The sequence below is a fragment of the Bacillus rugosus genome (genome assembly GCF_023238245.1).
GTDB lineage: Bacteria > Bacillota > Bacilli > Bacillales > Bacillaceae > Bacillus > Bacillus rugosus.
The window spans coordinates 1,278,358-1,336,028 of record NZ_CP096590.1 but is presented as its reverse complement, the minus strand read 5'-3'; the positions used below and the strand labels follow the sequence as shown (position 1 = coordinate 1,336,028).

Genomic DNA, 57,671 nt, shown 5'->3' with positions numbered 1-57,671 from the left:
GGCAATGCTTCACCATTTCAAAACAAGCAGGAAGAAACAGAAACAGATCTCAATGTTCTGGCAAAAACATATACAGAAAAAACGGCCGCTATTCTTGAACAGCTGACTGAAGAGCAGCTGGACAGAGAAATTGATCTGACAGCCACTTTCGGCAGAAAAGTCACAGGCAGCTCACTGCTTCAGCTTGCAATGGAACATGAAATTCACCATAAAGGCAACCTATTCGTTTATGTGCGGGAAATGGGCCACACGGAGCTCCCTTTCTATCAGCAGCGCATGTAACACAAACGAGAAAAAAGATACCTGTTTAGGGGTATCTTTTTTTTATGCCTCCGGCTCACTTCCAGATTTCGTCCAGACACTCATTATAGGTCAAATGAATAAAGATATTGAGCAAACCAAAATTTCAAACAGCTAACGTGCAAAAATTCAAAACATTTAATTGATTAACGTGACCTAATCATATATAATCTGATAAAAATAGTCGGGTTTTCAGGAGGCCTTTATCATGAGTGTAAGCATCATATTGATGGGTTTGTTTGTCGGAGCCTTAGTCGGATTGACGGGAGTGGGCGGAGCGGCCTTATTAACTCCTCTTTTAATTGTGCTTGGAATTAATCCTTCCATCGCGGTCGGTACGGATCTTGTATATAACTCGATCACAAAGCTGTTTGGCGTTGCCTCCCATTGGCGGCAGAAAACGATTAACTTTAAATTAGTAAAATACTTAGCCATCGGCAGTATTCCGAGTGCGTCCCTAGCCATTGGCATACTCCATTTGTTCCCCGCCTTTCATCAGCATCAGGAAGAAATTATTAAGCATGCTCTTGGCTATGTGTTAACACTAGTTGCCATTTCAATCATCGTTCGTTTGTTTTTGGATAGAAAACTGCGCCCGAACCGCTGGCAGCTGATGCCGCTTGAAAATAAGCGGGCGCTAACGATTCTCATTGGTGTCGTGTTTGGGTTTATCGTTGGATTAACATCAATCGGTTCGGGGTCATTATTTGCAATCGCCATGATTTACTTATTTAACATGAAAGCGTCACAGATTGTCGGAACCGATATCGCACATGCTTTTCTTCTCGTTACGGCAGCAGGCATTTTGAACGCAAGCTTCGGAAGCGTAGATTATATGCTGGCAGCTAATCTGCTGCTTGGCTCAATTCCCGGTGTGCTGATCGGAAGCCATCTCTCGCCTCGATTCTCTCCGCGTCCGCTGCAATTTATTATGGCGTCCATCATTTTGGTCAGCGGCTTAAAATTGATCTAATGAAAAAGGCTATCCTCCGGAGGATAGCCTTTTTCATTATAACGTCACACCCGATTTAAAAATGGCAAGTTCCCTGAAATCATTTTTTTCATGGTTCACAAGTTGACCGCTAGCCACTTCAATTATATAGTGGATAAATTCCCGCAGCACAAATTCCTCATGCACATCATCCTCAGCTAAAAGACCTGCGTTAAAATCAATCCAATGCGGCTTCGCCTCGTACAGCTGGGTGTTTGTCGCTACCTTCACTGTCGGGACAAAGGTGCCAAACGGCGTGCCTCTCCCCGTTGTAAAGAGGACAATTTGGCAGCCCGCCGCCGCCAATGCGGAGGAAGCGATCAAATCATTTCCTGGCGCGCTCAAAAGCGTCAGCCCTTTTGTCTTGAGCACTTCGCCGTATTTCAAGACATCTGCGACAGGAGAAATCCCCGCTTTCTGCGTGCAGCCCAGCGATTTATCCTCAAGCGTAGAAATGCCGCCTGCTTTATTGCCCGGTGAAGGATTTTCATACACCGGCTGATCATGTTTTATAAAATATTGTTTAAAATCATTGATTAAATGGACAATCTTATGAAACACTTCTTCATTGGCAGCCCGCTGCATCAGGATGGTTTCCGCACCGAACATTTCCGGGACTTCCGTCAGCACCGTGCTCCCTCCCTGTTCGATGATATAATCTGAAAAACGGCCAAGCAGCGGGTTTGCTGTTATGCCGGAAAAACCGTCCGAACCTCCGCATTTCAGCCCGATTTTCAGTTCGGACAGCGGAATATCTTCTCGCCTATCCCCTTTGGCCGCTTCATGAATCTCCTTCAGTAAAGCAATGCCTGCCTCCATTTCGTCTGTCACCGACTGGGATTCGAGAAACTTCACCCGATTCAGGTTCACGTCCTGCAGTGCTTCCTTCATTCCTGCCAGCTCGTTGTTTTCACAGCCAAGCCCTAACACCAAGACACCGCCGGCATTTGGATGGCGAATGGCATTCAGTAAGATTTGCTTCGTATTTTCGTGATCGTCGCCAAGCTGCGAACATCCGTATTGGTGTTTTAACACGAGCACATTATCAAATGGAGCGATATTCCCCGTTTCTCTGACAAAACGCTGAAGCATTTTTTCAGCAATCCCATTGACGCAGCCGACAGTTGGCACAATCCACAATTCATTGCGTACACCGGCATCTCCGTTTTCTCTTCTAAATCCTTTAAACGTCCGGTTCTCATTTGAGTACGGATTTTCATCAAATCTCGGTGTATAGCTGTATGTTTGGATGTCAGACAGATTTGTTTTTGTATTATGGACATGAATATGCTCTCCGATCGATATATCTTGTGATGCATGCCCGATTGGAAACCCATATTTGATGATGCTGTCGTTTTCTTTGATAGGCTGAAGCGCAATCTTATGGCCCCTTTTAATATCATCCTGCACTTCAATCGACACGCCGTCCGCATTCAGCCGCTCTCCCTTCTCAATATCCCGCAGAGCAAGAAGAACATTATCTTGTTTATGAATCTTTATAAATGACTTCATCGTACCTCTCCCCTTTGTATGCAGCATTGTTCAAGAGCCCGCTGCATGCCCAGCTCATGAATATGATTCAAATCATCAGCGACTCTCTCAGTCAGCCTCGGTATTTCGTTGAGATCTGTCCCCCACAGCCGCTCTTCGCCTAACACCTTTGAGGCAATACGGAGCATGTCTCCATTCTCCTGATGCCACACCTCTTTGAAAAATTGAAGAACAGCCGGATCATCCTGCAATTTCTCGTTTCCCTGATAAAAATACAGAAGAGCGCTGAAAGAAAACACCAAGCGTTCAGGAAGCTGTCCCTTCTGTTCAGCATATTCCTGAATGGTCGGCAGGTTTCTCGTTTTGAATTTGGAAACAGAGTTCAATGCAATGCTTTCTAGATAATGCTTAATATAAGGGTTTTTGAAACGGTTCAGCACATCATCAGCATATTGAGAAAGCCTTTCCATTTTTAAAACAGGAAGAATGTCGTCACTGATCATCTCTCTAATAAACTGCCCTACTTCCGGATGCTCGACAGCATCCCGCACAGTTTTCAATCCGTATAATAAAGCAACTGGCGTCATTGCCGTATGAGCGCCATTTAAAATTCTCACTTTTTTAATCCTGTAAGGGGTCAGGTCGCTGACAATCTTTGTATGGAGCCCGGCAGCTGCAAAAGGCAGTTCTTCCCCAATCCAATCCGGCCCCTCAATAACCCATAAATAATACTGCTCCCCCACAACAATCAGTTCATCCTGATAGCCCAGCTCCGCAGTGATCTCACCAATGCTGTCGACAGGAAAGCCCGGGACAATGCGGTCTACTAAACTATTACAAAACGTGTTGGCATCATGTATCCACTGTGTAAACCCTTCTTCCAGCTTCCATAGATCTGCATAATGAAGAATCGTTGCCTTCAACTTTTCTCCATTATTCTCGATCAGCTCACATGGGATCAAGACACAGCCTTTAGTCTGATCTCCTTTAAAAGCTTTATAGCGAAAGTAGAGAAACGCAGTTAATTTCCCAGGGAATGTTTTTTGAGGCCGATCCTCTAAACGATCTTTTTCATCACATACGATACCGGCCTCTGTGGTGTTGGAAATGATAAACCGCAGCTCTTCGCTTGAAGCCAATTCTTTAAACGCTTCATAATCTGAAAACAGATCAATTCCGCGGCTGATTGAGTTGATAATCATATGCTCGTTTACCGCTTCTCCGTCTTTCATTCCCTGTAAAAAAAGCGTGTACAAACCATCTTGCTGATTTAACCTTTTGATTTTTTCTGACCCTCTTGGCTGTACAACTGCGACGCTCCCATTAAAATCAGTGTGTTGATTCATTTGATCAATTTGCCAATCGACAAACCCTCGCAGAAAGTTTCCTTCACCGAATTGGAGAATTTTTTCCGGATACTGAGTATAGTGATCGTACACGTTTTTATTGAGCTTCTGCACCTTCATTGCCTCCCTCTCTCATTTATGCACACGTTAACATTTTTCCGTATAAAGAATGCCCGCTGAAAAACGGGGCATCACTTGGTCAATTGTCTAACTGAATCACGCACCATGAACGCTGTATTTTCCATGATTTTTTCCGCTTTTGTTTCCGGCTCGCTGATCAGCGACAATAGTTTTTGCGCGCCAAGCACGCTGATTTTCTCTACTGGACGCTTCACTGTTGAAAGCCTTGGCGTAATGTATTGCGAAAATCCAATATCATCAAAACCGATCACTGAAATATCATCAGGGACGCGCAGCCCCTTTGCGAATATCGCATTCATCGCTCCGATTGCCATGTCATCATTCGAACAAAAGACAGCAGTTGGAGGATTCGGCAGCGCCAGCAGCCGCTCCATCGCTTGAAAGCCGCTTTCCATATCGTATTGCCCTTTGACACTGTATTCATGTTTGATCGGAATATGATGATGAATCAGTGCGGCTAAGTAGCCTTCCTTACGCTGATGGGAAGATTTAAAGCCTTCGATTCCCTCTATGATGGCGATGTCTTGATGTCCGTTCTTAATGAAGTATTCTACAGCCTCCTGAGAGCCTTCCTTGTCATTGGACAAAATATTCGTGATGCTGCGGTCATCAATATCTCGATTCAGCACGACAAGCGGGATGTTTTTTTCGCGAATATGATAAATAAAAGAATTATCAATGTCACTTTGGCTCATTAAAATGATGCCGTCGTATCTCATCGGCGTAACGGAGTCATAGTTTTTTAGATCATCAATACCCCGCACATAGAGGTTGTAATCCTCACTTATAGCTTGATTTACGCCTTTGATTGTGTCAGCAAAGAAGCTGTGTGAGGTTCCGTTTGTGATGCTAGTAAAGAAAAGACCGATTGTATGTGACTTTTGCATCGCAAGGCTTTTCGCATTAACATTTGGTGTATAGTTGAGCTGTGCTGCGAGCTCCAGTATTTTTTTCTTCGTATGTTCTTTGATGTAAGGGCTGTTGTTGAGTGCTCTGGAAACGGTTGTGTGGGATACATTTGCGAGTTTTGCGATATCTTTTATGGTTACCATCTAATTCCCTTCCTTATCAAACCGGCTGCGATTATTTACTGTATATTGTATCATCAAACATACCGCCTCTCCCACTATATTTCCAGATTAATAAGACACCGGATTCTCCGCTTCTGTTCCTGCTGGTTTGCCAATGATCGGACGGACAAAACGAATAACAGCAAGTGAAGCGAAGACAGCTAACCCTCCGGCGAGCAAAAATGCTCCAGAAAACGTGCCCGTTCGATCAACAATAAAGCCGGTTAGAGCCGGGCCGATAATTCCGGCCGTGTTGGCTAGGAAATGCATGAAGCCGCCTACAGAGCCGACATTGTTTTGATCAACTACATCTTGAATGACAGCCCAATAGATAGCGCCGGTCAAATAGAGAAAGAACACTGATAAAGCGACAAGTGTGACAGCGCTCACGGTAGTTGCCACAAGCCCGGCAAAACCAATCAGGACCGCCGATGAAAACAAACATGAGACAAGCACAACCTTGCGCGAGAACAGCACACCTTTTCGGGCTGTTTTTTTGTATACATAATCAGAAACAAATCCCCCCGCTGCAAGGCCGATAAAGCCTAAAATCCACGGAATGACCGTGATGACACTCATCGATCCCACACTTAATCCCCGCTCTTCAACAAGGTAGCTTGGAAACCATGTCAAAAAGAAGAAGAGGATGTAGTTGTAAGCGAAAAAAGCAAACGCTGTGAACAGGACTGTTTTTTGCTTCAGATAAAAGGTGAGCGGAATTTTTTCCCCAGGAGATGTTTCTGCTTTGATTGCCGGTGCATCCCCCATCGCCGTTGGCGGCTTCTCTTTGACAAACTTGAACCACAGTACTGCCCATATCAATCCAATAATCATAATGAGAACGAAGGATACCTTCCAGCTGAACGCGACTGCAATCATGCCGACAATCGGGCCGGAAATAGCTCCACCGAGCGGTGTTCCGCTGTTGGTCACACCAACAACGGATGCCCGCTGGGTCGGCGGGAACCAGTTATTGACCATTTTGTTGATGGTCGCAGACAGCGGACCTTCTCCCATCCCGAAGAGGATGCGTATAATCAGCAGACTGATAAAACCAAAGGCGAGGGCGACTGCTCCGCTGAATAGCGACCAAACGACCATGGCGACAAACAAGGTCAACTTCGCCCCATAGCGGTCAGATGCCACGCCCCCAAGAAAATTAAAAATGGCATACCCAATCGAAAAACTGCTGAAAATCAAGCCCATTTGCGTGGCAGATAATGTGAGATCATCCTGAATAAAAGGAGCTGCAATGGAAAGCGCCGAGCGATCCAGGTAATTAATCACCCCTGCCAGGAACAAAAAAAGGATAACGGGAAGCTTATCTTTTGAGAACATCTCAACCTCACCCCTATGTTGGTTCAGTTTCTGTTGCGCTGCTTTCGTTACACGCCTGAATAAGCCATAAATCCTCCATCGACAGGAACGGTGATCCCGGTGACAAAACCGGAGTAGGATTCATCCGCCAACCAAAGAAGCGTACCAAGCAGGTCCTCCGGTTTTCCAAAGCGCTTCATCGGTGTTCCCGCAATAATTTTGTTAGAACGCCCGGTTAAGGTTCCGTCTGGGTTAATCAGCAGATCATGATTTTGTTTTGTCAGAAAAAAGCCTGGGGCAATCGCATTGACACGCAGTCCGGTTTCCGCAAAATGAACGGCCATCCACATCGTAAAATTATTGATCGATGCTTTGGCGGCACTGTATGCCGGGACCTTCGTCATGGGTGAATAAGCACTCATGGAAGAAAGGTTGATAATCGCAGATGAATCAGCCTTCAGCAGCTCTTTCCCAAACACTTGAGAGGCAAGAAACGCACCGGTAAAGTTGGTAGAGAATACAGTTGAAAAGCCCCTTTCATCCATATCAAAAAAGGATTGGCCTTCTCCCGCTTCTTCATATGTCTCCACATCGGTTATGGCGTCAGGGTGATTGCCGCCAGCCCCGTTAATTAATAGATCGACAGAACCGAACCGGCCGAGGATGTCCTCCTTTGCCTGCACCAGTGACTCCCTGTCCAGCACATTCGCAGAAACAGAGCATGCTGTTCCCCCAGCCGCCATAATCTCTTTCACGCCCGCTTGGCCTTTTTCAGCCGTCCGATTCAATATCGCCACCTTCATGCCATGTCTGGCAAGCTCCCGTGCCATCGCTGAACAGAGCACGCCGCTGCCGCCAGTTATGACTGCCGTTTTACCAGCGAGGTTCTCATGGAGCGGGATCATACTTCCACCTCTTTTTTTGCCATTGCTTCGTATGCATCCCACAGTCCGTTCAAGTACATGATGCCAAGGGCACGATCGTATAGGCCATAGCCCGGGCGGCATTTCTCGCCCCATAGATGTCGCCCGTGATCCGGTCTTACATACCCTTCGTAATCCTGCTTATGCAGTTCTTCCACCACTCCCTGAATGTTGATCGAACCGTCTTTCGTCAGATGAGATGTTTCAATAAAATCGCCATTCTCATAAATTTTCACATTGCGAATATGTGAAAATGGAGCGATGCCGGCATACGCTTTAGCGATTTCCACCATATCGTTAGCGGGATTGGCTCCCATTGAACCTGTACACAAGGTGATACAATTAGACGGTGAATCTGAAATCGCCCTTAGTCTCTTATAACTTGCCTCCCCTGTGATAATGCGAGGCAGTCCGAAGATCGGCCATGGCGGGTCATCCGGATGAATAGCCATTTGAACACCATGATTTTCTGCAACCGGAAGAATTTCCTCTAAAAAGAATGATAAATTGTTCCATAGCTGTTCTTCATCAATCGTTCTGTAGGCTGCAAACAGCTCTTTGATCCGAGCTAACTTTTCGGGCTCCCACCCCGGGAGTGTCATGTCAGATGCTTGCTCCACCGTGCGAATCAGCTCTTGGGGCTCAAGGCTCTCCACCTTGGCCTTTTCAAAAAACAGAGCGGTTGACCCATCTTCAAGCGGACGGAACATGTCCGTGCGTGTCCAATCAAAAACCGGCATAAAATTATAGCAGATCACTTTCACGCCAAATTCGGCAAGATTGCGGATCGTTTGTTTGTAGTTTTCAATATACCGGCTGCGTTCTTCGTTTCCGAGTTTAATCGCTTCATGAACATTCACGCTTTCTACAACTTCCGCATGAAACCCATAGGATTGAATATATTCGGTCTCGGCTCTGATTTCTTCTTTTTCCCACACGTCGCCGACTGTTTTTTGATGGAGAGCCCAGACGATGCCTTTGACTCCGGGAATTTGCCTCACGTGTTCAAGTGTGACTGTATCGTTGCCTCGGCCATACCATCGGAATGTTATATTCATGTGTACACCTCCGGATTCTCTCGATTAATCAAACGTGATGACGGCTTTCCGCACCTGATCTGGATGCTCCTTGATAAACTGAAATGCGTGATGGACGTCATCTACTGAAAATGTATGGGTCACCAGCCCGTTATGCGCTAACCGCCCTCTATTCAAAAGCTCAACCACTTTTGGAAACTGATTGGTCTGCAATCTCGATCCGGTTATCGTGACTTCTTTTTTTGTAATCGGCAGTTGAGAAATTTGTGCCGCATTTTCGTCAAATCCAAGCACAACCACATGTCCCGCCGGAGAAACGGCCTCAACTGAAAGCTCAAAAGTCGCCGGCAGGCAAACAGCATCAATGACCACATTGGCTCCTTCATTCCGAGTCCATTGACGGGCCCTTTCGGCAACATTTTCTGCTTGGGCATTCACGACAGCGTCGGCGCCATTTTCTTTCGCAAATGCCAGCCGCTCGTTGTTCAAGTCAGTCATCATGACGGCAGAGCCCGCCAGCTTTGCCATTTTTAGCACACAGATCCCGATGGGTCCCGCTCCCTGGATCAGAACGGTGTCTCCTTTTCCCACCTGACCTCTCCACACTGCCTGTGCGCCTATCGTGTAAGGCTCGGCCATGACTGCCTCCTCCCAAGGCAAGTCCTTTGAGACCGCGTGAAGCTGCCTTTCCGGAAGCACAATATATTCCCTCATGCCGCCGTCCTCATGTACGCCAAACACAGAAAGCTTGGCGCAAACATTCTGGCGCCCTTTGCGGCAGGCGTAACACGTTCCGCAATAAGAAATCGGCTCAATCACAACGTGGTCACCGGCTTTTAGGCTCTGCACATTCGCACCAACTTCCTCCACTTGTCCCGTTACCTCGTGTCCGATGACTCTCGGGAGGGTGGCGAGCGGATTCGTGCCATGATAAATATGCATGTCAGAACCGCAAATCCCGACTCGCTTGACTTTTACGAGCACTTCATCATCCTTTGAAAGAACCGGCTTCTTCATCTCCGCTGTCACCAGATCATACGCTTTTCGCACTTGAACCGCTTTCATTTTCCTCACCTGCTTTTTAAGAATTCGTACACGCTCCGAGCGATTGATATTCCGTGTATCTTATTTCTTTCTTCATGCAGCTGCTCAATCTCGCCGGGCACATACACTCTTTCGACTCCAACTGCCGGCGGTGAATGCTGCAGTTCATCGAGCATGGCATCCATCTGCTCTAAAAACGTATCCCGGTCCGTAAAAAAGGACGGATTGATTGCGCAAACGTAATGTCCCAGCTTTCTTTTTTGATCAAGGCCGCTGTACATTTTGGCGATATGAGGGCCAAAAGCCGCGCCCGCCAGCAATCCGGAAAACACATCCACCATAATAGATAGTCCATAGCCTTTCGGTCCGCCGAATGTTGATAGGGAGACGACCTTGTAAGGATCGGTTGCTGCTTCCCCGTTTTCGTCGACTCCCCATCCCTCAGGAATGTCTTTGCCCTCTTCACGGGCCTGCAGAATCTTCCCAAAGGCCACTTTGGATGTCGCCATATCTAAGATAAACGGTTTTTTATGCTTAGCCGGGACACCGTAAGCAATCGGATTTGTCCCTAAAAAAGGGAACCTCCCCCCAAATGGAACAACAACACTGTCCGTATGCGTCATTGCCATTCCGATCAGGTTTTCGTCAGCCGCTTTTTGCACAAAATAGCTTAGCGCTCCGCAATGGCTGCTGTTTACAGCCGTCACCATGCCGACTCCGTTTTTCTTCGCCATGTCAATTGCACGGTCCATCGCCAAATCACAAATCACATGGCCAAAACCATCGTCCCCGTCAAGCACTCCGGTCACAGGCCCCGTTTCTTTACAAACAGGATGTGCTTCGGGATTGATCCCTCCCGCTCTTAGCCTGTTCACATAATGTTCTGTTCGCAGCACACCATGCGAGTGTACACTGCGTAAATCAGCGTGCACGAGGACATCTGCTACTTTTTCAGCGTCTCGTTCATTCAAACGAGCACCGGTCAGCTTGATCCGAACAAGTTCCATTGCTTCTTCAGCCGGTATCGTTACCGTTTTCAATAAAGTGCCACCTTCCTTTTCAGTTTTCGGGAACCCCTTAGTGAAAACCCTTACAAATACATCATATTTACAAATTATTTTAAATATTCTTTATATTACGTTGTCAGCTTTTTTGATGAAGATCCTGAACGATCTGTGCATGCTGCTGGTCTGTGAGTTTATAAAGAAAGCCGATAATGATCATCCCTAATGCCAAAGCAATGGCTGGATACAAAAGCAGAAGCGCCTTGATACCGATCAGTGCCTGTGCTGTCTGGACTGCATTCGGCACATAGCCGATAAGCCCCAAACCGATGCCCGAGAGAAAACCGGACAATGACTGAGCAAGCTTTCTGGAGAAATTAAAAAGTGAATAGGTTGTTGCTTCTTTCCGTTCACCGGATTTCCATTCGCCATAGTCAATAATATCGGAGACAAGAGCCCACGTGATGCCATTTGGAATACTGATTCCGATAAAAGCGATGCTGGCCAGAATCGTAAACACGTAAACATTTGATGGCAGCATAAAGTTGATCAGATCCGCGGCTACACTGATGCCGAAGCCGATCATTGCCGTTCGTTTCTTTCCAAAAATCTTGACGAGCTTTGGCAGGAATACGACGCCTAAAAAGGAAGAACCGATAATAATAAAGTTCATATAAGCCATTAATTCAACATTGCCTAGATTATATTGTGCGAAATAGATTAGCATGGCGGATTTAATGTTGTATGCGGAAATTGAAAAAATCGTCATCAGGACAAGGGTTAACAGCGGTTTATTCGTAATAAATGTTTTGACGACAGATGAGAGTGTTAATTTTTCTTTTGGCGCTTCCGATATGACAATGCGCTCTTTGCAGTTGCGGTAGCAAATATAAAACCAAACCACACCGAGTGCGGCGAACAAGCCCATGACCACCGGGTAGCCGACCTTCGGATTATCAAACTTAACGAGCAGCGGCATTACGGCCACACTTGTGATAAACAAGGCACCAAGTGATCCGATTTGGCGGAAAGTCGAAATGGAGGTCCGATCCTCAGAATTTTGAGTCATCGCTGCCCCTAATGAGCCATACGGTATATTCACAAATGAATAGCCGATGCCCCAAATCATGTAGGATGCATATGCATAAATCAGTTTTCCGGTCGTTGATACATTGGGAGACAGAAAAATAAGAACAGTAAGTACCGCAAGCACGATGCTGCCGAATAATAAATAAGGCCTAAATTTCCCCCGTTTGCCGATATTTTTGCGATAATCAATAGATGAGCCGACAATCGGATCTGTTATTGCCGCAAACAGCTTGCTGACTAAAAAAATGCCGCCGGCCATCGCAGCCGGGATTCCCGCTACATCAGTAAAATACTTCAATAAATAAATCTGTCCGAGATCAAACATAAAACCGTTGCCAAAATCACCAAAACCATAGGAAATTTTCTCTTTTAATAAAAGCCTTTTATCTGTTTCGATCGACACAACCTTATTTGCCAGTTCAGTTCGCATCTTCCACCTCTGTGTCTTAAGAATTTTCGGGTAGTGGTCCGCTCAGGGTGACGCATGATCGCGATGCTGAGCGGACAATTGGTTATACGTTTGCTTTCTCTTCTTGAAATTGAAAGTAGTGTTTCGCATTGTCATAGCAAATTCCCTGAACAATGCTTCCCAGAAGCTCCATGTCACGCGGCACTTCGCCGTTTTCCACCCATTCCCCGATCAAATTGCAGACGATCCGCCTGAAATATTCATGGCGCGTATAGGAAAGAAAGCTTCTGGAGTCTGTGAGCATACCGATAAAGCGGCTGAAAAGCCCGACGTTTGACAACGCTTTCATTTGATCAAGCATCCCGTCTTTTGTATCGTTAAACCACCAAGCTGTGCCGAATTGTATTTTTCCCGGGGTAACACCGTCCTGAAAACTGTTGATCATGCTGGCGATGACATAGTTATCGTTTGGATTAAGTGAATATAAAATCGTTTTCGGAAGCTTGTTCTTCATCTCAACTGAGTTCAGCAGCTTGTATAAAGGCTTGGCAATTTCTTCATCATTCATAGAATCATAGCCTGTATCAGGTCCGAGCCTCTTCATCATTTTTGTATTCGTGTTTCTTAAAGCGTTGATATGAAACTGCATTGCCCAATCGAGCTCCGCATACAAACCGCAAAGAAACTGAAGTGTATACGTCTTAAATTTCTTCTCATCTTCATAAGAAACCTCTGTTCCTTGTAATCTGTCAGAAAAAATCCGTCCCGCTTCCTCTTTTGTCGTTTCGGCAAATACCATAGAATCTATCGCGTGGTCAGACACTCTGCCGCCGGCTGAGTGGAAGAATCGCACGCGTTTTTCCAGTGCCTTTAGAAACTCATCGTAACTTGTAATCGATATGGCCGCGGCATTTTCAAGCGCCTGCACCCAATCAGGAAAGCTTTCACGATTGATCTCAAGTCCCTTATCCGGCCGAAATCCGGGCAGCACGCTGACAGGAAAATCTTTGTCTTCTTTTAATAATAGATGGTATTCAAGAGAATCAACAGGATCATCAGTTGTGCAAACGACTTTTACATTTGATTTCACGATTAAATCCCTTGCCCCGAAGCCTTCTCCTTGGAGCAGTTCATTCGTCCGTTTCCATATAGCCGGAGCGGAATGCTCATTTAAAATCTCATAGATTCCAAAAAAACGCTGCAGTTCTAAGTGAGTCCAATTGTAGAGCGGATTACCGATCGCCATCGGCACGGTTTTCGCCCAAGCCATAAATTTCTCCTCATCAGGTGCATCGCCGGTAATGTATGACTCATCAATCCCATTGGCTCTCATGATGCGCCATTTGTAATGGTCTCCATACAGCCAGGCTTCCGTGATGTTTTGAAATGTCTTATTTTCATAGATTTCTTTCGGGCTTAAGTGACAGTGGTAATCAATAATCGGCATGTCTTTCGCATAATTGTGATAGAGGCTGACAGCGGTTTCATTTTTCAGCAAAAAATTTTCGCCCATAAAGGGTTCCATGTCCTCACCGTCTTTCATTCTATTTCAAAATGTTAACGTTAACATTTTGATTTATTTTTATTTTACCTTTATATTCCTCTGTGATCAATCTCTTTTTTGAAAATGAAATGTTAACGTTAGCAAACAAATGAAAAAAAGACATTGCCGGAAAGCATCCCGAAAGAAACGCTTTTGGCAATGTCCGTGTCCACAAAAAGGATTAGTAAGCTAGGCTGAAAAGTCCTTTAATGTGTGTTAAGTAGCGTACGTTACTTGCTTCTTTCATCAAGGAAGCAGGAAGACCTTTAAGCGGTGTAGAATTAGCACCAATGATGGCAACCGCGTCTTTGCGTCCAAGGCTTGCAAGTGTACCAGAGTTTACTGGCTTGAATGTTTCAAGTGTTTTGCCTTCTAAGTAAGCGAATAGGTTGTAACCGATCAGCTCACCCATTTGCCATGCGATTTGTGCTGTTGGCGGGTATGGACGGCCGTCTGGAGCGAAGTAAACTGCGCTGTCTCCGGCAACGAATACATCTTCATGAGATGTAGATTGCAGGAAGTCATTTACTGTCGCGCGTCCGCGGTTCACTTCAAGACCTGATTCACCGACTAATGGATTACCTTGTACGCCGCCAGTCCAAACAAATGTATTGGCAACAACTTTAGATCCGTCTTTCAGATCAATCACGTTTCCTTCTACATTTGTAACAGGAAGACCTGTTAAGAACTCAACACCGCGTTTTTCAAGGCTTGCAGTCGCACGTTCGATCAGATCATCCGGAAGAACAGGAAGGATTTTCGGACCTGCTTCGACAAGTTTCAATTTAATTTCTTTATGGTCTACGCCGTATTTTTTCGCAAGGTTCGGCATGATGTCAGCAAGCTCACCGACAAGCTCAACGCCTGTTAAGCCGCCTCCGCCGATAAGGATTGTTGCATCAGCTTCGTTTTTCGTTTGAGAGTACTCGCGCACACGATCTTCAACATGTTGGAAGACTTTGTTCGCATCGGCAGCAGATTTCAATACCATGCTGTTTTCTTGAAGACCTGGAATGCCGAAGTAAGCTGTTACAGAACCAAGACCTACAACAAGCGCATCATAAGTTAATGTAGAACCGTCAGCAAGCGCAACTTCTTTTTTATCAACTGAGAAAGAGCTTACTTCCGCGATTTTAAGATCAATGTCTTTGCCTTTGAAAAGTTTTTCTAATGGCATTGCAACCGCTTTTTCAGACACGTTGCCTGCTGCAAGGCGGTGTAATTCCGTAATGATTTGGTGAGTTGGGTATTTGTTTACCACTGTCACGCGTGCTTGTTCTTTAGTGTAATGTTTGCGAACTGTTAGAGCAGAAAGAACTCCGCCATAACCAGCGCCTAGAATGACAATATGTTTTGACATCGTATATCCTCCGTCCTTTATATCAATTTGAATCTGAGATTATTTTTGGTTTTCGCGTTCGTTCATGACTTCAAGGTAGCTGTTAGCAAAACGGAACAGCTTTTGAGCTTGAGGATCTTTCAGCATGCGCAACAGGCCGAAAAGACCAATCGTTTCGTTGCTTGCATCCGCACGGTCTTTCGCTTCGATTGCAGTCGCAGCTACTTCTTTCGCTGTTTCTTTTACAGGTTCAAGAATTTCAGTGATCGCACCGACAGTGTCGCTTTTTAACACTTCGTCAGTTGCTACAGATTGGGCGAAGTCATAAGACTTCGTTAAAATATTCACTAACTCAGTCAGCTTCGGAAGCTGGTCAACTAAAACGGTCAGTGATTCTTGAACTTCTGGCTTTAACAGCTGATCAATAAGATCTTGCTGGCTTTGGCTGACAGACGCATTTGTTTGATCGATTGTTTCTGGCATATCCAATTCTCCTTTACTATAAGCAGTTTGCAGATTTTTTTGGAAAGGGTAGTGCCTCTCCCTGGTCTCATGCTTGAAGGCATAAGAATAAGGATTGTGAATTCATGCACAATCATTTACAAAAATAAATGTTTACTACCCAGTTTTTCATCTTGCCATATTCAGTATTATTTTTATCTCAAAAATAAACAATTGAATAAGTCAAAAATCCTTTACTCTCTCTGAAAATAGCAAACACAAAAAACTCCAATTCGATTACCTTCTATATGATAACACTTTTTGAACAAAATTTGAACGTGAATTGCTTCGATTATGAAATTAATTTATATGGCGCCCGTGTCATAACATTTTTGCGGCACTAGTTATTGACAATCCGACAAATTTCTCCCCTTCCCTTTACCCATATTTCCAAAAGAGGAGCTCTTTTTCCTGTGATCGGGTCATTCGCCGGCAATGATACCTGCTTGATCCGTTTCATGGCTTCCTCCCGTTCTTTCGGCTCTCCGGTCTTCATATCATACTGAACGCCTCCCGGATAAGCGCCAATGACAGTAAAATCGGCGCTTGCGCTTAGCTTTTTATGGCCGACTCCGGCTGGAATCACGACTGCATCGCCTGTTTTGAAAGGAATAGCAGCCCCTTTTTCTCCCCCAAACTGAATCACAGCCTCTCCCTGAACTGCAATCAGGACTTCATGCGTATTGCTGTGATAATGATGGTATGGAAAAACACTCCCCGACCAGCTGTTTGACCAGCCATGCCGATTGACGATCCGCTCTGCCTGACCGGTTTCCCTGATCGCGTTTTGATACACAACGAGCGGAAAATCAGGGTGATTGGGAATCCTGCCGTCATCCTGAAAGAAGAACGTCTGTGTCTTTGCTTCCAACAATCTCACCTCCATTTTTTGTCTTCCACACATACCGGTTCGCAAAACATGCTTATTTTCTCACGACTCCATTGATCTGTGCGATATCGAATAGTATAGTATAAAAAAATAATGCCAGAATGAGGGATATCATGAAAGCAATCGTTATCGGAATATTGGCTTCACTCTTTTTCGCCGTTACCTTTATTTTAAACAGAGCGATGGAATTATCCGGAGGCAGCTGGCTTTGGAGCTCTTCGCTGCGCTTTATTTATATGGTTCCGTTTTTATGTTTGATAGTCATTATGAGAGGGACATTCGCACCTCTCTTACAAGAAATGAGGAAAAAGCCGTTTTTTTGGATCAAATGGAGTTTTGTCGGCTTCGTGCTTTTTTACGCGCCGATCACATTTGCAGCTGCATACGGTCCAGGTTGGCTTGTAGCCGGGACCTGGCAAATCACAATTGTAGCCGGTGTTCTGTTATCTCCATTTTTCTATGTCAAAAAAGACATGCCGGGCGGGCCGCAGCTCGTTCGGCAAAAGATTCCTCTTGTTTCACTTGGCACTTCCGTGATCATCCTGATCGGAGCTGCACTGATACAGCTTCAGCATGCAGAATCGCTTTCTGGGAAGATGCTGCTTTTCAGTGTCCTGCCGGTTGTCATTGCGGCTTTTGCCTATCCGCTAGGAAACCGGAGAATGCTCGAAGAATATGGCGGCCGGCTAGATACATTTCAGCGTGTGCTGGGAATGACCCTGGCAAGCCTTCCTTTCTGGCTTATAGCAGCAGCTTACGGCTGGTGGTCAGACGGGCTTCCGACAGCGGGACAAACCGTTCAATCCTTTATCGTGGCCGTCAGCTCAGGCGTCATTGCGACTGTTTTATTTTTCTGGGCCACTGATATGGTAAGAGACAATCCGCAAAAACTTGCAGCTGTTGAAGCAACTCAAGCAGGTGAAGTGATTTTCGCGCTGCTTGGTGAAATTGTTCTGCTGTCAGACGTTTTCCCATCCCTTTTATCATTTGCCGGATTATTCATTATTATAGCGGGGATGGTATTACATACCTTTGCATCACAGCCGAGAAAACCGAAAAAGAAAACAAAGTCAAATATGACCGCGTAGCATCTGCCGGAGAACGGGTGAAAGCCTGTTCTCCTTTATTTTTGCTACCAAAAGACATCTGTTTCACGTTATATTTAAATATAGTGTAAGCCTACTTTACTGAAAGGTGATTATTATAATGGAAGCAAACGATCAAACACAAAACATACCAGCCATCTCCTTCAGATCAGTCAGAAAAAGCTATGAACAAGACGGACAAACCTATAATGTATTGCAGGATGTCACCGGAGACATTCAACAGGGCGCAATCGCAGCCGTTTTAGGTCCTTCCGGTTCAGGCAAAAGCACCCTCCTGTCCATGTGCAATTTAATGAGAACGCCTGACAGCGGCGAAGTAAAAATAAACGGAAAGGAAGTCAGAGATTGGAATGTCAATGAGCTGAGGCGAACGGCGGCCCTTGCGTTTCAATCGGCCCCCGTCCTCGACGGGACAGTGCGTGACAATCTAAGTCTGGTCCAAAGGCTGCATCAATCCCAGCTGTACTCCCCTGAAGAGCTCGCTTCCCTTATAGGGCTGCCGCCAGAGCTGTTAGACAGAAGCGCCAAGGATTTATCGGGCGGTCAGCGTCAAAGACTGTCACTAGCCAGAACGCTCGCAAATCCTTCCTCTATTCTATTATTGGACGAAATCACGTCTGCCTTGGACCCTGTTTCTGCTCTTGAAGTTGAAGAGCTGATCACACGTCTGCATCAAGAAAAAAAACTGACGGTCATGTGGGTGACTCATAATATGGAGCAGGCAAAACGAGTAGCCGATATCATTTGGTTTATGGCGGATGGCCGGCTGCTGGAAAATGCAGAAACAGAAACATTTTTCTCCGATCCGCAGCATGAAGCAGCCAAGGAATTTTTGAAGGGAGGCTCTCGGTAATGGATTACCTTTCCCTCTCTTTAACGATGATCTTTGTTTTGATCGCCTTGTTTTTATCAAAATCATTTAAAGCCGGCGTAGAAAAAGACATGGTCATTGCCACCATCCGGGCCGCGGTACAGCTGCTTGTCATCGGTTATGTACTGTCGCTGATTTTCCGCGGAGACCATCCTGTTTTTATCCTTCTGATGGTGTTGTTAATGCTGGCAGTGGCGGCGCAAACTGTCATCAAACGGAAGAAAAATACCATCGGTTCGTTTTGGAGGGTGTTCGCCGCGTTAGCGATTGTAGAAATAGTGACGCAGGGAATTCTTCTGTCTCTTCATATCATCCCGCTTACGGCCCGATATGTCATTCCGATCAGCGGAATGGTCATCGGAAATTCGATGGTGCTCTCGAGTCTGTTTTTAAACCGGCTGAGCTCTGAAGTCGAAGTTCGCAAAGAAGAAATACAATTAATATTGTCTCTTGGAGGCACACCGAAGCAATCCATACAGCGTATTCTTACTTCTGCGATGAAAATGAGCATGATCCCGACGCTGGAAAGCCAGAAAACACTGGGGCTTGTTCAGCTTCCCGGCATGATGACAGGACAGATTTTAGCGGGCGCGGACCCGATTCAGGCGGTTCGCTTTCAGCTCTTAATCGTATTTACAACAATGGCATCAGCGGCACTGACATGTGTGATCTTAAGTGTGCTGACATACCCGTCATTATTCACCGCGCATCAGCAGTTGAAGCAGAATGGATGACAGACAAAAGCCGCTTTCCAAGGGAAAAGCGGCTTTTTGTACTGGTTATTCCTTTTCTTCATAATACTTAGACAACTCAACAATCATCGCGCCCATCCGCTCAATCTCCGGCGCTAGCAGTCTCGTGATGCCTTCTTCCCGCAATGCTTCAGCAGTCACTTTTCCGACAGCCGCAGCGATGGCGCGCTCTTCGAATACAGTCTTCACTTCATTGATATAGCCGCGCCCCTTAGCAAAATCAAACAGGGAACGAACCTGAATTGCCGTTGTAAAACAAACGGCGTCGATCTCACCATTCATCAGCTCCCGGCATAACCGCTCCACCGTTTCCTCCTCTGGCGGGATGTGCTGATAAGGCAGAATCGGCAGGACAGTTGCGCCCTTTTCTTCAAGAAATGCGATGAGGGCCGGTGCTTTTTCTCCATGAAGCTGCACCATGACTGTTTTTCCTGAAAAATCGTGAGCTTCCAAGGAACGGATTAACCCACTTGTTGTCCCGTCTTCATCCGAAGCTTCCGGTGTGATCCCTAGCTTTTTCAGTGCAGCCAGCGTTTTGTATCCCCGGCATGCCGCTTTCGCCTGGCGAATCGCCTGCAGAAACTCGTCTTTCAGACCGATTTTCTCTGCCATATCGACAAGAGTCTCCGTGCCGATGCCAGTCGTGAAAATAACCCAGTCAGCTTTTCTCTCCGCAAACGTCCGTAAATCCGGCTCCACCTGCTTCTCTGCTAAGTAAACTGTTCCTTGGAGAGGCCGGATGACAGGGGTTCCGCCCTGTTTTTCAATGATCGTGCTGATTTCTTCTGTTTTTCGGGAGCCCCCGATCGCCACGCGTTTTCCATATAACCCTTTTCCCATACCCGTTTCCTCTCCTCTTTGCATAGGCTTTTTATGTATACAAGCTTAATAAAGCTATTGTGGCGCAAACCAAGGGAGAAATCAAGATAAACCCATGCCTCTAAAATCCATTGAATACGCCGGAAGCTTGCTGTAATATAAACAGCAGACACGTTTGCTAACGGAGGATCGATCATGGAAACAAAAAAAGAAGAATATGAAACAAAAGGCTACGATACATCGATCGTTTACGAATTTAACGAATATCCGGACGTCCGCAGCGGGCGCTGTGACAATTGTGATTACACACTGTTCAAAAGCTCTGTAAAAGGCGGAAAATTTCTTAGAGAATGCCGAAGATGCGGGATGAAAAAGAACATTTAAACAAAAAAACCGAAATCGTATGTTTGATTTCGGTTTTTATATTTTACTGCGGGATAGCTGATTTTTTCATAAACGCTTCAATCTCAGCTGCCGCACGCTCCGCTCCGCCTGCTTCTTTTACATCTTTTTGCATATCCTTGACGCGGCTGAGCACCTCTCGATCGCCGGATACGGCCTGCACCGCTTCCTGCAGCTTGGAAACAGTCACTTCTTCTTTCGGCAAATAAACACCGAGGCCTAAATCATCGACACGCTTTGCGGTGAGCTCCTGCTCATACATTTGCGGAATGACGACAAGCGGCACACCGGCATTCATCGCCTCCATCGTACTGTTCATCCCGCCATGAGAAATAAACAAATCGGCTTTCGCCAACACCTCAAGCTGCGGCACGCTTTGGCGAATGATAAAGTTAGCAGGGATATCATCCAATCCTTCAGGATCAATCGATTTCCCGACCGACATGATCACTTGCCATGAAGAACCCCGAAATGCCTCCATGCACATCTTGTAAAATTCCGGCCATGCGTTAAACGCCGTTCCCAATGAAATCAGCATAAGCGGGCGATCACCCCTGTCAATTAACAGGCTTTCTTGTTCTGTCCGTTTTCCCAGGGAAGGGCCGACAAAACAGAAACGGTCATCGAACGTCTCATGCTGAATCTGAAAGGACTTCGGCATAAAAACAATATTTAGTGGTTCCGGCACAGCTAATTGTTCAAATGAAACAGCCGGCAATTGCTCTTGCTCCAAGTAGGCTTTAAATTCAGCCTCGGCTTCTTTTATCTTTTTCAGCATTTCTTCATTTCCGAGCTGAAAGGATTCATTTTGGGCATATGATGAACAGAGCTTGATGACAGGCACATTAAGCTTGTCAGCAAACAATTTTCCAGCCAGCGCGACAAAATCATAGATGATCAGATCAGGCTGATCATCCTTATATAACTCCTCAAGCTGCGGCAGAATGCTCAGTGATTCTTTCAAAAGACTGAGCGTCGCGTCATTCTTTTCCATCATCTCCCTGATTTGCTTAGGGTCAATATTTAAGGATGTATGATAGATAAATGCTTCTCCACCGGCTTGCTGAACAGCGGGCGCAAATTCCTCAGTCGTCGCATACGTGACACGATGCCCTTTTTCACAAAGCTTCTCCACTAAAGCAAGCGTAGGATTGACATGCCCGTACGCCGGGATATTGATAATCGAAATATGGTGCTTTTTCATGAATCTCCAGTCTCCTTATCTATTAAATTTTCACACGGAAGCTCTTTAATCCGTATATCACGCTGTTTTCAATCGGAGTGATACTGACGCATTCCATATGAGAAAAAGCAGAAATCAATGACGTTAACGCGATCTTTGCTTCAAGACGGGCAAGCGGTGCCCCAAGACAAAAATGGATGCCGTGGCCAAATGCAATATGCGGATTGGGATGGCGGTGAATATCAAACAGGTGCGCCCTGTCAAACTTCGCTTCATCACGATTTGCAGATGCCACAAAAGCCAAAACCATATCACCTTCTTTAATGAGGTGCCCCCCGATCTCCGTATCCCGCTTGGCAATTCGCCTCAAAACCGGAGCAGGCGCCCTGAAGCGAAGGGTTTCCTCGACTGCCTGAGGCATCAGTTCAGGTTGATTCCGCAGTTTCTCATAAACATCCGGTGTTTCTAATATGCTGTACATCGCATTTGAAATCAGGTTTGTTGTGGTTTCATTCCCGGCTACCAGAAGCAGCGTACAAAACGGAATCAGCTCTTCTCCGGACAGCTTCTCGCCTGTTTCTTCCGCTTCAACTAAAATTGAAATGATGTCCTGTGCCGGCTTGTTCCGCTTTTCTTCAATGATGTTGGCAAAAAACGCGGCCAGTTCTTTCTCGCATTTGTTTCGTTCTTCCAAAAAAGCTTTTTCAGCTTCTTCACTTTTATCTTTCGGGGTGCTGACCAGAAGATCAGACCATGTTTTAAACTGATCCATATGCTCTGAAGGCACTCCGAGCAGCTCAGATATTACGATAACCGGAAGCGGATATGAAAAATCGTGAACAAGGTCAAACTCGCTTCGCCCCTGAAATTTTTGAATCAGTTCATTTGTGATCTCCTGAATTCTCGGTTCCCATTGTTTCATTACACGCGGCGTGAAGGCTTTATTCACTACAGAGCGGATTTGCGTATGCCTCGGCGGGTCCATGTTAATGATCGAATTTCCAATAACGCTTGACTGCTGCGGCATATAACTGGAAAACAGCTCTTTATCCCCAATGACTTTTTTGACATCATCATAAAGAAAAACGCTCCACACTTGGTTTTCTTCATCAAAGGAAACTGGCGCATCCTTTCTCATCGTTTCGTACCATGGAAACGGATGATAAGCATCCTGTTTGTTTTTTCCATTGAGCAGTGCTCGCTGCAAGGCTTGTCGGCGGTTTAACACATTCACGTATTGTCACTCCCCTTGAAAGAATTCAGAAATTGAGCTCTTCTTCACCTCCCGCTTTCGAAAAAGAGAGGGACAATCAAGTATAGACAGATTGATAACAGCAGGCAGGCGATCACGATGTCCGATGCAGGCATCATATATTCCCTCTCGAATTTCGTTCATCTTACCATAATCTTTCAATTTTTTTCTATTCAGCACTACCGCTTTGGCTCACAACGTGACCTTAGGCATAAGCATCCAAATTCAATATGCATTCAATTGCACCGCTCCGATCAGAAAACACCCTTTTTTCCAACCAATTGCACTAACTCCGAAAATGACTTTCCCATTATATAAAGCACGCTGATTCTATGATTAAATAGAAGGTAAAAGGTGAAGGAGAGAACAACATGGCAGCACAGACTAATTTCAGAAAACAAGTTGTCGGCATCCTACTTTCACTTGCATTTGTATTATTTGTGTTCTCTTTTTCTGAGAGACATGAGAAACCGCTTGTTGAAGGAAAAAATCAGGAAAACTGGCATACTGTCGTCGACAAAGCTTCTGTCGAGATTTATGGCAGCCGACTAGTTGAAGAAAACAAATTAAAGAAAAAACTCGGCCATAAACAAGCCGATTCTATTTTGACCCTTCTAAAACTCGCCAACGAAAAACATATTGCGCTATAAAAAAGAAAGAGCCTTCCGGGCTCTTTCTTTGTTTAGTCAAATATCGTGTTCTTTTCTGGATGGCGCGTCAAATCAAATAGCATGCTGAGCTGTGAAGGTGTGTTTCGTTTTGGAGAAAGCGGCGGGAGCCGGTCTTCCGGAAAAAAAGCGGCACGGTTCGTCTCAATTCCTGTTTCCCCCTGCCCGCCTGTAATGCTGCATTCAATGAATATCTTATAGTAATGATACGGCTGAGGCGGATGAGGGTGCTTATGGCTATCTAGCACGGCCAGCAATCGGGACGGTTCAGTATCGTAACCCGACTCTTCTTTGATTTCTTTGATCACGTTTTCAGCCGGTGATAAACCAATCTCGCAAAACCCGCCAGGCAGCGACCACAGCACATCATGCTTCTCCCGGACAAGCAAAATCTGATTCTCTCGAAACACTGCTCCGCGAACATCCGCTTTCGGTGTCGGATAGCCTTTCTCGCCCTTCCATAAATCAGTGATGACTTCAATGTCCTTCTCCGAGTAATCCGCCATCATCTCTACGCTAAGCTTCATCAGCTCTTCGTACCGTTCTCTGTCATATACATCCTTGGAAAAAGCGAGCCCAGCCTGTGCGATCGCCCGCATTCGCTGTGCCCGTTCCAGCCAATTGTTTTGCATAATGGATCACCTCACTACCATTTTATACTACTATAAAAAAAGCATGCTCCGATCTTCCGGTGACATGCTCAAAAAATACCTTAATTCAATTTTACGAAATATGTAATATCCTCTGTTTCAAAGTTTAAAAATGATGGATTATATGACAAATTAAGGTCTTTTTCTCCTTTTGGAATCACAAAACTGACTGTGCCTGTTACCTTTTTACCTGAGGCTAACTTCCCTGATTTAAGGCTTGTTTCCAGGTCAGCAGTAGATACTATGTTTGCTCTGATCGATTGATCTTTGCTGTCTTTCAATTCAAAACCGCCACTCGTATAATTGAAAGATTTGTCGCTTATGTTTTCGATCGTTACCTCAACTATTAAAAATTCTTCATTTTTATTTATTGTTTTTTCTTTGTCGCCAATTTTCGTCTTATACTCGCCTTGCTCTGCCGTCGTATATACTTTATTGACCGAGAAATTTGTGCTGGAAGCTTTAAAAGTTTCGCCTACCTTATGCACCTTTTCATCCGTTTTGGCTTCGTTTTTTTCTTCTGTTTTCTTTTTCGTTGCTGTTGCTTCTTTCTTTTCTGTCTTTTGCTCAGCTGACGCATCACTTGACTGGCTGCACGCAGAAAGCGCAAATCCAATCGTTAGCACAAACAAAATGAATAATGCTTTTTTCATTGTTGTTCCTCCATCTAAAGTAATCGTTTTCTATTATAAGCACGCTTTTCCTTTTCTTAACAGGGAACAAAGTAACAAATTACTCTATCAGATCCATTCATAGTATAGATCTTCCAATGACATAGATACCTATCCTCTACTGGAATAAATACTGGACTGGCCTGCGATGTCCTATCATTTTCCAACTCAGGAAGCTTCTTTGTCTTGTTTCTAATTTAGATATTTATTCCTAGTTCCTAAGACTCCCCTCACAAAAAACCCGAGCTGGCAGTAGCCGGCTCGGGCACGTAATCAATCTCGCTTATTCATTTCCCTTTTCTCTCGGGGTTCCTGATGATGTTTTTGATGCTCTGGAGGCTGAGTCGTGCGTTCCAGCTCCTTTGTGTCTTGTCCCATTCCTTTTAAAAAGGAGAAGAGCAGTGTAACTGCTTTGTTGATTTCCGGATCTTTGAGCGAACGAATGATATCAAAATAACCTGTTTTCTCTTCGCTGTCCTTCTGTTCCACCGCATTTGCCACGCCCGCATTCACTTTCAAAATAAGGGGCTCCAGCTGTTTCACATCCAGCATGCCTAGCGTTCCAAACAGGAGAAGCAGATTTTTCAACGTATTGGCTGTTTCCTCTGTATCTGCCTTTTTCACCAGGATATCTAGAACTTTATCCCCTTGGCCAAAAAGGCCGCGGAGTAATGGCAGAACACCGCGCTCGTTCATGTGGCCAATCATATGCAGCGTTTCAAGAATAGCTTCCTTATTTTCGACTAATGCGTCTTCAATTTCTTTCATATCACGCTTTCGCTGATCCTCTTCGGTTATCTCGATTTTCTGAATTCGCTTAATCGCTTTAGCCATTATGCCCAATCCCCCTTTTCACAGCGTCGCCAGGAAAAATATAATCCTTCCGCGCCCATTTCTTTTCTACCTGCACACCGATTTGCGGCTGCGGATTGCCGTTTCGGTGATTGATCTTAGGCAGCGGATTGGTTCCGTCATGCTTCAAAATTTCCAACTTGGCTGATGTTTCTTTGTAAGCAGGTGTATCAGTATCCTTATCGGCATGGCTGCCTGTTAACAGGTTGATCGCCGCTTCCCCTGAATCGTTCATTGGCAGGTATACTTCCTTCCCTTTGACACGATTAGTTATTAGGCATTTTACTTTGACATTTCCGAAAGGCGATGTGAGTCTGACAAGGGTTCCGTCCTGAATCCCTCTTTCTGCCGCGAGCTCTGGAGAAATTTCTAAGAACACTTCCGGTGTTTTCTTCGAAATGCCTTTTGATTTGTAGGTCAGGTTCCCTTCGTGGAAATGCTCCAAGAGCCGCCCATTGTTGACGTGGATATCATATTCCTCACCGAACTCTTCAGGCTCTGTCCACTGAACAGGATAGAGAATGGCTTTGCCGTCCGGAAAAGGGAAGCGCTCTGTAAAAAGTAAAGGAGAATCCTTTCCATCAGCACTTACAGGCCATTGCAGGGAGTTGTAGCCTTCAAGGCGTTCATAGGTGACACCGGCATAAATCGGCGACAGCATCGCTGCTTCCTCCATAATGTCTCCAGGGTGCTCATAGTGCCAGTCAGCACCGAGCTTATTGGCAACCTCCATAATAATCTGCCAGTCCGGCTTTGATTCGCCCAGCGGTTCAAACACCTGATACAGCCGCTGAATACGGCGTTCTGTGTTTGTAAAGGTTCCCTCTTTTTCAAGGCTTGGGCTCGCAGGAAGAACAACATCAGCAAACTCTGCTGTACGTGAAAGGAAAATATCCTGCACCACAAAGAAATCAAGCTTTTCATATGCGGCGTGTACATGATTGATATTGGAATCGACCAGACCCATTTCTTCACCTTTTACATACATCGCTTTCAGCTGGCCGGAATGGATTTTTTCGATCATTTCATGGTTGGTCATGCCCGGCTCCTTCGGCAGCGGCACACCCCACGCCCGCTCGTATTTTTGGCGGACTTGGTCGTCCGTCACTTTTTCATAGCCCGGCAGTCTGTCAGGCATGCTTCCGAAGTCACTTGCTCCCTGCACATTGTTGTGGCCGCGCAGTGGGTAAGAGCCTGCTCCCGGTTTTCCGTAGTTTCCTGTCACAAGCAGCAGATTAGAGATTGCCGTGCTTGTGTCACTTCCGCCAATATGCTGTGTCACGCCCATTGCCCACAATGCGCACACACTGTCAGCCTGGCCAATCATCTCCGCCATTTGGATGAGGGTTTCTTGATCAATACCTGTTTTCTCCTCGGCATATTCAAGGGTATATGGCGCCAGGCTTTTTACATATTCATCCCGTCCGTTCACTTTTTCCTGCAAAAAGCGTTCATCGGCCTTGCCGTTTTCAATTAAATATTTGGCGATGGCGTTCAGCCAGACGATATCTGATCCAGCACGGGGCTGGACAAATAAATCAGAGCGCTCTGCCATTTCGTGTTTTCTGATATCCGCTACAATCACTTTCTGCCCTCTCAGCTTATGAGCCCGTTTAATGCGAGTGGACAAGACCGGATGCGACTCAGACGTGTTCGAACCGATAATCAACACAAGGTCCGCTTGCGCGATATCTGTAATCGAACCTGAGTCACCGCCATATCCGACTGTCCGGAACAGGCCGGCAGTCGCAGGAGATTGGCAATAGCGCGAGCAGTTGTCCACATTATTTGTGCCAATAATCCCTCTGGCCAGCTTTTGCATGAGGTAGGACTCTTCGTTTGTACACTTAGAAGATGTAATAAAAGCGAGTGAATCCGGGCCAAACTCCTCTTTTAAATCCGTAAACTTGCTGGCGATCAGCGTTAATGCTTCCTCCCATTCCGCTTCACGGAAATGGTCTCCTTCGCGGATCAGCGGCTTTGTCAGGCGTTCCTCGCTGTTCACGAAATCCCAGCCGAACTTTCCTTTTACACAAGTAGAAATGCCGTTCGCTGGCGCTTCCTCCTGCGGCTCAACTTTCAGAATGTCTCTGCCCTTTGTCCAGACATCAAAGCTGCAGCCGACACCGCAATAGGTACAGACGGTTTTCGTTTTCTTGATTCGTTCATCACGCATGGCGGATTCCATATCAGAAATAGCAAGAATCGAGCCGTATCCTGTCTCTACGCCTTTTGTGATCTCGATCATTGGGCGGAGCGTTTCATTATCAATGCCTGTTAAATATCCGGCTTCCCCTTCCATTCCTTTTTCCATCATCGCGTTACACGGACAGACGGTGGAACAGTGGCCGCATGACACACAAGACGACTCATTGATCGGCACATCGTTATCCCAAATGACGCGCGGGCGTTTCCGCTCCCAGTCAATGGTCAGGGTTTCAGTTACCTGAACGTCCTGGCACGCTTCAACACAGCGTCCGCACAAAATACACTGATCTGGATCATACCGGTAAAACGGATGAGATTCATCCTTATGGTAAGGCTTATGGTCAAACGGGATGCTTTGGTGATTGATTTTCATTTCCTTCACCGTATTATGTATTTCGCATCCCCCGTTGTTGTAATCGCAAACTGTACAATAAAGCTCATGATTATATAAAATCTTGTCCATCCCGATGACCTGCGCTTTTTTCACATCAGGCGAAAGCGTATCAATGACGTCTCCATCCTTTAATTCAGCGGAGCACGATCTTTTCAGCTCCCCATTGATGCTGACGATGCATGTATCGCATGTTTCAATCGGCCCTAAGCTTGGATGATAGCAAACTTGCGGCACTTCAATCGAACTGTTATTCAAAAGCTGCAGCACCGTCTGTTCTTCGGACGCTTCCATTTCAACGCCGTTTATTGTGATGTTTTTCTGTTCAGCCATCTCCATTCCCCTTTCTTGCTTGTGTATATACCGAATTACCCATTTCTGTTCCCTTACAAGGGATCAATAAAACATACAAAGCGCACTCACATGTTTTATTGCATAAACACCGGGAAACGAGATGATAGATGAAAAAGGAGGGATCAGCATGAAAAAAACAATGTCTGTTCTAACCGCGGCAGCAGCACTAACGGGTTCTCTTTCCGGCTTTGGGACGGCGTCCTTTTCAACACCGGCAAAGGCTGTAACTCAAACAACCTCACTCTCTGAAAACACAAACCAGTCAGCCGCCGAGCTTGTCAAAAATCTTTACAACACCGCCTACACAGGGGAAATGCCTCATCAGGTGCAAGGCCTTACAGTTAACAAAAGCACGAAAGGCGATGTCCATGCTAAATTAGGAGAACCGGAACGACCGTCTGGAGGAGACAATCGGTTTGATTTATATCACTGGAATATGGGGAACCCGGGCTACGGATTTTCCTATCATAAAGACATGACAATTTCAGAAATCCGCTACTTTGGAACTGGCGTGGAACGGCAGCTTAATTTAGGCGGAGTGACCCCGGAAGTGCTGCGGAATGAAATAGGCCCCGCGAATCGAGTGTTAACCGTCCCGTTTACGGATGAAATCGACTATGTATATGACACAGGCCGATATGAACTTCATTTTGTAATTGGCAAGGACCAGACCGCTGACCATGTAAACCTTAAAGCAAAATAAACCCTTTTGCGGCTGTTCAGCCGCTTTTTTATTGGACAAATAAAAGACAAATTCCTTACAATACAGGGAAGATCAATTGAAGACGGGGTATCAATTTTCAATGAAACGAAATCGATGGATATATGCAGCGTTCACCATACTGATTATTGGGATGGGGCTTGGATCTAGAATGTTCTCCAGTGTTCTTCCGGATACCGTCAATACTTATCTAGGGGACTCGCTGTGGGCCGCCATGATTTTTACGGGCTGCGGGTTTCTTTTTCAGAAAATGAAGACAATATTCACGGGCATGATCAGTCTTTCTTTCTGTTTTATTATTGAAATCAGCCAGCTGTATCACGCCGAATGGATCGACCGGATCAGAGACACTTCTCTTGGCGGCCTTGTTCTGGGATACGGATTTTTATGGAGCGATATCAAATCGTATACGCTTGGAATTGCCGCTTGTGCAGCCATAGAACTGCTCGCTCTGGGAATCAAAAAGCGCCGCTGTATGTGACGCTTTTTTCATTTGGAAAACAGCCCGCACTGAGAAAGAATGGTCTCCGCATCCAAGAGCGTGGCCTTGCTTATCGTGACTTGATGTTTATCCATAAATAACTGAACGGCATGATACCCAACTGCATAACCCGCAAAAGCCGATAATCCTGCAGGCTCGAAGCCTTGGACTTTCGCAATTGGATCACCAAACATATAACGTCTGACTTCCGAAAAGCCTTTCACAGCAAGCACCTCATTGATGACTTCAATGGAATACTGCAAATCTTCTTGAGCAAATCGTGTTACCCAAGGACCCAACTGCTCCTCGCCAAACAATTCTCTGGCAAATGACTCAGCCAACCCTTCAATCACAAGATAATCCCCGACACTCACAGAGCCATGATGAAAATCAACATACGAAAACCGCAAATTATGATGAAACTCATGAGCAATAATTGAAGGAATCCTCGGCAGGTTATAGCTGTCCGGATTCATCCATATATGAATAAAGCCCGGTATTCCGCCAAACCCGCAGTAGCCTTTTTGCAGCTGAAGCCTATTGGGGTCAGCAATGTAAAGACCGAATTTGATTTCGTCTGCATCCACCCGCAGCTGTTCGCGCTCAGCAAAATGAATACATTGCCGCAGCGCAGATTCAGCTGTCTCTGCAGCATAAGATTCTTTCAGTATTTGCAGTGTTTTCTGCCCAGCTTCAGTATCACACACATCTAAATAACCAAGCATTTTCACAGCCATGATTACATCATAGCCGTTCGGCTCCTTCGCTCTCAACGGAACTTGGATAGCGCTCCACATCTTTTCAAACGGCTTCATCATCGTATACCGAAATTCATCCTCTCTTTTCTGTTCTTCCATCGAAAACAGCTTTTCATATTGCTCCAAGGTTTTTTCCATTACAAGATTCATCCTGATTCCCCCCCTTGTTAAAAACATAAGGTATACCGCAGCGTAAGGGTCAACAGCGTAAATTAAGCCATTTTTCACTGTAAAATCATACAAAGCCGCCGATAGGTAAGGCATAGGAGGTGGAACGATGGATATTCCTGCTTTATCAGTCGCGATGCATCAAGCATCCCTTGCCCAAAATGTTGGTATCGCTTTAACGAAAAAAATGCTGGACACCGCCCAGCAAAATGCCGATCAAACCTTAAAGATGATTCAGCATCCAACGCTCGGACAAACCATTGATGTAAAAGCTTAATTCCGATACCATAGGCGGCCAAGAACTCCATCCTCCCGGCCGCCTTTATTGTCACAAAAAAGCATACATGTTTTGATTGTTCCTTCGTATGATTTATTGTTTGACATATTAAGGAGGTCAAAAAGGACATGAAAAGATTATTTACAAAGGTATCATTGGTGTTATTCGCAGTTGTATTTGTTTTTGCCGTCAAAGGAGCGCCCGCCAATGCGGAAACCCATACCTATGATGGAAAAAGCCCTTATTACAATGATTGTGCATCAAGCGGCTCTACAAAAAAATCCTCAAACTTAGTAAATGCCAACAATCAAGTCATCGGAGTGGTCGAGCTCAAATTCAGCAGTACATGTAAAACGGCTTGGGCAAAAATCACGATGAATAATACATTGACATCCGGCTTTGAAGCAAATGCGGAAATTACCCGGAACACGGACGGAAAGAGATATAATTGTGATTCTGCAGGCGGCAACGGAAAAGCGGTGGCCGGCCAAAAATCTTGTTACACACCGATGGTATATGATTTAGATCCAAGGACTTCTTACGCTTTCGGCAAGTATTCAGGACCAAACCTGAATGTTTGGGCCACCACAGGCTCTTATTAAATAGAAAAAAGGCTGTCCGGGAAATATCCGCGGCAGCCTTTTCGTATTAATTCGCTTCTCTTTGTTTTTTCACCTCTTCAAGCTGAGAGACCGTCACCAATTGATAGCCTTGATCGGTGAGCTTTTTGATAATTTCATCGGCCGCATCTGCAGAGGTGCTGTAAATGTCGTGAATCAAGATGGTTCTTCCATCTCCCGCCTGACTCATGACACGGTCAACGATTGTTTTTTTGTTTCGGTCTTTCCAATCTTCTGGATCAATATCCCATAACGCGACATCCATTTTTAATTGGCTACGCAGCTCCTCATTAATGCCGCCATATGGAGGTCTTACAAGCGTCGGGCGGTATCCGCTTATTTTTTCAATGATATCTTGCGTGTCATTGATTTGCTTTAACGCCTCTTTCACTGAGAGCCTTGTGAGAAGCGGATGGCTCCATGAATGGTTCCCCACCTCATTTCCTTCTTTCAGCATTCTTTTTAACGTTTCCGGATAATATTGCACCCTGCTCCCGAGAACAAAAAACGTGGCATGCCCCTTATATTTCTTCAAGGAGTCCAGAATCTGACTTGTTGTCGCAGGGTTCGGGCCGTCATCGAAAGTAAGCGCAATGACTTTTTGATTAGGATCAACCGATTCCTCTTTGGGTAAAGAAATCACTTCATGCTTCGGCTTTTGTTCTTTGATTTTATTTTTGTTTTTTGCCTTATTAATATATTGTTCTTTTACGATGTCTTTCAAAATGCTTTTCTTAATGGCAATCGATTGCTCTCCAAGATAGCCTGCTGCGACCTGATATGTATCAAAATAAAATTCGATATAATCTTCCTTGATGGCAAAGCGGCTGAAATTATCTTTTTTCGGTGCAGTTCCTTCCTTTAACAGTGCATCGTCTGCAGCAATGTCCTTATCCTTTTTCAGCTCATGATAAGCAATTAACGAAAGCTTATGTAAATAGTCAGCGTCCTCTTTGAAAATATCATCAATCGAAAGAAAAGCTTGCTTACTAAAATCATAGTTAAACGTTTTTTTCACGGTTTGTCCGTGTGCACCGCCGATATATTTATATTCATTAAATACAATCGCAACTGTCTGCTTGGCATAATGGACAATTTTATAATCAACATTTAATTCGTTGCGTTTTGTCGTATGCTCCTGGTTAACGTCTTTTGTTTCCTTCTGAAATTGACGAACCTCTTTCTCTGCGAAACTCTTTAATGCTGAATCCATTTTTTTATTTTTGAAAACGGGATAGTTTACCGCGTAATTGAAGGTTTTCCCGTCATTCACGAGCGTTGCGATCTCCACATTCCCATACTGAGAATCAGTTTTTACTTTATTCATAACCGTTTCTTTTTTAAATGAATTGTGAAAAAACCCGAATAGGCCCGCCACACATACAACTGCTATTAATACATGAAACCATTTAATTCTTTTTGCTAACAACCCAAATTCCTTCTTTCATAACCTTTTCGATTTATCTTTCCTCAGTTAGAACTGTATCTATTTAGAAATATTTTTGTAACATTAGAGTAACATTTATTTCACATTTGTAATACTATGAGATTTAGAAGTTCTTGTCAATCCTTTTTCAGGGATTTCATCACAAAAAAATCCGATTTCACGAATGTACATACACCCAATCCAAATATCAAGAATATGGTAAAAGGAATAAAAAATTAGGGAGGTTTTCCTCTTGGATTATCCTTTGAATGAACAGACTTTTGAACAATTTACATCTTATGATGAAAGACAGCCTTATTATTATCCGCGCCCGAGACCGCCATTTTATCCGCCTTATTATTACCCAAGACCGTTCTATCCGTTTTATCCTCGTCCGCCTTACTATTACCCGCGCCCACGCCCGCCTTACTACCCTTGGTATGGTTACGGTGGAGGATATGGCGGAGGATATGGTGGGGGATACGGCGGAGGATACTGATACTAAGCGCCGTTTACCAAATGGGGGCAGTCCAGCTCCCCATTTTTTTATTTTAAAAATGACAATATCATGACAAATATAGGAAATAATTGTGATTCCATAGCCCTCTTGTTACGATAACAAAAGCATGCTGTCTTGGGGGAGGCGTCTATATTTGGAGAATACAAGAGAATCTGCAGCTATAGCTGAAACGAAATACATAAAGGCTTCGAACCGGGTAACAGTTTACGATTTTATCAAACTTGCAAAACCCGGCATTATCATATCAAACTCGATAGCAGCCTTCGGCGGATTTTGGATCGCGTTTGCAAGCGCAGAAAAACCATTAACCGGAATGGCTTTTTTGATGACAATGGTGACGGCAATGCTCGGAACCGCGTTTGTCATGGCTTCCGGCACTGTCTATAACAACTTTTTCGATCGGCATATGGACGCAAAAATGGCACGCACCCGCAGCAGGGCCTCAGTCACAGGGAAAATGCCGCCAGCCATGATCTTAACGTATGGTTCCGTTTTAGGAATCGCAGGCCTTGCGATGTTGTATTCACTGAATCCATTAACTGCCCTTCTTGGACTGGCTGCCTTTATTTTTTATGCGATGATCTATACAGTATGGGTGAAACGAACCTCTGTGTGGAGCACATTTGTCGGGAGCTTCCCGGGAGCTGCGCCGCCGTTGATGGGGTATTGTGCCGTAACCGGAGATATCAGTATGACTGCAGTACTGTTGTACGCAATTATGTTTCTGTGGCAGCCCCCGCATTTTTGGGCGATCGGGATCAGACGCAAAGAGGAATATCGGGCAGCAGGCGTTCCGCTCTTGCCTGTTGTAAAAGGAAATCATGTAACAAAAATAAAAATGATTCAATATATTGCAGTCCTGGTGCCGGTCACGCTATTATTGCCTTTTTCTCTCGGCACCGGCCATATCAGCCCATTTTATTTCTTAGCTGCCTTGATTCTCGGAGGCATATGGATCAAAAAAAGCATCCAGGGATTCAAAACGGACGATGACGTGAAGTGGGCAAAGGATATGTTTGTCTACTCGCTCATTTATTTTTGCTTGCTGTTTTTGACCATGATGGTTGATTCATTTGTGATGTTTTTGATCAGATGATGTCATGCAAAAAGAGCCACGCATTAATGTGACTCTTTTTTGTTTGGAAAAACAGCATCTAATAGAAATGTCACGGCAAAAAACACAGCCATGCAAATCAAAAATCGTACGATTTCACTCAAAATCCAGCTATGGGCAATTCGTATACCATCGGTTTCATGGAGAGTTGCACATATAGAGAAAATAGTGAGTATGTATTTTAGGGTTTCTTTGTTCATGAATATCATCGCTTTCTTAAAATGATTACTTAAAGGCAAAATAAATAATGAGGTAGATCCAGCCGGATACAAAACATGTCCGAATCGTTGCATGTTTTAATTGAAAAAGTTCTTGTTTTTTATCCAGCCATTTGCAAAGCTCAGGCAAGCAGATGATAACCGCTTCAGGTGTGCTGTACTCTTTCCTAATGAAACTAGACGCATTAAATCTTCAACCTATAACTCTATTTTCCATCATCAGGTATTATAAGCCAAAGGCAAACAAAAAAATAGACTTTTGTGTTTATCTGCAAGTCAAGGCAGTAAAAGAAATTGTACCGACTACCAGTATGATAGTTTCCTATGTTCATAGATTTAGAAGTCTAATAAATAGAAATGGAACCCGCTTGCAGACCTTTTTCATTAGAAAACTTATGCTTGTTATTGTTGGGGGCATTGCAGATGTGGAAAAGACTTTCATGTGTTGCCATATATAAAGAAGACATTGAGAAAGTGGATACTTATAAGACTTTATTTCTATTTTCAAATTTACTCTTGCCCTCCACCCATGTTTTCGGAACATCCTTCTCACTCTTGCGTATACCTTAATAGGAGGGATCAAACGATGAAAGAATATGAATTCGTAAGAGTTGAACTGAGCACGATGAGAAGAAGGCCTAAAGAAGACTACCAGCAAATCATCCACGACTATGCAAAAAGGGGCTGGACATTCGTTCAGATTTTCGCTCCCAGTATAGATGGCTATGGAGCAGCTGCTTATTTTGAAATCATATTTGAAAGAGATGTGGAAGAAGCTTAGATCTAGGTGTCTAAGCTTTTTTATTTATTATCTATACAATTTCTGCAAATGCCGCATCGCATGCTTTCGCTAAATCTTGTGGCGCTAACTTTAGCTGCATGCCGATTTTCCCTGCACTGACAATGATAAAATCAAGTGTTTCAGCAGCTGCATCAATATAGGTCGGGAACGATTTTTTCATGCCAATTGGTGAACAGCCGCCGCGAACATAGCCAGTTACCCCTAATAATTCCTTCATTGCAATCATTTCTATTTTCTTTTCTCCTGCTACTTTTGCTGCCTTTTTTAGATTTAATTCCTCAGCAACGGGTATAACAAAGACATAATAATGATTTGCTCCTGCTGTTGTCACCAATGTTTTGTATACATGCTCTGTAGAATAACCAATTTTTTCTGAAACAGAGATGCCGTTTGCCGGCTGGCCGCCTTCTGTTTTGTAACGTAATAACTCATAGGAGATGTTGTGCTGTTCTATCAAACGAACCGCATTTGTTTTTGCTATTTTTTTCGCCATACTTTTCCCCCGCTATCAAAAAATCCCTGCATTTATGTATATCTTCTTATTGCAGTCAATATATAAATTCTATCATCAGAGACAGCCAGATTCTACTGACCTGGCATTGCGAATACACTGCTCTCCGCAGCAAATAAAAACGCGTAAAAAACCATCAAGTCCAGTAAAGGATCTCACTCCTAAAGTTCCATTCTTCGTCAACTTGAAACAAAACAGGAATTAACGAAATACACATACATACAATTTGTATGAATGTAAAACTAAGGGGTGGTTGCTTTGTATCATTATTTTTATGGTCCTGCGTTAATTCCTTACTTTACACATACTTATAACTCTCAAAGACATCAAGACTTTTCAGAAAGACAGAGAAGAAGAGAAATCACATTGAATGTTGATGGCTTTATACCGCCATCTTCCACCGAGGATCTCGGAGACGGTTTTTATTCCTTCGCATGGACTGGCCAACAGGTAATAGATCCTGGCGAATACCTTGTTTGCCATCTTGAAGGAAGGGATATCAAAGTGATTAACGGCGGCTTTGCTACACGCGATACAGCTCCATTGTATGCAATCGCAAGCTTTCCAAGGAGAAGAAACCAATGGGTCATTACGATTCATAATCCAGTACAAACCCAAAGAGCCATATCGCTTTATCTGATTGCGAAAAGGTAACATATAATGTTTTCAGCAGAAACAGAAAAACGGGTAGGAACGCTTCATTATCAACGTTTTCCTACCCGTTTTTCAGCTGGCATTATCGCACTTTGCCTATTGCCATACAGTTTCACGATTCATTTCAAATAAACCTCATGCCCCAAGAACTTTTAGTCAAATAAAGGTTGTAATATGTTAAGATTATTACCAGAAAAAAGAAAAGAGGATTACTATATGGTTCTTCTTGAAACGAATCGGTTACGATTAAAAACGATTGATATTCCCCTTCTAGACGCTGCATCTATACGAGACCATCAGGCCATTAAAGACCTGGGTTATGAAACAAATGGTGAATGGCCACATTATGATTTTTTTGAAGCCATCCCTTATTTTCGCGAGAAATTAGTTGAAAACAATGGAACAAAAGGATTTGATTCATGGATTATTTTAAAGAAGGACAATAATGAAATTGTTGGAGGAACCGGTTTTTTAGGTGACCCGGACACGAATGGTATGATCGAAATCGTTTTGCAACAAATAAAAGCCATCGCCGCAAAGGGTATTGTGTTGAGGCTGCCCAAAAAATAATAAACTGGGCTTTAAGCCAAGATACGGTGAACCATATCACAGCTAGATGTGAACATAACAATTTTGGTTCACAACATATTTTAAAGAAATTAGGGTTTGAATTGGAGCATAAATCAGGGGGTTTTATGCATTGGAGATACGTTACCATGTAAAAAAAGCAGGCTCTATGCCTGCTTTTTTAAAGCCCGTGCAAAGAGATAAACCCTCCCTCTAAACTGAGAGCGGGTTTTTCTTCAAACAGTATTTGTGCAGTTTCCTTACTCGTCTTTTCTATCTTTATCGGTATCTTCAGGATCCTCAACTGGATCTTCAGGATCAGGATCATTATCTTTTTCATCATCTTTATTGATGGTATCATCCTCATCGACACCTGGAACGTTGTTATCGTCAGTATCTTGGTTGTTTCCGTTATTATCTTGATCGTTCTCCTCAACATCCGGAGCATTGTTATCATTATCATTATTATCTTGGCCATTATTACAGCCCATTAATACAAAACTGGATAGAAACAACGCACTAACGATTTGCAGCCATTTTTTCATTTCCATCCTCCTTTCTTCTATTTAATCTCTATAAGTTTGTCCAGCATGTTTACTTTAATTCGTTGCATTCTTATATACTTTCTTGATTCCATCCTTAAAATTCAGCATATCAATTCCTCTTTTGCGAAAACTAATTTTCGAAACAACAATTATAAGCTGCAATTGATTTTGAAAAATAACAGCAAATATGTGTTACAGTCCATTCAACGTTTAGTTAACAAAGTCCTTAAACAAAATAATGTAAAACCCAGGACTTAAAGAACTGTCAGGTCTTGACTCGTGAATGCGGGTAAGGGACCAAAGTGAAGGAATCAGATCACTCCTTTCATTTAATCAAAAAAACCCTCCAAATTGAGAAGGGTTTTTCCACATTTAGCAACACTTTAGTCCGCTACATTAAATAGTGAATAAGCGTACTTGCTCCCTTTATCGTTTTATAGATGAGAGACGATACATTCTGCCTGCCCCTCCAGTTTAAATTCTCCAAACTCATAAGGCAGCAACATATGATCTCCTTTTTTGAAGGGATTGACATTCCCACTGGATATCATACGGCCTTCCCCTTTAATAACACTGACAAGAAGGAATGGTTTTTGCTGCTTTAAGCTTGCTGATCCTGATAAACTCCACTTTTCCACCGAAAAATAAGCGCATTCAATCAATGTGGCCGTGAGCAAATCATCTGTTTGTTCATATTGGACACGCTGCCGATCCGGGATAAATGGAGCCTCTATCACTTCTATGCTCTTCTCCAGATGAAGCTCACGCAGCTTGCCTTCTGCATCTTTTCGCTCATAATCATATAATCTATATGTTGTATCTGAATTCTGCTGTGTCTCTAAAACGAGAATGCCTTTTCCAATCGCATGAACGGTACCGCTTGGCACATAGAAGAAATCTCCCGGCTTTACATTTACCCGGTGCAAGAGTTCGTCCCATTCTCCAAGCTCTATCATCGAGATCAGTTCTTCCTTAGTTTTTGCGTTGTGGCCGTAAATGATCTCTGCATCTTTTTCGCAATCAATGATGTACCAGCATTCTGTTTTTCCGAGTTCTCCGTTTTCACGTGCTTTTGCAAAGTCATCATTCGGATGCACCTGAACGGATAAATCTTGATCTGCATCTAATATTTTTGTAAGAAGAGGGAAACGGTCTCCTTCAAGATGTCCGAATAAATATCTGTGATGCTCCCATAATTCGCAGAGCGTGAACCCTTTATACAGTCCATTTTGAACAACGCTTTGTCCATTTTTATGAGCGGCAAAAGCCCAGCACTCCCCTGTTCGTTCTGACGGAATGTTATAGCCGAAAGCAGATAAAGCGGTGCCGCCCCAAATCCTCTCTTTGAAAACAGGCTTGAAAAATAACGGTTCAATCGTCATGAAAATCCCTCCGCATTACACGATTTCATCCAGCAGTTTGTATGCTTCTTCTTTTGTTTGCACGGAGAGCAGCCGCTCCCTATAGCTATCATCCATTAGTTTTCGGGATAACATCTGCAAAATTTTCAGATGCTGGTTCCCTCCACTCTCTTTCGGTACAGCAATCATAAAGATTAATTTTGCATCTGATCCATCCAAGCTGTTCCAGCCAACGCCTGATCGTTTGATCCCAAAGGCAACACTCGGCTCCCTGACCGCCTCAGATTTCCCGTGCGGAATTGCGATATTCATGCCAATCGCCGTTGTTCCCTGTTGTTCACGATTCAAAATGGCTTGTTTAAACCCGCTCTCGGACAGCAGCATACCTCCGCGGGACAATTTTTGAATCATTTCATCAATAATGTCATCTCTGGAATTCCCTGTTAAATTCGTTTCAATTAGCTCTGGGCTGATGATGTCTGTCAGTTTTTTGATTTCCGTCATCCCGGCTTTTTGGCTTTCGGCTTGAATCGGCTGCGGTATTTCTTTTGCTGCAGCAGCTTCGCTGAACACAGGAGACGCCACCGTAATATCCTTTTTTAGTACATTGACCAACAGAGCAGTGACAAGAGATCCTGCAATCACAGCAATAAAAAACATCAAGACATGATCAACTGCGCCAAGCACTGCAACTATCGGCCCGCCGTGCGCCACTCTGTCTCCCACATTGCCAATCATCGCTATCACCGAACCCGTCATAGAACCTGCCATAATACTGGGAATGACTCGAAGAGGATCCTGTGCCGCGAATGGAATGGCTCCTTCTGTGATGCCGAAGAGTCCCATCGTAAATGCCGCTTTCCCCATTTCTTTTTGCGACGCCTCGAATTTTCTTTTTCCAAAAAACGTCGCAATTCCGAGGCCAATCGGCGGTATACAAATGGAGACGGCAATTGGTCCCATAATTTCATAATTTCCTTCTCCAATCATTGCCGATCCAAACAGAAATGCTACTTTGTTTACGGGACCACCCATATCAAATGAGATCATCGCGCCTAAAATCAATGCAAGAAGGATCGAGCTCGATCCTTTCATTCCCGCCAGCCAAACCGTTAAAGATGTGAAAATTTGAGCTACTGGTGCGCCGATCAAAAATACAAATGCCAGCCCTACAATCAGTGATGCAAACACGGGAATAATAATAATCGGCATGATCGGTTGGATTGCTTTTGGAACTTTTAATTTTTTTATCCCAAGTGCCGCGTATCCAGCCAAAAATCCGGCTATGATTCCGCCGAGGAAACCAGCGCCGCTTGCGCTGTCATAAAAACTTCCAGTCGCTGCAATATATCCGCCAATCATTCCTGGTACAAGTCCCGGCTTATCAGCGATGCTATAGGCGATATATCCGGCTAATATCGGGATCATGAAAGAAAATGAGGCACTGCCGATCTGTTCAATCGTTTTCCAAAAAGAATCATCCGGAATGACTAAGCCTTTAGGTGTTTTCTCGCCCCCAAGCGTTAATGCAACCGCTATCAATAATCCGCCGACGACAATGAAAGGAACCATGAACGAAACGCCGTTCATTAAATGACGGTAAATCGGATTTTGTTTCTTCTCCTGTTGATTGTTTGAATCCGATTTTGAAGCGGAATGATAGACCGGTATATCCCCGCTAAGTGCTTTTTGAATCAATTCTTCCGGTTTACGGATGCCGTCCTGAACCCCGACAGACAGCAGTTTTTTGCCTATAAACCGATCTTTGTTTACCGAGCGGTCTGCCGCTATAATGATTGCGTCCGCTTCCCGAATTTCCTCTTCGGTGAGATTATTTTCTACGCCGATTCCGCCCTGGGTCTCGACTTTGATGGTAACGCCTAATCTGTCAGCAGCTTTTTGCAGATTTTCCGCTGCCATATACGTATGGGCAATTCCGTTCGGACAAGATGTAATCGCTAACAGCTTCATAGGAAACCTCCTTTAAAGTGTGAATAACAAGATCTTGTCTCAACTGTATACCGAAATCAGCCGGTTAAAATCGCTTTTTTTTACCATAAGTTCCGGAAATTACGGCATTTTTCCCTATAAACACAAAAAAAGCAAGGAAGGGATCCCTGCTTTTAATAATCCAAATAAGATAAAAATGTCATGACATTTGTTTCTTTCGTCAGCTTCTGGACGAAGGCCGGCTGCTCACTCAGGTATGAGAGCTCACGAAACAGCTGCTTAGTCATATTTTGATCCTCGTGTTTGACAGCCAGCATAAAAACGAGCGATACTTTTTCACTTCCCCAATCAAGCGGCTCTTTTAATGTGGCAATTGCGATTGCTGATTGTTTAATATATTTAGCGTTGGCATGAGGTATGGCTATGCCTGCCCCAATGTTTGTCGCCGCCATTTTTTCCCTCATTACCGCATGAACCGCATATTCCTTTTCAACATAACCTTTCTCAAACAAAGCTGTCGCCAGCTGTTCAATTAACTTGTAGCGGTGCTCTGCCTCTTGCTGCAAAAAAACCAAAAAAGGTGTCGTATTGTTCAGCATCTGAAAGGTATTTTGTTTTTGGCGGTGCGACTCGTCAAGCTGACGTATAAATGCACTCAATTTTTTCTCATCCCCAGGCTCCAAAAGCGGTGATACAACAATATGGGGGATCGATACATCTTCCAGCGCAATGGTGGAAATGACAAGATCGATATCCTCATGTTGTTTTGTATAGTCCGCAAAATCAGCTTTAGCGATACAAGCCATTACAGCGATTTGATGACATTTCCGTTCAATTTTTGTTCGCAGCAATTGTGACATTCCAATGCCCATATGACAGACGATAATCGCCTTTTTATGTGTCTCGCTGCTCTCATGCAGCCGTTCGATCGCTGCCTGAAAATGCAGCGTCAAATACGCTGCCTCTTCCTCAGGGATATAAAGATCAAATGTTTGATTGATGTCTTCGAGAACATCAATAATAAGATGAAATAAATAAGGGTACATTTTTTTGATGTCATTGAGCATTGGGTTTGATACAGAAAGATCGTAGCTCAGACGCTGTAACACTGTATTGAGATGAATATTCAATCCGTTGATCAAATCCTGATCTTTATGAAAATCCAGCATTTTCAGCTCTGAAACACGGTTGATTAAATGCCTTACAACCTTGGGAAGCACTGCATTTTCAAGGTCATTTGTCTGTTCTTTTTGTAATGGATAACGAACTTTCCCGCCCAATATATGTAGTGTTAAATACACGGCTTCTTCTTCAGGAAAACGGATTGCAAAAACCGGCTCAAGCCGTTGTAAACAAGCAAGTGTCCATTGGTATTCTTTCTTCTTTTTTACTGCCGCCAGTTCTCTTGGAAATATCGAGATCGGCTGCTTCAATTTGATTCGGCGGATCATTAGCAACGTATGCAGCAGCAAACTCTCAAACGTCTCATCTGTGAAATAGAGAGAATGCTTTTCTTGTAATGATTTAATTTCTTTCGTCACAAAATCGACTTCATGACGTAAGAACTTACTTTTAATAAATTGGTTAGTAAACTCCGTGTTATCAATTAAATCAGATATTCTTGCCAATGCTTTTCTTTTATTTTTTTCGTTCCCATCAACCTTCAAACCAAGCCGCTGCCTAGAAACCAAAGTAAGGTCAAATCGCTTCAGCCACTCCTCTACAGCACATAAATCCTTTTTAATGGAAGATCGATTCACAAAATGCTGAGCGGCTATTTCTTTTGCCGGAACAGGCTTTACATTCATTAATAAGTCATAAGCAATTTGCAGCATTCTTTCTTCATCGGTCCGCTGCCTAGAATGAAAATGTTCTGTATGTAATTGTTGGCTTAACCAGGCCCTTTCCTGCTCTTCTATATGTAAAAAGACGCCTAACCCTGGCTTCCGAATGAGCTGAGCATGAGAATGTTTATTTAAATAATCTTCGATCGTTTTCAAATCATTCCTAATCGTTTTTTCAGAACACTGTACCCGGTCTGCGAAATCTTGCACAACTAAATAGTCATCAGGTTCAGATAACAACAGATACAAAATCTCTTTTTGTCTTGTATTCATGTATTTCATCTGTTTTTCTATCCTTCCTGTCAGTATCCGCTTGAACAAATGATAGTATAAGTATACTATAAATGTAACCGTTTACACCATACCGCAAAATGATAGAGTCAAAAGTTTCGTTTTTTACCGAAGGTTCCGGAAAAAAGGGTTTTTTATGGTATTAGAGTGTTCTATGATCTAGTACGTTTCCCCGCTTCCCATTCCAGTTTAATAGAATAAGAAACGCTCAGACACGGTAATGGTCCACCGCTAACCTACGTCTTAATACAACTAAATCAACGCAATAAAAAACGGCTAGAAACGTTGATATAACGCCTCTAACCGCCGTGTATGACTCCGACTGGGCTCGACCTCTACCTTATCAAGGTAGTTGATGCATTTTGAACAAGTATATTCGATTCTGATCAGCCCTTTAATTTTAAGGCCTATTGAATTGTACATCTGATGATTTCTGAATGAAAATGATGATCGTTAGCAGAGTTGGACAAAAACCTGCTAACAATTCACCACTTAATTACAAGTGGTGAATTGTTAGTTATTGAATGTCTCTTTTTAAGAAGCCTTTTAATCATTCACATTGCTTTTCATTAACCATTCTACTTCCGTTAAATCTTGTTTTTGAACATCTTTTGTGTGTTTTTTCGTGAAATGAGCTTTAACTGCTTGTTCGTTTTCCCAAATCTCCCACAGCATTATTTTGCGTTCTGATGGTTCAAGCGGATAAGCATGATATGTAATACACCCTTCTTCTTTGTTCGTTTCTTCCTCAAGTTTTTTAAATTCCTTCATTACCTCATTAAGGTCTTTATCACTGATGATTTTTAAGCATGCCGTTATGTAATGCATCGAAATTCCTCCTCTTCACACCATTTTATGGCTTTTTATTATAACATTATTATTATACGAAAACGCAAATACAGATAAGGCAGAGTTCTATTTCAAAGTGTCAGAGGTCTATTACTATATGAAAGAGACTCATTTCTCCATGAATTTATGCTCAGCGTGCATACTCTATTTTTAAAGAGCAAAAAGATGCTCAGTGTAATCTTACATATGGCAAAGAAATGGTCCAATGTCAGTTTGTTATTTTTGGAAACTGTCTAGATAAAATGTGTTATGAGGATGCTTTAAAAACAGCTCAAAAGGCTTTAAATGATGCTATAAAGTTAGGGGAGCAACATTTAATTGGCTCAGCCCATTTTAATGTGGGTTTATGTTCTAATAATCTTGAAGAACTTTACAATGCTGAGAAACATTTCCGAATATCCTATGAAATTCATAGGGATCGCAAACACATTTATGAGTCTAAAGCGATTTTTAATCTAGCATATGTCAAAGCAAAGAAGAATGATGTAAAGGCTGCTTTAGAATTATTCCAGGAAGGTCAGAAGGTTGCTGACAGACACAACAATCAGGAAGTAACAGAGAAATTAAAACTGGTTAAAGGTCTTTATTTATCATTCGACTTACAAACACTTAGAGAAGTGTTCAAGTTCTTCAAAGAGAAAAACCTTTATGGTGATATGGAAGAATACGCAGTTGCTGTTGCTGATTTTTTGACCAACAAAGAAAATAGACATGATGCGGTCGATTTTTATCAAATGGCAATTGAAGCCCGCAAACAAATTCAAAGGGGAAACATTTAAATGAAAAAATGTAAAATTGCAATTTGTTTAGTGCTCTTGCTTGGCATTGTTGGAGTATCCAGCGCTTCATACGCTCTTTCTGAGCAATCCACTTATAAGGTCGCAGATAGAGCAGCAACTTAATATGAGATTAAGAAAAAACCCCATACTGGACTTTACAAATGGGGTTTTTATTTTATCTTCTCAACTCAATATTATTCCTGAGTTTTCATTTAAATCATATACTGCATTAATAAAACCGACAACCCCTATAAAAAGTAAAAAACCCTTGCTGCGCAAGGGTTTAAGCTATGATTCCGACTGGGCTCGAACCAGCGACCTCTACCCTGTCAAGGTAGCGCTCTCCCAGCTGAGCTACGGAATCATGATATGTATGTGTTGCTGGGTATGTTGTTGTCTTTCTGACAAGTTCTATTATATAACCTCCTCCTCTATTCGTCAACTGCTTTTTTAGAAAAACTTTTTTTCGGACTTGCTGTTCTGTTCCTCGGCTATTATAATATGTCTTAATTTTCTAATAATAGGGGTGATGGGGTTTGCATTCTTTGATTTCTTCGGATGATGTTTGGGTATTATGGGGGTTTATTGCGGTGTGGGCGGCAGTGAGCATCGGGCTGGAGCAGCGCTTTAAGTGGGCGTCCGCTGTGTCTGGCGCTATTATCGCGCTTTTAGGTGCAATGGTGTTTACAAATATAGGGGTGCTTCCTGTTGAATCGCCTGTATACGATACCGTTTGGGCTTATGTGGTGCCCTTGGCGATTCCCCTTTTGCTGTTTCAAATCAATGTGCGGCAGATTTTTAAGGAAAGCAGGCGTTTGTTGTTTATTTTTCTGATTAGCTCCGCCGGAACTGTGCTTGGGAGCGTCCTCGCTTTTTTTCTTTTCAAACAGCATATTCCTTATCTAGATAAAATCGGCGGAATGATCAGCGCCTCTTATATCGGCGGCGGAGTCAATTTTGCGGCGATGGCAGCAAAATTCGAGACACCGGGAGAGTATGTATCGGCTACCGTTGTGGCTGATAATTTTATGATGGCGCTTTTGTTTTTTATCTTAATCAGCATTCCTGCAGTTAAATGGTTTCAACGGCATTATGCTATGCCGTTTGAAGAAAAAGTGAAAGCAGCTGGAAATAGGGGAAACAGTGCAGAAAGCTATTGGAAACGGAAGGAAATTTCCTTAAAGGATATCGCTTTTAATGTAGGTGCTGCTTTTGCGCTTGTTGCGGTTAGTGTGAAGATTTCCGGTTATTTCAAAAGCATTTTTTCTCACCCTCTATTGGCCGGAACGCTTGGCGATCAATATCTGATGCTTACGTCTTTAACTGTTCTTATCATTTTTCTATTCCCGCGTTTTTTTGAAAGGCTTAATGGATCTCAGGAGCTTGGAACCTTTTTGATTTATTTGTTTTTTGTGGTGATAGGCATTCCTGCAGATCTGCGCTTAATCGTCACCAATGCGCCTCTTATTCTTTTATTTGTTTTGATTATTGCAATCAGCAATTTAGCTGTTTCCTTAGCGGTCGGAAAATTGTTCCGCGTACGGCTTGAAGAAATTCTGCTCGCTGTCAACGCTGCTGTCGGGGGGCCTACGACCGCGGCTGCGATGGCAATTGCCAAGGGATGGCGGGAGCTTGTCGCCCCGATCATGCTTGTCGGTACGCTCGGCTACTTAATTGGAAACTATGTCGGCACCTTTATGGGAAACTGGTTTTCTTCTTTCTTATAAAAAGGATTTTTACACGTTCCTCAGAATAATGTAAGAGGAATGCTGACATGAGAACGGAGAGATCATTGTATGTTAAAAGGAAAAAACATCTATATAAGACCTTTAGAAGTAAAGGATGCGGAACAAAATCTGCGGCTGCAAAGCGAAAACCGGGATTTTTTTGAACAGTTTTCCATGATACGCGCAAACGATTATTATACGGTTGAGGGGCAAAGAAAAAGGATAGCAGAGTATCAGCAAAGACTGGAGAGTGATGAAGAGTATCATTTTGGCATTTTTTCAACCTCGGACGATACATTAATCGGCACGGTTTCGCTCTTTCAAATCATCCGCGGAGCGCTGCAAGCTGGGTTTATCGGGTATTTTTTAGACAAAGCCCATAATGGAAAGGGCCTTATGACAGAGGCGGTCAGATTGATTGTTGATTTTGCGTTTCACGAATTGAAACTGCACCGTATTGAAGCCGGTGTGATGCCCCGCAATCTCGGGTCCATGCGTGTATTGGAAAAAGCGGGATTTCATAAAGAGGGCATCGCCCGCAAAAATGTGAAAATCAACGGCGTATGGGAGGATCATCAAGTCCTCGCGATTCTGAATCCTGATGATGAACAATAAAAGAAGCCGGGCCATCCCCGGCTTCTTTTTAACGAACCGCCACTGGCGCAATTTCTTTCAGCGCTTGTTCGAAATCACGTTCTAAATCGTCTGCATGTTCGACTCCCACGCTAAGACGGAGTAGGCCGTCTGTGATACCGCGTTTTTCACGCTCTTCCTTGGGCATTGCCGCGTGAGACATCGTTGCCGGATAGGACAAAATCGATTCCACAGCGCCAAGGCTGACAGCGAAGACTGGAAGTGATACATTCTCTACTAATTTCTTAACAGCCTCTTTGCTTTCAAGCTCAAAAGACAGCACGGCGCCCGCTCCCGTTGACTGGCTTTTATGGGTTTCAGCGCCCGGATGATCAGCCAGCCCCGGATAATACACGCGTTTCACCGCCGGATGCTTCTGAAAAAACTCCGCAAGCCGCTGCGCTGTTTGGCTCGCTTTTTCTAAACGGACCTGCAATGTTTTTAATCCGCGCAGCACAAGCCAGCAATCTTGCACGCCAAGAACAGCACCGAACGCGTTTTGCAGCTTATACAGCTGTTTCCCAAGCTCTTCATCATTGACAGCAGCCAGGCCTGACAGCACATCGCTGTGTCCGCTCAGGAATTTTGTTGCGCTGTGAAGCACAATATCCACGCCGAGATCAAGCGGACGCTGCAGAGCAGGAGTCATGAATGTATTGTCCAGAAAGGTCAAACAGCCGTTTTCCTTTGCAAGCTGAACAACCGCTTTAATATCAGTAATCCCAAGTGTCGGATTTGACGGTGTCTCCATATAAATGACCTTTGTATTTGGCTTGATATTCCGCGCCACTTCGTTACTATCCGTCATATCAACAAACGTATGCTCAATGCCAAACCTGGTCAACACCTCTGTCACCATGCGGAAGGTTCCGCCGTATACATCTTCTGTCACAAGAACGTGATCGCCCTGTGACAAAAGTAAAAATGCTGTTGAGATCGCAGCCATGCCTGAACTGAAAGCAAATCCTCTCGTTCCGCCTTCCAGTGCGGCAATTGTTTCTTCGAGAGCTGTTCTTGTCGGCGTTCCTGAGCGGCTGTAATCGTATCCGCCAAACTCTTCAAATGAAGATTGGTGAAAAGTCGATGCGTGCTGGATCGGCACACTGACCGCTCCGGTTGCGCCGTCTGTTTTAAATGGATTGTGCACGAGCTGGGTTTCCAGCGTCCAATTGTGATTATTCAAATGAAACAGCTCCCTCTTTGACCTGACATAGTGCCTGTTTTAGGTCCTCTTTTAAATCTTCCGCATGTTCAATTCCGACCGAAAAACGCAGCAAACGATTGCAGACCCCGTTTGCGATGCGGATCTCTTCAGGAATATCCATGTGCGTCTGTGTGGCAGGGTATGTAATAAAACTTTCCACCCCGCCGAGGCTTTCAGCAAAACAAATGGTCTTCAGCGCTTTTAAAAATGGGTTGACCCACTCTTCTTTTTGCAGACGGAAGGACAGCATGCCGCCTTTTCCGGGATACAGTACATCGGCAATTTCATCCTGCTCTTCTAAAAACGCCGCAAGCTCCTGCGCGTTTTCCTGATGCTGGCGCATTCTGAGGCTCAGTGTCTTCATTCCTCTCATCAGAAGCCACGAATCGAACGGAGGCAGGACGGCGCCGATCGCATTTTGATGTTGAAACATTTCCTCACCAAGCTGCTCATCCTTTACAACGACAAGTCCAGCAAGCAAGTCGTTATGCCCGCCTAAATACTTGGTTGCACTGTGAATCACAATGTCGGCTCCCAGCTCAAGCGGACGCTGCAAGATCGGGGTATAAAATGTATTATCAACGATCAGCAGAAGACCGTGCTCTTTTGTTATCCGGGCGATCTTTTCAATGTCCGCCTCCTGCATGAGCGGATTTGTCGGTGTTTCCACAAACACCGCTTTTGTGTTCGGCGTAATCTTAGTGCGTAAACAGTCCTCATCGCTGAAATCATCATAATGAAAGGTTAATCCGTATTTTTTCCATTCATTTTCAAACAGACGGTACGTGCCGCCATATAGATCCGATGAAACGATCAGTTCGTCTCCGCTTTTAAATAGAGCCATAATCGTTTGGATGGCTGCCATTCCCGAACTGAAGGCAAGCCCTCTCGCTCCATTTTCTAAGCTGGCGATCGCATCCTCAACAAGCTGGCGTGTCGGATTCTTTGTGCGGACATAATCAAATCCCGTTGATTCTCCGATCCCTCTGTGGCGGTATGCTGTTGATAAATAAATAGGAGGACTCACTGTTCCCGTTACTTCGTCGCTTCGGTTCCCGATTTGGGCTAATTTCGTTTCAACGTGCTGTGACATATAGCTGACACCTTCCCTTTTCATAATAAAAAACCCCTTCTTCATAAGAAGAAGGGGTTTAACGCTTCTTCTTATCTTCCAAGCATAAAAAACGCTTGCTGGATTTAGCACCTTGGCGTTTTGCACATATGCAAAACAAGCCGGTTGCTGAGGTTTCTAAGGGCCAGTCCCTCCACCTCTCACGATAAGAAATATCGATTTCAATTTTCTGATTGTTTTATATTAGCGCAATTTGCAGTTTATTTCAACACTTTTTTCTTCGAGTTCCGAACTGTTTAAAGAGAGAAATTTCTAATAATTCATGGTACAATAATGAAAAACAGCAAGAAAGTCTAGTGATGTCCTGGAGGAATGTATTATGGCACCGAAAAACGGCACAGTGCAAGAAAAGAAATTCTTTTCAAAAGAGCTTAACGAAGAAATGACTTTGCTCGTTTATCTGCCGTCCAACTACTCCCCGCTTTATAAATACCATGTCATTATCGCGCAGGACGGCCACGATTATTTCAGGCTGGGGAGAATTGGCAGACAGGTCGAAGAATTGCTGTCCAAACGAGAAATAGACAGGAGCATTATTATCGGTGTTCCTTATAAGGATGTAAAAGAGCGCCGAAATACCTATCATCCGGAAGGCTCAAAATTTTCAGCGTATAAACGGTTCATCGCCCATGAGCTCGTTCCGTTTGCGGATGGCGAGTACCCTACCTATCAGGTTGGCTATGGGCGAACGCTGATAGGGGACTCTCTCGGAGCGACCATATCGCTTATGACAGCGCTTGATTATCCGAATATGTTCGGTAACATCATCATGCAGTCTCCCTATGTAGACAAACATGTATTGGAAGCCGTGAAACAGTCGGACGATATCAAACACCTCTCTATTTATCACCAGATCGGAACAAAAGAAACTGAGGTCCACACGACAGACGGAAACATTCTGGACTTTACAGAACCGAATCAGGAGCTGAAACAGCTGCTGGAGGAGAAGCTTTCCGATTATGTTTTTGAACCATTTGACGGAGATCACAAATGGACATATTGGCAGCCGCTCATCACGCCGGCGCTGAAAAAAATGCTTTGACACTCTATCATACTTTATTTCCAGGAGGGACATAATATGAAATACGGAATCGTTTTATTTCCATCAAAAAAACTCCAAGACCTTGCGAACTCTTACAGAAAGCGCTATGACCCAAGCTATTCCCTAATCCCGCCCCATTTGACGCTGAGAGCATCGTTTGAATGTGCAGAGGAGAAAGCGGATCAGCTTGTATCCCACCTGAGAAACATCGCAAAGGAGTCCCATCCAGTGGTTCTCAAAATGACAAAATACAGCTCATTTTCGCCTGTCAATAATGTCATTTACATCAAAGCAGAGCCGACGGAAGAATTAAAAACACTCAATGAAAAGTTATACACCGGTGTACTGGCTGGTGAACAGGAATATAATTTCGTTCCGCACGTGACGGTCGGCCAAAATCTTTCCGACGATGAGCATTCAGATGTGCTGGGACAATTAAAAATGCAGGAAGTGTCGCATGAAGAAATCGTTGACCGTTTCCACTTGCTTTACCAGCTGGAAAACGGATCGTGGACAGTATATGAAACCTTCTTGTTAGGCGGAGGAGAATAATCGTTTGGAAGCAGTTATCGCAAAAAATGAAGAACAAATGAAAGATGCATTTTATGTAAGAGAAGAAGTCTTTGTCAAAGAACAAAACGTGCCTGCTGAAGAAGAAATTGACGAACTTGAAAATGAGTCGGAGCATATCGTCGTGTATGACGGCGAAAAGCCTGTCGGCGCCGGAAGATGGCGTATGAAGGACGGCTACGGCAAGTTAGAGCGGATCTGTGTATTAAAAAGCCACCGCTCCTCCGGTGTCGGCGGCATCATTATGAAGGCACTCGAAAAAGCGGCGACAGACGGCGGCGCTTCGGGTTTCATTTTAAACGCGCAAACGCAGGCTGTGCCGTTTTACAAGAAACACGGGTATCGCGTGCTTTCTGAAAAAGAATTTCTCGATGCCGGCATTCCCCACTTACAAATGATTAAGGACTAACAGCATCCGGGTCTATTGAGACCCGGATTTTTTCCGCACATAAAAAACCGTTCTCTGGAAGTGAACGGTTTTTTATACATATCGATTAATATAAGTGCCCATTCCTTTTTCTCGCAATCTCTTATAAAGAGAGCGCTTACGTTTCGCCTCGTTAACTTTTCTTTCAGCGGCCGTTTGATTCTCCTGCTGCTTTTCAAGTTCCTTGTATACCCGCTGAAATGAGACATAGTTGATTTTTTCGGTTCCGGCATAATCCTGCTTATGTCCAATCGTTCTATTTGCATATTGAGCGTATTGCTGGTTCTGAATTTGACCTGCATATATCATACGATACCCACCCTTCTGCTGTCTCTTTTCCCTAAAACTTACTTTTTGAAACACGTTTCTTTTGATATGATAGTCTTTGTCTGTATTGAACACCTTTTTTTGATTGGGAGGATCCCTTTTTGAAATGCGCCCGACTGAATGATCGAACCATACATTTACATACATATTCGAGAGAACATTATCAATTCCTTTTTGAAGAAGGAATAAAAGGACATTTATTTTGTTCTCATTGCGGAAAACCCGTTTTGTTAAGGCTCAACATTGCGGATCCGCCGGAGTTTATCCACCGCCAGCCAGGGCATTTTCCGGCATGTGAGGAGGCCTGCGAAACGAAACCCGCTAAAGAGGAGAAAAAAGAAGACTATCAGGAATCCGGTGTCTTTCGTTTGCCCAAGGGGAAAGCAATCGCTGCTGAATCGTCTCCAGCTGTCACGGAATGGCAGCAGCCGAGAAACATTAAACCAAGAACACCATTTGTACAAAAAACAATAGAACCTGATACGAGTCTTTTTCCGTCGGTCGGCTTGAACACGGATCAGCTGAAAGCTGTCACGGAAACGGAAGGCCCGCTGCTAGTGCTTGCAGGTGCAGGAAGCGGAAAAACACGGGTGCTAACGGCGCGCGCCGCCCACATGATTGAACACTTAGACATACCGCCGGAAAACATGCTGCTAGTCACCTTTACGACAAAAGCCGTCGCCGAAATGAAAGAGCGTATGGCCAAGCAGTACGGATTACAGCCTGCAAAAGTCAGAAGACTTGTCACCGGAACATTCCACAGCTTGTTTTATAAGATTTTGTATCACTATGATTCTGCTAAATGGAATGGCGAACATCTGCTGAAAATGGAGTGGCAGCGGGAACAATATATCAAAAAAGCACTCTATGAAGAAGGTATTGATGAGAAAGAGTTCCCCGTTGATCAGGCCCTGCAGCAGATCGGTTTCTGGAAAAACACTTATGTTCCGAATGAACGCATCCCTTTAAAAGATGAGTGGGAAAAACAAGTCTATCGTTTATATGAACATTATGAACGACAGAAAAAAGAACACAACCAATTTGATTTCGATGACATGGCTTCAGCCTGCTATGAATTGTTTATCGATCGGCCGGATCTTCTGGAACAATATCAATCTCGGTTTACGTATATCTTAATTGATGAGTTTCAGGACATTAACCCGGTTCAATATAAAATTATGCAAATGCTGGCAAGCCCGGAGCAAAACCTGTGCTGTGTCGGAGACGATGACCAGTCCATCTACGCGTTTCGCGGAAGCAATCCGTCTTTTATTCTTGATTTTCAAAAGGATTATCCCGGAGCGAAGACGATCTATTTAACTGCGAACTACAGGTCTACGCATCCGATCGTCTCAAGTGCTGATATCGTCGTGAAAAAGAACAAAAACAGATATGCCAAATCGCTTGAAGCGGCGCGTGATGACGTCCAGGTCCCTGTGCTGTTTTATCCTTATGATGAAGAGGAAGAAGCAACAATGATCGTTTCCGATATGAAAGAAAAAATTCAAAATGGGGCAAATCCTGAAGACTTTGCGGTTCTCTACCGCACAAACAGCGGGGGCCGCGCCATTTATGAAAGGCTTCACCATTCGTCAATTCCGTATACAGCAGACCGCGGCGTCCAATCGTTTTACAGCAGACGGATTGTCCGCCAAATTCTTGCATACTTGTATGCCAGCCAAAATGAAGATGATACTGATGCGATTAAGCACTTGCTGCCCGCCTTGTTCTTAAAACAGTCCACATTGAACACGCTGAAGGCGCTCTCGATTACCGAGGACTGCTCTATGATTAAAGCGCTGGCCAAACTGCCTGATCTCAAGCCGTTCCAGTTGGACAAAATCAAGAAGATCGTGCCGTTTTTCGCAAGCCTCCGCACGATGAAGCCGGTGGAAGCGATCACCTTTGCCGAAGGAAAAATGGGCTTCTCCGAGTATTTAAAAAAACGGGGCAATGAGGGGAACAAGCTGGAAAAAGGCTCTGATGACCTGCGTGACATTAAGGTCGTCGCCAAGAAATTCAAAACAATTCCTGACTTTCTCGCCCATGTAGACCATATGAGAGCCGCTGAGAAAAACAAAACGGATGAAAATGGCGTTCAGCTGATGACCATTCACCGGTCAAAAGGCCTTGAATTCAAAACCGTATACGTGTTAGGCACGGTAGATGGCTCGATTCCACACGATTTCTCATTAGAAACAGCGAGAAAAGGAGATGAAGCTTCTCTTGAGGAAGAAAGACGCCTATTATATGTTGCCATGACCCGGGCAAAACAGCATTTATATTTGTCTTGTCCCGCAAACAGACGCGGCAAAACGGCCCACCGTTCAAGATTTTTGCATCCCCTTTTACAACAAGCAAGACAGCCCTTGCATAACTAACAGCCCGGCAGTCCTGCCGGGCCTTTTCTATAAAATAAAAAAAGGCCGGCTGTATTGAATCAGCCCGGCCCTCTGCTTATTTATTATCCATCATTTTAGAAATCGTACCAAAATCAAGCTTTTCTTTTCCGCTTGTAATGGACTGAACAATCTTATCTTCTAATTCTTTCGGCACGCGTCTGTTTGCCAGCTGTGCTACACGTTTAATGACACTGCGTACTGTGTTTTCGTCTTTAAAATTGGCATTTTGAAGGGAGCCGGCAAGATTCATGACATCCTGCATATTGACACCTGTTTTCTTTTCGACGTTCTTAAAAAATTGATTATCCATAATACGCCTCCTTTTGGCGGAGTGATACGGTATTGTATGAACACCCATTGTTCAATGTGCTTTTTCCAAAAATAAAAAATGAACACAAGGCAAGGAAGTACAGGACATCACCCGTACTTCCCTCAATAAATCTTAGAAGTTATAAAAAGATGCACCCACGATGATAAGGAGAATGAACAATACGACTAAAAGAACAAATGTTGAACCATAGCCGCCGCCGTAACCGCCAGCATAACCGCCATAACAGCCGCCGCCGTAGCCTCCTCCGAATCCGTATCCAAAGCCCATAGATAAGCACCTCCTTTACTCTCTATACACTATGTGAACAGCCTTAATCGGCTTGGATATTCGCATAGGGCGTTTGCGGATTTATGATTGATCGTACTGAGCCTTGTGTTTTTTTAGCAAGGCTTCTGTTTTTTCAGCCAGCTCTTCAATCTCCTCTTCAAACGCCAGACAGGCTTCATCAAATGCATCCAAGTCTTTTCTGATCCTGCTCATGATGCCTTCATGCTCTTTTTGCTTTTGTTCGTGAGGTTCATATCTTCCGTCTATCCATTTTTCAAACTCATTCACTGGCATCCCCCCACTCATGATATATGCTGTGCGAGGCCGCCCCGTTAAAAAAACAAAAAACCGGAAGTTTCCGGTTTCTTTGCCAGGCTATTGAGGCTTTTTCTTTTTATTTCCGCACCCGCAGCCTTTCTTTTTGATCTTTTTTGATTGATGCGATGAATCTTTATATGGAGTTTTTTGGGAAGGTTTATTGAATTGACTCATTTTGTTCCCTTCCTTTCATTATGTCATATATGCTACTTTATGCGGATGCTAGTGAAAAGTTGCTGGTGGGAACGCCTCATTCCTGCAGCCATTTTGATACAAGTGTTTCAATAATACCGGCAAGACCAGCGATCGCCAGCAGCAAAATCAGCCACTGGGCAATTTGCGGGATCAATGCCTGGCATAAAATCAAAAAGCCGGCGCACCACACGCCTGTGCACCAATAGCAGCTGAGCAATTCACCAATAAACGCCCTCACACCCGTTCCCTTAATCACGATATACGTTTCAATGTTCCCGTCCGCATCCTTTTCCTCCTTTTCTTCGTGAAATAGGCTGCGAAGCGGCGCCATAATTGTATCAAACACCAGCAGCCGAGCGAGCCGAAAGACCGCAAGTGAAAGAAGAACAATTGTCAGTCCATTAATAACCACTTGTTCACTCCTTTGCCAATCATGATCCCTTCACATATATGCCAAAACCCTATCCTTCATGAATCGTATCTTGTCCGGCGGAAAATTGGTTATTTTTATTATTCCGCTCTGCACCCCATTTGCATTATATAGAGTATGGATAAGAAAGGAGTGAAGGTTATGTCGATTGAAGAAAATGTTGAATCCCTGCATCCTGTAATATTTGAACAATTATCAAGCGAATTCGAACAGCAGATCGAAGTGATTGATTGCGAAAATATCACAATAGATACATCACATATAACATCTGCCCTTTCTATACAAGCCTTTGTGACAACCATGATTATCCTGGCGACACAGCTCGTCATCGCCGACGAAGACTTGGCTGACGCAGTGGCTAGCGAAATTCTTATTCTCGATAACTCCCAAATCAAAAAAAGAACCATCATTAAAATTATCAACAGCCGAAATATCAAAATTACTTTGTCTGCCGACGAAATAATAACCTTTGTACAAATCTTGCTTCAGGTGTTAAACAGCATTCTCAATGAACTTGACGTCCTTTAACCCTTTCTTTTTCACAAACTTAAAAGTCGAGGTGAAAACAAATGTCAGATAACGACAAAATCAAAGAAGAGCTTGCAAAGCTTCCTGAAGTTGATCCGATGACGAAAATGCTGGTCCACAATATATTTCTTAAACATGGTGTCACGAAAGACAAAATGAAAAAAGTATCAGATGAAGAAAAAGAAATGCTCTTAAATCTAGTTAAAGACTTGCAGGCTAAATCAGAAGCTTTAATTGAAAATCAAAAGAAGAAAAAAGAAGAATCGGAGCAAGAGCAAAAGAACACAAAACCGCTAAGCCGCAGAGAGCAGCTCATAGAACAACTCAGACAAAGACGGCAAAACAATAACAGCTCAAATTAATTATAAAAAATAGGGCAATTCATCATGATATATGACTCAGTCAAAGTAAGAGGCTCGCTCATTTAATAACAGTAAAAGAAAAGGAGGAATAGATATGGAAAGCAGACCATACTCTTGGGTTGCACTTGATCCTGACTGTGACCATCCGTTAGACGAAAAAGATAAAGAAAAAAAAGAAGAAAGAAAATGTAATTGCGATGTATGCTGTAATGGGAATGGTTTTTTTGGCAACGACAACGCCTTCATCGACCAAGATCTAGCTCAGGCAAACCTCAACAAACAAGTCTCCGATGAAACGATTATTATTAGAGATTCTTGTGATATTAACGTTACATCGACAGACGTTCAAGCAGTAACATCAGTTGTAACAGCACTTAATGCCGCTGTAGTTACAGCTACTCTCACATCCATTGCAGACGGAGTAATTGCCGAATTAGTCGCACAAGATTTATTGCAGCTTACAGCTAACAAGCAAGTTAACCGCCAAAAACTTCTCATCGAATGCTCCCGCGGCGTAAACGTCTCAACAGTAGATGCCGATATCGCAACACTTATCTCTACAGCAACAAACACCCTTGTAGCCATCCTAGTTATTACTCTTGTCCTCTAGAGGACTTAAAAGCAGAGCTAAAAACGCTCTGCTTTTTCTTATTTTCCAAGCATATGATGAATATATAGACGTTCACCCACACCAAGTGGGGCACGGG

The 57,671-nt window shown here is 43.9% G+C and carries 60 protein-coding genes, 1 tRNA gene, 1 pseudogene and 1 riboswitch (1 of these 63 running past the window's edge); of the genes and pseudogenes, 26 read left to right on the top strand and 36 right to left on the bottom strand.

The window, feature by feature from the left end; all coding sequences use genetic code 11:
* Positions 1–282 carry the 3' portion of a DinB family protein gene (locus M0696_RS06780; protein ID WP_003220539.1) on the top strand. The gene continues 183 nt to the left of window position 1, outside the view, so 282 of the gene's 465 nt are visible here — the last part of the coding sequence; the start codon falls outside the window, past its left edge; its stop codon occupies positions 280–282.
* A 226-nt stretch (positions 283–508) separates the two neighbouring features.
* Positions 509–1,273 (top strand): sulfite exporter TauE/SafE family protein, encoded by a 765-nt coding sequence (locus M0696_RS06775; protein ID WP_003245643.1) that lies wholly within the window; start codon positions 509–511, stop codon positions 1,271–1,273.
* Positions 1,274–1,309: 36 nt separating this feature from the next.
* On the opposite strand, the gene M0696_RS06770 is transcribed toward M0696_RS06775, so the two are convergent.
* From M0696_RS06770 to M0696_RS06710, 13 genes are all read right to left on the bottom strand, one after another.
* On the bottom strand, positions 1,310–2,803 hold the full coding sequence (locus tag M0696_RS06770; protein ID WP_248602631.1) for a UxaA family hydrolase: 1,494 nt from the start codon (positions 2,801–2,803) through the stop codon (positions 1,310–1,312).
* Positions 2,800–4,242, bottom strand: a complete 1,443-nt coding sequence (locus M0696_RS06765) for a tagaturonate reductase (protein WP_222142640.1) — start codon at positions 4,240–4,242, stop codon at positions 2,800–2,802. The genes M0696_RS06770 and M0696_RS06765 overlap by 4 nt, the downstream gene beginning before the upstream one ends.
* A gap of 77 nt (positions 4,243–4,319) precedes the next feature.
* Complete coding sequence (locus M0696_RS06760; RefSeq protein ID WP_041905090.1) at positions 4,320–5,321, bottom strand: LacI family DNA-binding transcriptional regulator; 1,002 nt, start codon at positions 5,319–5,321, stop codon at positions 4,320–4,322.
* 87 nt (positions 5,322–5,408) lie between these two features.
* Positions 5,409–6,677 (bottom strand): MFS transporter, encoded by a 1,269-nt coding sequence (locus M0696_RS06755; protein WP_166853564.1) that lies wholly within the window; start codon positions 6,675–6,677, stop codon positions 5,409–5,411.
* A gap of 47 nt (positions 6,678–6,724) precedes the next feature.
* The gene (locus M0696_RS06750) at positions 6,725–7,561 is read right to left on the bottom strand and encodes an SDR family oxidoreductase (protein WP_222142639.1); all 837 of its coding nucleotides are present in this window, start codon (positions 7,559–7,561) and stop codon (positions 6,725–6,727) included.
* Complete coding sequence (gene uxuA / locus M0696_RS06745) at positions 7,558–8,637, bottom strand: mannonate dehydratase (protein WP_166853566.1); 1,080 nt, start codon at positions 8,635–8,637, stop codon at positions 7,558–7,560. Before uxuA ends, M0696_RS06750 begins: the two co-directional genes overlap by 4 nt.
* A 24-nt stretch (positions 8,638–8,661) precedes the next feature.
* A complete protein-coding gene (locus M0696_RS06740; protein ID WP_222142637.1) occupies positions 8,662–9,681 on the bottom strand; it encodes a zinc-binding alcohol dehydrogenase family protein in 1,020 nt (339 codons plus the stop codon).
* Between the two features lie 5 nt (positions 9,682–9,686).
* A complete protein-coding gene (gene allD / locus M0696_RS06735) occupies positions 9,687–10,700 on the bottom strand; it encodes an ureidoglycolate dehydrogenase (protein ID WP_222142636.1) in 1,014 nt (337 codons plus the stop codon).
* 103 nt (positions 10,701–10,803) lie between these two features.
* Positions 10,804–12,183, bottom strand: coding sequence for an MFS transporter (locus M0696_RS06730; RefSeq protein WP_248602630.1), 1,380 nt, complete (start codon positions 12,181–12,183; stop codon positions 10,804–10,806).
* A gap of 82 nt (positions 12,184–12,265) precedes the next feature.
* Positions 12,266–13,687, bottom strand: coding sequence for a glucuronate isomerase (uxaC, locus tag M0696_RS06725; protein WP_222142634.1), 1,422 nt, complete (start codon positions 13,685–13,687; stop codon positions 12,266–12,268).
* 199 nt (positions 13,688–13,886) lie between these two features.
* Positions 13,887–15,065 carry an NAD(P)/FAD-dependent oxidoreductase gene (locus M0696_RS06720; RefSeq protein WP_166853571.1) on the bottom strand — a complete coding sequence of 393 codons (1,179 nt, stop codon included), beginning with the start codon at positions 15,063–15,065 and terminating at the stop codon, positions 13,887–13,889.
* A 39-nt stretch (positions 15,066–15,104) separates the two neighbouring features.
* Positions 15,105–15,527, bottom strand: coding sequence for a DUF1641 domain-containing protein (locus M0696_RS06715; RefSeq protein ID WP_003239166.1), 423 nt, complete (start codon positions 15,525–15,527; stop codon positions 15,105–15,107).
* A gap of 358 nt (positions 15,528–15,885) precedes the next feature.
* The gene (locus M0696_RS06710) at positions 15,886–16,416 is read right to left on the bottom strand and encodes a cupin domain-containing protein (protein WP_222142633.1); all 531 of its coding nucleotides are present in this window, start codon (positions 16,414–16,416) and stop codon (positions 15,886–15,888) included.
* 131 nt (positions 16,417–16,547) lie between these two features.
* On the opposite strand from M0696_RS06710, the gene M0696_RS06705 reads away from it, so the two are divergent.
* The 3 genes from M0696_RS06705 (at position 16,548) to M0696_RS06695 (ending at position 19,145) form a co-directional block, all read left to right on the top strand.
* The gene (locus tag M0696_RS06705; RefSeq protein ID WP_248602629.1) at positions 16,548–17,522 is read left to right on the top strand and encodes a DMT family transporter; all 975 of its coding nucleotides are present in this window, start codon (positions 16,548–16,550) and stop codon (positions 17,520–17,522) included.
* A gap of 118 nt (positions 17,523–17,640) precedes the next feature.
* Entirely contained in the window at positions 17,641–18,393 is a 753-nt protein-coding gene (locus tag M0696_RS06700) for an ABC transporter ATP-binding protein (protein WP_248602628.1), read from the top strand.
* Entirely contained in the window at positions 18,393–19,145 is a 753-nt protein-coding gene (locus tag M0696_RS06695; protein WP_248602627.1) for an ABC transporter permease, read from the top strand. Before M0696_RS06700 ends, M0696_RS06695 begins: the two co-directional genes overlap by 1 nt.
* 45 nt (positions 19,146–19,190) lie before the next feature.
* Here the strand turns inward: M0696_RS06695 and M0696_RS06690 are convergent, their stop codons facing one another.
* Positions 19,191–20,003: a uroporphyrinogen-III synthase gene (locus tag M0696_RS06690; protein ID WP_166853576.1), complete on the bottom strand. Its 813-nt coding sequence runs from the start codon at positions 20,001–20,003 to the stop codon at positions 19,191–19,193.
* A gap of 174 nt (positions 20,004–20,177) precedes the next feature.
* Here M0696_RS06690 and M0696_RS06685 point away from each other — a divergent pair, with 174 nt between their 5' ends.
* The gene (locus M0696_RS06685; protein WP_014113438.1) at positions 20,178–20,366 is read left to right on the top strand and encodes a DUF8096 family protein; all 189 of its coding nucleotides are present in this window, start codon (positions 20,178–20,180) and stop codon (positions 20,364–20,366) included.
* 43 nt (positions 20,367–20,409) lie between these two features.
* Here M0696_RS06685 and M0696_RS06680 read toward each other — a convergent pair whose 3' ends face one another.
* The gene (locus tag M0696_RS06680) at positions 20,410–21,588 is read right to left on the bottom strand and encodes a glycosyltransferase (RefSeq protein WP_166853577.1); all 1,179 of its coding nucleotides are present in this window, start codon (positions 21,586–21,588) and stop codon (positions 20,410–20,412) included.
* A gap of 22 nt (positions 21,589–21,610) precedes the next feature.
* Positions 21,611–22,801 (bottom strand): monooxygenase YjiB, encoded by a 1,191-nt coding sequence (gene yjiB / locus M0696_RS06675; protein WP_222142630.1) that lies wholly within the window; start codon positions 22,799–22,801, stop codon positions 21,611–21,613.
* 389 nt (positions 22,802–23,190) lie between these two features.
* Between yjiB and M0696_RS06670 the strand changes: the two genes are divergently transcribed.
* Entirely contained in the window at positions 23,191–23,469 is a 279-nt protein-coding gene (locus M0696_RS06670) for a hypothetical protein (protein WP_222142629.1), read from the top strand.
* A gap of 32 nt (positions 23,470–23,501) precedes the next feature.
* Here M0696_RS06670 and M0696_RS06665 read toward each other — a convergent pair whose 3' ends face one another.
* The 4 genes from M0696_RS06665 to fdhF all read right to left on the bottom strand — a co-directional run bounded on the left by M0696_RS06665 (position 23,502) and on the right by fdhF (position 28,592).
* Entirely contained in the window at positions 23,502–24,119 is a 618-nt protein-coding gene (locus M0696_RS06665; RefSeq protein WP_248602626.1) for an NUDIX hydrolase, read from the bottom strand.
* An 80-nt stretch (positions 24,120–24,199) separates the two neighbouring features.
* Complete coding sequence (locus M0696_RS06660; protein ID WP_248602625.1) at positions 24,200–24,790, bottom strand: DUF4352 domain-containing protein; 591 nt, start codon at positions 24,788–24,790, stop codon at positions 24,200–24,202.
* Between the two features lie 291 nt (positions 24,791–25,081).
* Positions 25,082–25,642, bottom strand: a complete 561-nt coding sequence (locus tag M0696_RS06655) for a helical membrane plugin domain-containing protein (RefSeq protein ID WP_014113432.1) — start codon at positions 25,640–25,642, stop codon at positions 25,082–25,084.
* The gene (gene fdhF / locus M0696_RS06650; RefSeq protein ID WP_248602624.1) at positions 25,635–28,592 is read right to left on the bottom strand and encodes a formate dehydrogenase subunit alpha; all 2,958 of its coding nucleotides are present in this window, start codon (positions 28,590–28,592) and stop codon (positions 25,635–25,637) included. The genes M0696_RS06655 and fdhF overlap by 8 nt, the downstream gene beginning before the upstream one ends.
* Before the next feature lie 148 nt (positions 28,593–28,740).
* On the opposite strand from fdhF, the gene M0696_RS06645 reads away from it, so the two are divergent.
* Both M0696_RS06645 and M0696_RS06640 read left to right on the top strand, forming a co-directional pair.
* Positions 28,741–29,316, top strand: a complete 576-nt coding sequence (locus M0696_RS06645) for a YjgB family protein (protein ID WP_222142625.1) — start codon at positions 28,741–28,743, stop codon at positions 29,314–29,316.
* A 100-nt stretch (positions 29,317–29,416) separates the two neighbouring features.
* Positions 29,417–29,815 (top strand): ribosomal maturation YjgA family protein, encoded by a 399-nt coding sequence (locus M0696_RS06640; protein ID WP_166853585.1) that lies wholly within the window; start codon positions 29,417–29,419, stop codon positions 29,813–29,815.
* Positions 29,816–29,823: 8 nt separating this feature from the next.
* Here the strand turns inward: M0696_RS06640 and M0696_RS06635 are convergent, their stop codons facing one another.
* Positions 29,824–30,723 (bottom strand): DUF2268 domain-containing putative Zn-dependent protease, encoded by a 900-nt coding sequence (locus M0696_RS06635; RefSeq protein ID WP_248602623.1) that lies wholly within the window; start codon positions 30,721–30,723, stop codon positions 29,824–29,826.
* Positions 30,724–30,850: 127 nt separating this feature from the next.
* Here M0696_RS06635 and M0696_RS06630 point away from each other — a divergent pair, with 127 nt between their 5' ends.
* Positions 30,851–31,018 carry a YjfB family protein gene (locus M0696_RS06630; protein ID WP_003220470.1) on the top strand — a complete coding sequence of 56 codons (168 nt, stop codon included), beginning with the start codon at positions 30,851–30,853 and terminating at the stop codon, positions 31,016–31,018.
* Positions 31,019–31,146: 128 nt separating this feature from the next.
* Positions 31,147–31,620 (top strand): YjfA family protein, encoded by a 474-nt coding sequence (locus M0696_RS06625; protein WP_222142624.1) that lies wholly within the window; start codon positions 31,147–31,149, stop codon positions 31,618–31,620.
* A gap of 46 nt (positions 31,621–31,666) precedes the next feature.
* Here M0696_RS06625 and pdaC read toward each other — a convergent pair whose 3' ends face one another.
* Entirely contained in the window at positions 31,667–33,067 is a 1,401-nt protein-coding gene (gene pdaC, locus M0696_RS06620) for a peptidoglycan-N-acetylmuramic acid deacetylase PdaC (RefSeq protein WP_222142623.1), read from the bottom strand.
* Between the two features lie 250 nt (positions 33,068–33,317).
* Here pdaC and cotT point away from each other — a divergent pair, with 250 nt between their 5' ends.
* From cotT to M0696_RS06605, 3 genes are all read left to right on the top strand, one after another.
* Positions 33,318–33,563: a spore coat protein CotT gene (cotT, locus tag M0696_RS06615; protein WP_166853589.1), complete on the top strand. Its 246-nt coding sequence runs from the start codon at positions 33,318–33,320 to the stop codon at positions 33,561–33,563.
* A gap of 127 nt (positions 33,564–33,690) precedes the next feature.
* Positions 33,691–34,680, top strand: coding sequence for a heme o synthase (gene cyoE, locus M0696_RS06610; protein ID WP_166853590.1), 990 nt, complete (start codon positions 33,691–33,693; stop codon positions 34,678–34,680).
* Positions 34,681–35,502: 822 nt separating this feature from the next.
* On the top strand, positions 35,503–35,697 hold the full coding sequence (locus tag M0696_RS06605; protein ID WP_166853591.1) for a DUF4177 domain-containing protein: 195 nt from the start codon (positions 35,503–35,505) through the stop codon (positions 35,695–35,697).
* A 31-nt stretch (positions 35,698–35,728) separates the two neighbouring features.
* Here M0696_RS06605 and ybaK read toward each other — a convergent pair whose 3' ends face one another.
* A complete protein-coding gene (gene ybaK, locus M0696_RS06600; RefSeq protein ID WP_222142622.1) occupies positions 35,729–36,211 on the bottom strand; it encodes a Cys-tRNA(Pro) deacylase in 483 nt (160 codons plus the stop codon).
* A 276-nt stretch (positions 36,212–36,487) separates the two neighbouring features.
* Here ybaK and M0696_RS06595 point away from each other — a divergent pair, with 276 nt between their 5' ends.
* Together M0696_RS06595 and M0696_RS06590 are read left to right on the top strand one after the other, a co-directional pair.
* Positions 36,488–36,883: a hypothetical protein gene (locus M0696_RS06595; protein WP_166853593.1), complete on the top strand. Its 396-nt coding sequence runs from the start codon at positions 36,488–36,490 to the stop codon at positions 36,881–36,883.
* Between the two features lie 216 nt (positions 36,884–37,099).
* Positions 37,100–37,605 (top strand): annotated as a pseudogene (locus tag M0696_RS06590) (GNAT family N-acetyltransferase).
* A gap of 105 nt (positions 37,606–37,710) precedes the next feature.
* Here the strand turns inward: M0696_RS06590 and M0696_RS06585 are convergent.
* The 5 genes from M0696_RS06585 to M0696_RS06565 all read right to left on the bottom strand — a co-directional run bounded on the left by M0696_RS06585 (position 37,711) and on the right by M0696_RS06565 (position 44,269).
* Complete coding sequence (locus tag M0696_RS06585) at positions 37,711–37,995, bottom strand: hypothetical protein (RefSeq protein ID WP_222142621.1); 285 nt, start codon at positions 37,993–37,995, stop codon at positions 37,711–37,713.
* A gap of 434 nt (positions 37,996–38,429) precedes the next feature.
* Positions 38,430–39,377 carry a mannose-6-phosphate isomerase, class I gene (gene manA, locus M0696_RS06580; protein ID WP_222142620.1) on the bottom strand — a complete coding sequence of 316 codons (948 nt, stop codon included), beginning with the start codon at positions 39,375–39,377 and terminating at the stop codon, positions 38,430–38,432.
* A gap of 15 nt (positions 39,378–39,392) precedes the next feature.
* Entirely contained in the window at positions 39,393–41,327 is a 1,935-nt protein-coding gene (locus M0696_RS06575; protein ID WP_248602622.1) for a fructose-specific PTS transporter subunit EIIC, read from the bottom strand.
* A gap of 152 nt (positions 41,328–41,479) precedes the next feature.
* Complete coding sequence (gene manR, locus M0696_RS06570; RefSeq protein ID WP_222142618.1) at positions 41,480–43,432, bottom strand: mannose transport/utilization transcriptional regulator ManR; 1,953 nt, start codon at positions 43,430–43,432, stop codon at positions 41,480–41,482.
* 555 nt (positions 43,433–43,987) lie between these two features.
* Positions 43,988–44,269, bottom strand: coding sequence for a putative quinol monooxygenase (locus tag M0696_RS06565; RefSeq protein WP_248602621.1), 282 nt, complete (start codon positions 44,267–44,269; stop codon positions 43,988–43,990).
* A 218-nt stretch (positions 44,270–44,487) separates the two neighbouring features.
* Between M0696_RS06565 and M0696_RS06560 the strand changes: the two genes are divergently transcribed.
* On the top strand, positions 44,488–45,069 hold the full coding sequence (locus M0696_RS06560) for a hypothetical protein (RefSeq protein ID WP_248602620.1): 582 nt from the start codon (positions 44,488–44,490) through the stop codon (positions 45,067–45,069).
* A 291-nt stretch (positions 45,070–45,360) separates the two neighbouring features.
* Here M0696_RS06560 and M0696_RS06555 read toward each other — a convergent pair.
* A tRNA-Val gene (locus tag M0696_RS06555) sits at positions 45,361–45,433 on the bottom strand.
* 172 nt (positions 45,434–45,605) lie between these two features.
* On the opposite strand from M0696_RS06555, the gene M0696_RS06550 reads away from it, so the two are divergent.
* Positions 45,606–46,796: a DUF819 family protein gene (locus M0696_RS06550; RefSeq protein ID WP_166853599.1), complete on the top strand. Its 1,191-nt coding sequence runs from the start codon at positions 45,606–45,608 to the stop codon at positions 46,794–46,796.
* A gap of 69 nt (positions 46,797–46,865) precedes the next feature.
* A complete protein-coding gene (locus M0696_RS06545; RefSeq protein WP_248602619.1) occupies positions 46,866–47,411 on the top strand; it encodes a GNAT family N-acetyltransferase in 546 nt (181 codons plus the stop codon).
* 28 nt (positions 47,412–47,439) lie between these two features.
* Here the strand turns inward: M0696_RS06545 and metC are convergent, their stop codons facing one another.
* Both metC and metI read right to left on the bottom strand, forming a co-directional pair.
* A complete protein-coding gene (gene metC / locus M0696_RS06540) occupies positions 47,440–48,612 on the bottom strand; it encodes a cystathionine beta-lyase (RefSeq protein ID WP_248602618.1) in 1,173 nt (390 codons plus the stop codon).
* A complete protein-coding gene (metI, locus tag M0696_RS06535) occupies positions 48,605–49,726 on the bottom strand; it encodes a cystathionine gamma-synthase/O-acetylhomoserine thiolyase (protein WP_248602761.1) in 1,122 nt (373 codons plus the stop codon). The genes metC and metI overlap by 8 nt, the downstream gene beginning before the upstream one ends.
* A gap of 68 nt (positions 49,727–49,794) precedes the next feature.
* Positions 49,795–49,917, bottom strand: a riboswitch (SAM riboswitch).
* 167 nt (positions 49,918–50,084) lie between these two features.
* Between metI and M0696_RS06530 the strand changes: the two genes are divergently transcribed.
* The 3 genes from M0696_RS06530 to M0696_RS06520 are packed head-to-tail and all read left to right on the top strand — an operon-like array spanning position 50,085 to position 51,786.
* The gene (locus tag M0696_RS06530; protein WP_166853602.1) at positions 50,085–50,807 is read left to right on the top strand and encodes an esterase family protein; all 723 of its coding nucleotides are present in this window, start codon (positions 50,085–50,087) and stop codon (positions 50,805–50,807) included.
* 36 nt (positions 50,808–50,843) lie between these two features.
* A complete protein-coding gene (locus tag M0696_RS06525; protein ID WP_248602617.1) occupies positions 50,844–51,359 on the top strand; it encodes a YjcG family protein in 516 nt (171 codons plus the stop codon).
* A gap of 4 nt (positions 51,360–51,363) precedes the next feature.
* Positions 51,364–51,786: a GNAT family N-acetyltransferase gene (locus tag M0696_RS06520; protein WP_166853604.1), complete on the top strand. Its 423-nt coding sequence runs from the start codon at positions 51,364–51,366 to the stop codon at positions 51,784–51,786.
* Between the two features lie 72 nt (positions 51,787–51,858).
* On the opposite strand, the gene M0696_RS06515 is transcribed toward M0696_RS06520, so the two are convergent.
* Positions 51,859–52,113: a hypothetical protein gene (locus M0696_RS06515; protein ID WP_166853605.1), complete on the bottom strand. Its 255-nt coding sequence runs from the start codon at positions 52,111–52,113 to the stop codon at positions 51,859–51,861.
* 119 nt (positions 52,114–52,232) lie between these two features.
* On the opposite strand from M0696_RS06515, the gene M0696_RS06510 reads away from it, so the two are divergent.
* Complete coding sequence (locus tag M0696_RS06510; protein WP_222142611.1) at positions 52,233–54,512, top strand: ATP-dependent helicase; 2,280 nt, start codon at positions 52,233–52,235, stop codon at positions 54,510–54,512.
* Positions 54,513–54,588: 76 nt separating this feature from the next.
* On the opposite strand, the gene spoVIF is transcribed toward M0696_RS06510, so the two are convergent.
* The 4 genes from spoVIF to yjcA form a co-directional block, all read right to left on the bottom strand.
* Entirely contained in the window at positions 54,589–54,843 is a 255-nt protein-coding gene (gene spoVIF, locus M0696_RS06505) for a sporulation-specific transcription regulator SpoVIF (protein ID WP_166853607.1), read from the bottom strand.
* A 132-nt stretch (positions 54,844–54,975) separates the two neighbouring features.
* On the bottom strand, positions 54,976–55,131 hold the full coding sequence (gene yjcZ, locus M0696_RS06500; RefSeq protein ID WP_003239234.1) for a sporulation protein YjcZ: 156 nt from the start codon (positions 55,129–55,131) through the stop codon (positions 54,976–54,978).
* An 81-nt stretch (positions 55,132–55,212) separates the two neighbouring features.
* Entirely contained in the window at positions 55,213–55,419 is a 207-nt protein-coding gene (locus M0696_RS06495; protein WP_166853608.1) for a hypothetical protein, read from the bottom strand.
* Between the two features lie 280 nt (positions 55,420–55,699).
* The gene (gene yjcA / locus M0696_RS06490) at positions 55,700–56,056 is read right to left on the bottom strand and encodes a sporulation protein YjcA (protein ID WP_014113399.1); all 357 of its coding nucleotides are present in this window, start codon (positions 56,054–56,056) and stop codon (positions 55,700–55,702) included.
* A gap of 159 nt (positions 56,057–56,215) precedes the next feature.
* Here yjcA and cotV point away from each other — a divergent pair, with 159 nt between their 5' ends.
* From cotV to cotX, 3 genes are all read left to right on the top strand, one after another.
* The gene (cotV, locus tag M0696_RS06485; protein WP_166853609.1) at positions 56,216–56,602 is read left to right on the top strand and encodes a spore coat protein CotV; all 387 of its coding nucleotides are present in this window, start codon (positions 56,216–56,218) and stop codon (positions 56,600–56,602) included.
* A 41-nt stretch (positions 56,603–56,643) separates the two neighbouring features.
* A complete protein-coding gene (gene cotW / locus M0696_RS06480; RefSeq protein WP_222142610.1) occupies positions 56,644–56,964 on the top strand; it encodes a spore coat protein CotW in 321 nt (106 codons plus the stop codon).
* A gap of 94 nt (positions 56,965–57,058) precedes the next feature.
* Positions 57,059–57,574, top strand: coding sequence for a spore coat protein CotX (cotX, locus tag M0696_RS06475; RefSeq protein WP_222142609.1), 516 nt, complete (start codon positions 57,059–57,061; stop codon positions 57,572–57,574).
* Positions 57,575–57,671: the final 97 nt, after the last annotated feature.

Coding starts and splice junctions, on each gene's coding strand:
- M0696_RS06775 (WP_003245643.1), top strand. CDS start 509: ATGAGTGTAAGCATCATATTGATGGGTTTGTTTGTCGGAGCCTTAGTC.
- M0696_RS06770 (WP_248602631.1), bottom strand. CDS start 2,803: ATGAAGTCATTTATAAAGATTCATAAACAAGATAATGTTCTTCTTGCT.
- M0696_RS06760 (WP_041905090.1), bottom strand. CDS start 5,321: ATGGTAACCATAAAAGATATCGCAAAACTCGCAAATGTATCCCACACA.
- M0696_RS06755 (WP_166853564.1), bottom strand. CDS start 6,677: ATGTTCTCAAAAGATAAGCTTCCCGTTATCCTTTTTTTGTTCCTGGCA.
- M0696_RS06750 (WP_222142639.1), bottom strand. CDS start 7,561: ATGATCCCGCTCCATGAGAACCTCGCTGGTAAAACGGCAGTCATAACT.
- uxuA (WP_166853566.1), bottom strand. CDS start 8,637: ATGAATATAACATTCCGATGGTATGGCCGAGGCAACGATACAGTCACA.
- M0696_RS06740 (WP_222142637.1), bottom strand. CDS start 9,681: ATGAAAGCGGTTCAAGTGCGAAAAGCGTATGATCTGGTGACAGCGGAG.
- M0696_RS06730 (WP_248602630.1), bottom strand. CDS start 12,183: ATGCGAACTGAACTGGCAAATAAGGTTGTGTCGATCGAAACAGATAAA.
- uxaC (WP_222142634.1), bottom strand. CDS start 13,687: ATGGAACCCTTTATGGGCGAAAATTTTTTGCTGAAAAATGAAACCGCT.
- M0696_RS06720 (WP_166853571.1), bottom strand. CDS start 15,065: ATGTCAAAACATATTGTCATTCTAGGCGCTGGTTATGGCGGAGTTCTT.
- M0696_RS06715 (WP_003239166.1), bottom strand. CDS start 15,527: ATGCCAGAAACAATCGATCAAACAAATGCGTCTGTCAGCCAAAGCCAG.
- M0696_RS06705 (WP_248602629.1), top strand. CDS start 16,548: ATGAAAGCAATCGTTATCGGAATATTGGCTTCACTCTTTTTCGCCGTT.
- M0696_RS06700 (WP_248602628.1), top strand. CDS start 17,641: ATGGAAGCAAACGATCAAACACAAAACATACCAGCCATCTCCTTCAGA.
- M0696_RS06695 (WP_248602627.1), top strand. CDS start 18,393: ATGGATTACCTTTCCCTCTCTTTAACGATGATCTTTGTTTTGATCGCC.
- M0696_RS06690 (WP_166853576.1), bottom strand. CDS start 20,003: ATGGGAAAAGGGTTATATGGAAAACGCGTGGCGATCGGGGGCTCCCGA.
- M0696_RS06685 (WP_014113438.1), top strand. CDS start 20,178: ATGGAAACAAAAAAAGAAGAATATGAAACAAAAGGCTACGATACATCG.
- M0696_RS06680 (WP_166853577.1), bottom strand. CDS start 21,588: ATGAAAAAGCACCATATTTCGATTATCAATATCCCGGCGTACGGGCAT.
- M0696_RS06670 (WP_222142629.1), top strand. CDS start 23,191: ATGGCAGCACAGACTAATTTCAGAAAACAAGTTGTCGGCATCCTACTT.
- M0696_RS06665 (WP_248602626.1), bottom strand. CDS start 24,119: ATGCAAAACAATTGGCTGGAACGGGCACAGCGAATGCGGGCGATCGCA.
- M0696_RS06660 (WP_248602625.1), bottom strand. CDS start 24,790: ATGAAAAAAGCATTATTCATTTTGTTTGTGCTAACGATTGGATTTGCG.
- M0696_RS06655 (WP_014113432.1), bottom strand. CDS start 25,642: ATGGCTAAAGCGATTAAGCGAATTCAGAAAATCGAGATAACCGAAGAG.
- fdhF (WP_248602624.1), bottom strand. CDS start 28,592: ATGGCTGAACAGAAAAACATCACAATAAACGGCGTTGAAATGGAAGCG.
- M0696_RS06645 (WP_222142625.1), top strand. CDS start 28,741: ATGAAAAAAACAATGTCTGTTCTAACCGCGGCAGCAGCACTAACGGGT.
- M0696_RS06640 (WP_166853585.1), top strand. CDS start 29,417: ATGAAACGAAATCGATGGATATATGCAGCGTTCACCATACTGATTATT.
- M0696_RS06635 (WP_248602623.1), bottom strand. CDS start 30,723: ATGAATCTTGTAATGGAAAAAACCTTGGAGCAATATGAAAAGCTGTTT.
- M0696_RS06630 (WP_003220470.1), top strand. CDS start 30,851: ATGGATATTCCTGCTTTATCAGTCGCGATGCATCAAGCATCCCTTGCC.
- M0696_RS06625 (WP_222142624.1), top strand. CDS start 31,147: ATGAAAAGATTATTTACAAAGGTATCATTGGTGTTATTCGCAGTTGTA.
- cyoE (WP_166853590.1), top strand. CDS start 33,691: ATGCTGTCTTGGGGGAGGCGTCTATATTTGGAGAATACAAGAGAATCT.
- M0696_RS06605 (WP_166853591.1), top strand. CDS start 35,503: ATGAAAGAATATGAATTCGTAAGAGTTGAACTGAGCACGATGAGAAGA.
- ybaK (WP_222142622.1), bottom strand. CDS start 36,211: ATGGCGAAAAAAATAGCAAAAACAAATGCGGTTCGTTTGATAGAACAG.
- M0696_RS06585 (WP_222142621.1), bottom strand. CDS start 37,995: ATGAAAAAATGGCTGCAAATCGTTAGTGCGTTGTTTCTATCCAGTTTT.
- manA (WP_222142620.1), bottom strand. CDS start 39,377: ATGACGATTGAACCGTTATTTTTCAAGCCTGTTTTCAAAGAGAGGATT.
- M0696_RS06575 (WP_248602622.1), bottom strand. CDS start 41,327: ATGAAGCTGTTAGCGATTACATCTTGTCCGAACGGAATTGCCCATACG.
- manR (WP_222142618.1), bottom strand. CDS start 43,432: ATGAAATACATGAATACAAGACAAAAAGAGATTTTGTATCTGTTGTTA.
- M0696_RS06565 (WP_248602621.1), bottom strand. CDS start 44,269: ATGCATTACATAACGGCATGCTTAAAAATCATCAGTGATAAAGACCTT.
- M0696_RS06560 (WP_248602620.1), top strand. CDS start 44,488: ATGGTCCAATGTCAGTTTGTTATTTTTGGAAACTGTCTAGATAAAATG.
- M0696_RS06545 (WP_248602619.1), top strand. CDS start 46,866: ATGTTAAAAGGAAAAAACATCTATATAAGACCTTTAGAAGTAAAGGAT.
- metI (WP_248602761.1), bottom strand. CDS start 49,726: ATGTCACAGCACGTTGAAACGAAATTAGCCCAAATCGGGAACCGAAGC.
- M0696_RS06530 (WP_166853602.1), top strand. CDS start 50,085: ATGGCACCGAAAAACGGCACAGTGCAAGAAAAGAAATTCTTTTCAAAA.
- M0696_RS06525 (WP_248602617.1), top strand. CDS start 50,844: ATGAAATACGGAATCGTTTTATTTCCATCAAAAAAACTCCAAGACCTT.
- M0696_RS06515 (WP_166853605.1), bottom strand. CDS start 52,113: ATGATATATGCAGGTCAAATTCAGAACCAGCAATACGCTCAATATGCA.
- spoVIF (WP_166853607.1), bottom strand. CDS start 54,843: ATGGATAATCAATTTTTTAAGAACGTCGAAAAGAAAACAGGTGTCAAT.
- yjcZ (WP_003239234.1), bottom strand. CDS start 55,131: ATGGGCTTTGGATACGGATTCGGAGGAGGCTACGGCGGCGGCTGTTAT.
- cotV (WP_166853609.1), top strand. CDS start 56,216: ATGTCGATTGAAGAAAATGTTGAATCCCTGCATCCTGTAATATTTGAA.
- cotW (WP_222142610.1), top strand. CDS start 56,644: ATGTCAGATAACGACAAAATCAAAGAAGAGCTTGCAAAGCTTCCTGAA.
- cotX (WP_222142609.1), top strand. CDS start 57,059: ATGGAAAGCAGACCATACTCTTGGGTTGCACTTGATCCTGACTGTGAC.